The following is a 54,277-nucleotide window of genomic DNA, read 5'->3' as shown; positions in this document are numbered from 1 at the left end:
GGCTACGTCGGTGCTAAATCACGTCAGCGCTGGCTGTTTTACGCGTATGACAGGATACGGAGGACGGTTGTGGCGCACGTCTTCGGTGAACGCACTCTGGCCACACTGGAGCGTCTTCTGAGCCTGCTGTCGGCCTTTGAGGTCGTGGTATGGATGACGGATGGCTGGCCGCTGTATGAACCCCGCCTGAAGGGAAAGCTGCACGTTATCAGCAAGCGTTACACTCAGCGCATTGAGTGACATAACCTGAATCTGAGACAACATCTGGCAAGGCTGGGACGGAAGTCACTGTCGTTCTCAAAATCGGTGGAGCTGCATGACAAGGTCATCGGGCATTATCTGAACATAAAACACTATCAGTAAGTTGGAGTCATTACCCGAACCCGGAACTTTTAATTGAGGTGGTTATGTTCAGGAAATTAGCAGCTGAATTCTTCGGTACGTTTTGGCTCGTCTTTGGCGGGTGCGGTAGCGCAATACTGGCCGCAGCATTCCCGGAGTTGGGTATTGGATTTGCCGGTGTCGCGCTGGCATTCGGCCTGACAGTATTAACCATGGCATTCGCTGTGGGTCATATTTCAGGTGGGCATTTTAACCCGGCGGTAACCTTCGGTTTATGGGCTGGCGGTCGTTTCCCGGCAAAAGATGTTATTGGTTACGTTATTGCTCAGGTTGTGGGCGGTATTGTTGCAGCTGCGGCACTGTATCTTATTGCCAGCGGTAAAGCAGGTTTTGATGCAACGGCCAGTGGTTTTGCTTCGAACGGCTTTGGTGAACATTCACCAGGCGGTTATTCCATGCTTTCTGCCGTCGTCATTGAAATTATTCTGACCGCAGGTTTCTTATTAGTGATCCACGGCGCGACCGATAAACATGCTCCGGCAGGTTTTGCACCTATCGCAATTGGTCTGGCGTTAACACTGATTCACTTGATCAGTATTCCGGTCACCAACACTTCCGTAAACCCGGCACGTAGTACCGCAGTCGCCATCTTCCAGGGCGGCTGGGCACTGCAACAATTGTGGTTCTTCTGGGTTATGCCGATCATCGGTGGGGTACTCGGCGGTCTTATTTACCGCACTCTGCTGGAAAAACGCGATTAATCGCTAACAAAAAGACCTGACTATTGTCAGGTCTTTTTTCTCCACGCTATATTTCCTTTTATTTGCAACTTTACTCCCCTCTTTGCATTGAGTAGTGTGTGCTAGCGCATTTCGTCTTACTTCTCAGCAAGGATCTGATTTTCATGTTTTCAGGGCTGTTAATCATTCTGGTTCCCCTTATTGTGGGCTACCTTATTCCGCTCCGGCACAGGACTGCATTACAACTTATCAATCGCCTGTTAAGCTGGATCGTCTACCTTATTCTCTTTTTTATGGGTATTAGCCTGGCGTTTCTGGATAATCTTGCCAGCAACCTGTTAGCCATTCTTCATTATTCTGCGGTCAGCGTGACAGTCATTATACTGTGTAATATTGCGGCGCTGTTCTGGCTGGAACGTTCGCTGCCCTGGAGACACAACCACAAGCAAGAAAAGCTCCCTTCGCGAATTGCAATGGCGCTTGAGTCGCTTCAGCTTTGCGGCGTCGTCGTCATCGGTTTCCTGCTCGGCCTCACTGGGCTTCCCATTCTGCAACATGCCACCGAAGCCAGCGAATATACGTTAATCTTTTTACTGTTCCTGGTGGGGATTCAACTGCGCAACAGCGGTATGACCTTAAAACAAATTGTGCTGAACCGTCGGGGGATGATCGTGGCCGTCGTCGTCGTCGCCAGTTCGATGCTGGCGGGGGTTATAAACGCGTTGATCCTCGGTCTGCCGCTGAAAACCGCGCTGGCGATGGCATCGGGTTTTGGCTGGTATTCCCTGTCCGGTATTCTGTTAACCGAATCGTTCGGGCCCGTAATTGGTAGTGCCGCCTTCTTTAACGACCTGGCCCGTGAGCTGATCGCCATTATGTTGATTCCAGGAATGGTGGGCCGCAGCCGCTCTACCGCGCTGGGATTATGCGGCGCGACATCAATGGATTTCACCCTGCCCGTTTTACAACGCAGCGGCGGTCTGGAAATGGTCCCGGCAGCCATCGTCCACGGCTTTATTCTGAGTCTTTTAGTGCCTCTGCTGATGGCGTTTTTCTCCGCCTGACGCCCGGGCAAATACCTCTCTGGCGGTAGTCAGCTACCGCCAAAATTGCGCTAAATCAATCTCCCTGCAAGTAGTAGCAGAAATCCCTTTTATCCCTACGCGCACAGGCATAACCTTAAACATGTATATTAAATATAACTTTAAAAGGTGTGACCATGTTTTGTGTGCAATGTGAACAAACCATCCGTACTCCGGCAGGAAACGGCTGCTCTTACGCGCAGGGTATGTGCGGTAAAACGGCTGAAACCTCCGATTTGCAGGATCTGCTAATTGCTTCCCTACAAGGTCTGTCTGCATGGGCTGTTAAAGCACGTGAATACGGCATCATCGACCATGAGGTTGATAACTTTGCGCCGCGTGCGTTCTTCTCCACGCTGACTAACGTTAACTTCGATTCCCCGCGTATTGTTGGCTATGCCCGTGAAGCTATCGCCATGCGCGACGCCCTGAAAGCGCAATGCCTGAACATCGATGCGAAGGCAGCGGTCGCCAACCCAATGGCCGATCTGCAACTGGTCAGCGACGATCTGGGCGACCTGCAACGTCAGGCCGCTGAATTTACCCCGAACAAAGACAAAGCAGCCATCGGCGAGAACATTCTCGGCCTGCGTCTGCTGTGTCTGTACGGCCTGAAAGGTGCGGCAGCTTACATGGAACACGCGCACGTTCTTGGTCAGTACGACAACGATATCTATGCTCAGTACCACAAAATCATGGCGTGGCTGGGTACCTGGCCTTCCGATATGAACGCTCTGTTGGAGTGTTCAATGGAAATCGGCCAGATGAACTTCAAAGTAATGAGCATTCTGGATGCCGGTGAAACCACCAAATACGGTCACCCGACCCCGACCCAGGTCAACGTAAAAGCGACCGAAGGTAAGTGCATCCTGATCTCCGGTCACGACCTGAAAGATCTGTACAACCTGCTGGAGCAGACCGAAGGTACTGGTGTTAACGTTTATACCCACGGTGAAATGCTGCCGGCGCACGGCTACCCGGAACTGCGTAAGTTCAAGCACCTGATCGGTAACTACGGCAGCGGTTGGCAGAACCAGCAGGTAGAGTTTGCCCGCTTCCCAGGTCCGATCGTCATGACCTCTAACTGCATCATCGACCCGACCGTTGGCGCGTACGACGACCGTATCTGGACCCGTAGCATCGTCGGTTGGCCGGGTGTCAGCCACCTCGAAGGCGACAACTTCGGTCCGGTTATCGCTCAGGCACAGCAGATGGCTGGCTTCCCGTACAGCGAAATCCCGCACCTGATCACCGTAGGTTTCGGTCGTCAGACCCTGCTGGGCGCTGCTGATACCCTGATCGACCTGGTGAGCCGCGAAAAACTGCGTCACATATTCCTGGTTGGCGGTTGTGACGGTGCACGTGGTGAACGTAACTACTTCACCGACTTCGCCACCAGCGTGCCGGATGACTGCCTGATCCTGACCCTTGCTTGCGGTAAATACCGTTTCAACAAACTGGAGTTCGGCGATATCGAAGGTCTGCCGCGTCTGGTGGATGCCGGTCAGTGTAACGATGCTTACTCTGCCATCATCCTGGCGGTAACCCTGGCTGAGAAACTGGGCTGTGGCGTGAACGATCTGCCGCTGTCTCTGGTGCTCTCCTGGTTCGAACAGAAAGCGATTGTTATTCTGCTGACCCTGCTGTCTCTGGGCGTGAAAAACATCGTCACTGGCCCGACTGCACCTGGTTTCTTCACACCGGATCTGCTGGCAGTTCTCAACGAGAAATTTGGTCTGCGTTCCGTGACCACCGTTGAAGAAGACATGAAGCAACTGCTGAGCGCGTAAGGAGTAAAGAATGACAATGCCAACTCATCAGTGCCCATGGCGGATGCAGGTTCACCACATCCATCAGGAAACGCCGGATGTATGGACAATTTCGTTGCTGTGCCACGATTATTATCCTTACCGCGCCGGGCAGTATGCACTGGTCAGCGTACGTAATTCAGCGGATACGCTGCGTGCTTACACCATTTCTTCAACGCCGGGCGTTAGCGAGTACATCACGTTGACCATCCGCCGGATTGACGATGGCGCAGGTTCACAGTGGCTAACCCGCGACGTGAAGCGCGGCGACTATATCTGGCTGTCGGATGCAATGGGTGAGTTCACCTGTGAAGATAAAGCGGAAGACAAGTTCCTGATGCTGGCCGCCGGCTGTGGTGTCACGCCAATCATGTCAATGCGTCGCTGGTTGGCAAAGTACCGCCCACAAGCGGATATACAGGTAATCTTTAACGTTCGCTCGCCGCAAGATGTCATTTTTGCCGACGAGTGGCGCGAATATCCGGTGACATTAGTTGCTGAAAACAATGCCACAGAAGGTTTTGTTTCCGGCCGACTGACGACTGAACTGCTGAAAAGCGTACCGGATCTGACCTCGCGTACCGTGATGACCTGTGGCCCGGCACCGTATATGGATCTGGTCGAGAAAGAAGTCAAAGCGCTGGGCGTGACGCGCTTCTTTAAGGAGCAGTTCTTCACACCTGTTGCCGAAGCCGCCACCAGCGGTCTGAAGTTTACCAAGCTACAGCCGGCGAAAGAGTTCTACGCGCCGGTGGGCAGTACGCTGCTGGATGCGCTGGAAAGCAACAAGGTTCCGGTTGTCGCCGCATGCCGTGCAGGCGTTTGCGGCTGCTGCAAAACCAAAGTGGTTGACGGTAACTACACGGTCAGCAGCACCATGACGCTGACCGACGCAGAAATCGCTGAAGGTTATGTGCTGGCTTGTTCCTGTCATCCGCAGGGTGATTTAGTGCTGGCGTAATTGGCCGGTATCTGATGTGCAAAAGGCTGCCTGGCTGTACCGGGTGGCCTTTTTTTATGCTGTCAGGCGTTGCAAAATTCTGATGTTTTCACTCTCCCCGCAAATTATCGACCACACTTACCCTGCGCAGATTAAACATAATCCCCGACTAGTACGTCGAACTTTCTACAAGGATCCCCATGAAAAAAGTGGCCATTGTCGGCGTCGGTCCCACCGGGATTTATACGTTTCATGCCCTGGTTGAGCGCGGTGAACCGCTGGAAATAGAGCTTTACGAGCAAGCTGAAGAGGCGGGCGTTGGCATGCCTTACAATAGCGACAACAACGCAGACCATATGCTGGCAAATATAGCCAGCATTGAGATCCCGCCGATCTATATCAGTTATCTGACGTGGCTTCAGAATCAAAGTGATGACTATCTGGCCCAGTTTCAGATTGAACGCGCGTCTTTGCATGAGCGGCAATTTTTGCCCCGCGTGATCCTCGGCGACTATTATCGCGATCGTTTCTTAGCCATTGTCGAGAAAGCGCAACAAGCCGGTTTCACGATTCGCGTACATGAATCAAGCGAAGTCACCGACCTGCGAGCAGACCCGAATGGGGTTTCTTTGTGGATCAACCACGCGTCACAGCCCGTTGAGGTGGATTTCGCCGCTATCGCCACTGGTCATCTGTGGCCTGAAACGGATGCTCAGGCACGCAAATTTTTCCCCAGTCCGTGGACCGGTCTGATGGACGCGCAGATTGGTGCTTGCCGGGTAGGGATTCTGGGCACCTCGTTAAGTGCTATCGACGCCGCGATGGCTGTGGCCAGTCAGCATGGCACCTTCACTACCAATACCGACCATTCACTGCAATTCACACCTAAATCCGACAGTCAAAACCTGAAACTGACCCTGATGTCGCGCAGCGGGGTACTGCCTGAAGCGGATTTTTACTGCCCCCTTCCGTATGAATCGCTGAATATCGCGACGCCAGAAGCGATTGAAGATGCCATTGCCCATGGCCAAAACGGATTACTGGACCGCATCTTTCAGCTTATGGCGCAACAACTGCAAGACGCAGCGCCAGGCTGGTGCCAACAGGTGGCGCTTGCGCCGCTTAACGCCGACACGTTCCCCGAAGTCTATTTCGCCGACAGGCTCAGACATGACCCTTTTGACTGGGCGAGACGTAACCTGGTAGAAGTTGAGCGCAACAAGCAAAAACAACATACCGTCGCCTGGCGCTATACCTTGCTGCGCCTGCACGAGGTTATCGAGGAGATAGTCCCTCATCTTGATACCCGCGACGAAAAACGTTTCAGGTGCGGACTGGCGCGGGTATTTATTGATAACTATGCGGCAATCCCGTCAGAGTCAGTTCGCCGAATGTTGGCGCTGCACGAAGCCGGGCTGATTGAGATCCTCGCGCTTGGCACAGATTATGAGCGTATGAATGAACAGGAAATGACGGTAATTTCCCACCACGGTCAGCGCAGCGAATTTGATGTGTTTATTGACGCCCGAGGACAACGGGCATTGCAGAGCAAAGATATCCCATTCCCAACGCTACGCGATCAACTGCTGGCCTGTGGCGATGAGATCCCGGATGTCGGCGAAGATTACACGCTGCAAGCGCCGGAAAACGCTCGCAATCGCATCGCTTTTGGCGGGCTGCCGTGGTTGATGCACGATCGTCCGTTTATTCAGGGATTAGTGGTCAGCGCTGAAATAGGCGCCGCGATGGCAAGGGCATTGACGCAGCGAGCGCTGAGACGTCGGCACAAACTATGGAACAGTGACGACATAGATTAGCGACAGATTGAACGTCGAGGCGGAGCAATGCTACGCTTTCCCGCCTCGGTATTGACTCTCAGATGGTAACTATCGCCAGGCTGAATTTCCGGCAACGGAGTAACGCCCCGCCCCCAAAAACGCCACGGCCAGCGCGCCGATGAAGAAATAAACCAGACTTTCAATCGCCCATGCACCGGTTTTATCCAGTGTCCAGGTTTCGCCCATCCCGACCATCAGCCATGCCACAACCATCGTAAACGCCAGCCCCAACGCCGCCGGACGCGTCAGGATGCCAAGAATAATCAGGCACGGTGCCACGACCTCTCCCAACAGAACGCCATACGCAATAAAGCCAGGGAAACCTTTCGCGATCAACATACCGCTGATGCCATCAATACCCGCAAAGAGTTTATGCAGCCCATGAAACAGCATCAGCCCACCGACGGCAAAGCGTAACAATAACTTGCCAAAATCTTCGTGAGTCAGCACTCGGTTAACTGAATTTAATAGTTTTATAACCATTTGAATTTATTCCTTGTTTCACCATGTCCAAAACAAACTACGCTTAATACAGGTTAAATGAAACCTGCCGGAAATAAGGGGGAAATGAGAAGCATAACTATTATCTTCATCTAAACTTGTAACCGGTATCACATTAGAGGAGAAGGAAAACCATGAAACAAACGGTTGCCGCTTTTATTGCTAAAACACTCGAACAGGCTGGCGTAAAACGCATTTGGGGTGTAACGGGTGACTCGCTAAATGGTCTGAGTGACAGTCTGAATCGTATGGGAACAATTGACTGGATGCCAACCCGTCATGAAGAGGTTGCAGCCTTCGCTGCGGGCGCTGAAGCGCAGTTGACGGGCGAACTAGCCGTCTGCGCAGGCTCGTGCGGGCCAGGCAACCTGCACCTGATCAACGGGCTGTTTGATTGTCACCGTAACCACGTCCCGGTGCTGGCAATCGCCGCGCATATTCCCTCCAGTGAAATAGGCAGCGGTTATTTTCAGGAGACCCACCCGCAAGAGTTGTTCCGCGAATGTAGCCACTATTGCGAGCTGGTTTCCAGCCCAGAACAGATCCCACAGGTGCTGGCAATTGCCATGCGTAAGGCGGTGCTCAACCGTGGCGTTTCCGTGGTGGTTTTACCCGGTGACGTGGCGCTAAAACCTGCACCTGAAAGCGCCACCACGCACTGGTATCATGCGCCGCTCCCGGTGGTGACTCCACAAGAAGAAGAGCTGAGAAAACTGGCGCAACTGCTGCGCTACTCCAGCAATATCGCCCTGATGTGCGGTAGTGGCTGCGCCGGTGCGCATAAAGAACTGGTTGAGTTTGCGGCTAAAATTAAAGCGCCGATTGTTCACGCCCTGCGTGGTAAAGAGCATGTTGAGTACGATAACCCCTATGACGTGGGTATGACCGGGCTGATTGGCTTTTCATCCGGCTTCCATACCATGATGAATGCCGACACGCTGATCCTGCTCGGTACCCAGTTCCCTTATCGCCCGTTCTACCCCACCGACGCCAAAATTATTCAGATTGATATCAATCCGGCGAGTATTGGCGCGCACAGTAAAGTTGATATGGCGCTGGTAGGCGATATTAAATCCACGTTACGGGCCCTACTGCCTCTGGTGGAAGAGAAAACCGAGCGGCAGTTCCTGGACAAAGCGCTTGAGCACTATCGCGAGGCGCGCAAAGGGCTGGATGATTTAGCCAAACCCAGCGATAAAGCCATTCACCCGCAATATCTGGCGCAACAGATCAGCCACTTTGCCGCTGACGATGCCATCTTTACCTGTGACGTTGGCACGCCAACGGTGTGGGCAGCACGCTATCTGAAAATGAACGGCAAACGTCGCCTGCTCGGATCGTTTAACCACGGGTCGATGGCGAATGCCATGCCGCAGGCACTCGGCGCACAAGCGACCGAACCAGGACGCCAGGTTGTGGCAATGTGCGGTGATGGCGGCTTTAGCATGCTGATGGGCGACTTTCTGTCGGTTGTTCAGATGAAGCTGCCAGTGAAGATTATTGTCTTCAACAACAGCGTGCTGGGATTTGTCGCAATGGAGATGAAAGCGGGCGGTTATCTGACCGACGGCACCGAACTGCACGACACCAACTTCGCGCGGATTGCCGAAGCCTGCGGCATTACAGGCATTCGCGTGGAAAAATCCTCAGAGGTTGATGAAGCGCTGCAAAGGGCGATGTCGATTGACGGCCCGGTGCTGGTCGATGTGGTCGTTGCGAAAGAAGAGCTGGCGATCCCACCGCAAATCAAACTCGAACAAGCCAAAGGTTTTAGCCTGTATATGCTGCGCGCAATCATCAGCGGGCGCGGTGATGAAGTGATCGAACTGGCGAAAACGAACTGGCTCAGGTAAAACATCCTTATTAAATCACACACAAAATCATTCATGATGCATCAAGGCGGCTAGCCCGAAAATCCCCAGGAGCATAGGTATACTATGTGACTGGGGTTTAAGGATGCGGCCAACGCCGAGGCAGCTTGAAGGATGAAGTGTAATAAGGAGACACCATGATTGATTTACGCAGTGATACCGTCACCCGCCCGAGTCGCGCCATGCTGGAAGAGATGATGGCAGCCCCGGTCGGGGATGACGTGTATGGAGACGACCCTACCGTTAACGCCCTCCAGCAATACGCCGCAGAGCTTTCTGGTAAAGAAGCCGCTATTTTCCTACCCACCGGCACTCAGGCAAACCTGGTGGCGCTGCTCAGCCATTGTCAGCGTGGCGAAGAGTACATTGCCGGTCAGGGCGCACATAACTATCTCTACGAAGCAGGTGGCGCAGCGGTGCTCGGTAGCATTCAACCGCAGCCTATCGACGCCGCACCGGATGGCTCCCTGCCGCTGGACAAAGTGGCTGCAAAAATCAAAGTGGACGATATCCATTTTGCCCGCACCCGCTTGCTCAGCCTGGAAAATACCCACAACGGCAAAGTGCTGCCGCGCGCGTATCTGAAAGACGCCTGGGAATTCACCCGCGAGCGTAATCTTGCCCTGCACGTCGACGGCGCACGTATTTTTAACGCCATCGTCGCCTACGGCTGTGAACTTAAAGATGTCACGCAATACTGTGATTCGTTCACCATTTGCCTCTCCAAAGGCCTCGGCACCCCCGTTGGTTCACTGCTGGTCGGCAGCCACGAGTACATCAAACGCGCTATTCGCTGGCGCAAAATGACCGGCGGCGGAATGCGTCAGGCCGGTATTCTGGCAGCAGCCGGACTGTATGCGCTGAAAAATAACGTGCCGCGTTTGCAGGAAGACCATGACAACGCCGCCTGGATGGCGGAGCAGCTGCGCGAAGCAGGGGCGGACGTCATGCGCCACGACACAAATATGCTGTTTGTTCGCGTTGGCGAAGAGCACGCTGCCGCGCTGGGCGAATATATGAAAGCGCAAGGCGTGCTGATTAACGCCTCCCCAATTGTGCGCCTGGTGATGCACCTGGACGTATCGCGTGAACAACTTGCTGAAGTCGTCGCCCACTGGCGCGCTTTTTTAACCCAATAAGGAGATGGGCGTGCCGCAACGGATTTTGGTTCTTGGCGCCAGTGGCTACATTGGTCAGCATTTGGTACAGGCGCTCAGTCAGCAAGGGCATCAGGTGTTGGCTACGGCACGTCGCATTGAACGGCTGGAAAAGCAGCAACTGGCCAATGTCAGTTGCCACAAGGTCGATTTGAATTGGCCAGAAAACCTCACCCCGCTGCTGACGGGTGTTGATACGGTTTATTATCTGGTTCATGGTATGGGCGAAGGCGGTGATTTTATCGCCCACGAACGTCAGGTGGCGATGAACGTGCGCGATGCGCTGCGTAATACGCCAGTTAAACAGCTTATTTTCCTGAGCTCATTGCAGGCTCCCCGGCATGAACAATCCGATCATCTGCGTGCGCGACAGATAACCGCAGACACCCTGCGCGAGTCAGGCGTGCCAATGACGGAATTGCGCGCGGGCATTATCGTGGGAGCGGGTTCCGCTGCCTTTGAAGTCATGCGCGATATGGTTTACAACCTGCCGGTTCTCACCCCTCCACGCTGGGTACGCTCGCGTACCACACCTATCGCGCTGGAGAATTTAATGTACTACCTGGTGGCGTTGCTGGAACATCCCACACAGCATCACCGCGTCCTCGAAGCCGCCGGACCGCAGGTGTTGAGCTATCAGGAACAGTTCGAGCATTTTATGGCGGTCAGCGGTAAACATCGCCTGCTCATCCCCATCCCCTTCCCTACCCGCTGGATTTCGGTCTGGTTTTTGAACGTCATTACGTCAGTGCCGCCGACCACGGCCAAAGCGCTGATCCAGGGCTTAAAACACGACCTGCTGGCTGATGACACCGAATTACGTGCGCTGATCCCGCAAAAGCTGATTGCCTTTGATGACGCGGTGCGCAGCACGTTGAAGGAAGAAGAGAAGCTGGTCAACTCCAGCGACTGGGGTTACGACGCACAGGCGTTTGCCCGCTGGCGTCCGGAATATGGCTATTTTGCTAAACAAGCTGGCTTTAGCGTTGAAACATCCGCCAGCAAAAAGGCTCTGTGGCAGGTTGTGAATCGACTCGGCGGCAAAGAAGGCTATTTCTTTGGCAATATTCTATGGAAGACGCGCGCGGCGTTGGACCTGCTGGTCGGCCATAAGCTGGCAAAAGGTCGTCCCAAACACCCACTATTGCAAGTTGGCGATACCGTTGATAGCTGGAAAGTCATCATCGTTGAGCCGGAGAAACAGCTGACACTGCTGTTTGGGATGAAAGCGCCGGGACTGGGTCGTCTGAGCTTCACACTGGAAGATAAAGGTGACCACCGACGCATTGATGTACGCGCGTGGTGGCATCCGCACGGTATGCCTGGCCTCTTCTACTGGCTGTTGATGATCCCCGCCCACCTGTTCATTTTCAGGGGGATGGCGAAGCGTATAGCCAAACTTGCAGAACAAATCACAGACTAATGATAAAAAGAGCCTGTATTCTTTCATGTTTCCCATTGCATACAGGCGTATTTCACGGAAGAATGCGCACGACGTTTTTTAAACACAGTGGATTGATATGAAGGTACTGGTTACCGGAGCCACCAGCGGCTTGGGCCGAAACGCGGTTGAGTTTTTATGCAGCAAAGGCGTCAGCGTCAGAGCCACCGGTCGCAACGAAGCGATGGGCAAGCTGCTGGAGAAAATGGGCGCAGAATTTGTGCATGCGGATTTGACCGAGCTGGTTTCTTCGCAGGCAAAAGTGATGCTTGCCGGCATTGACACGCTGTGGCACTGCTCCAGCTTCACCTCTCCATGGGGAACTCAGGAAGCTTTTGATCTGGCCAACGTTCGTGCTACCCGCCGTCTGGGCGAGTGGGCCGTAGCCTGGGGCGTACGTAACTTTATTCATATCTCCTCTCCGTCGCTGTATTTTGATTATCACCATCATCGCGATATCAAAGAAGACTTCCGTCCCCATCGCTTCGCCAATGAATTCGCCCGCAGCAAAGCGGCTGGAGAAGAGGTGATTGCGCTGCTCGCCCAGGCCAATCCGCAGACTCGCTTTACTGTCTTGCGCCCGCAAAGCTTGTTCGGACCTCACGATAAAGTCTTTATTCCCCGCCTCGCCCATATGATGTACCACTACGGCAGTATCCTGTTGCCGCACGGCGGGAGTGCGCTGGTGGATATGACCTATTACGAGAACGCAGTTCACGCGATGTGGCTGGCGAGTCAGGAAGCCTGCGATAAGCTGCCGTCGGGTCGTGCGTACAATATAACCAACGGTGAACATCGCACCCTGCGCAGTATTGTGCAGAAACTTATCGACGAGCTGAATATTGACTGCCGTATCCGCTCCGTGCCCTACCCGATGCTGGACATGATTGCCCGCAGCATGGAGCGCTTAGGCAATAAATCGGCGAAAGAGCCAAAGCTTACGCATTACGGCGTTTCGAAGCTAAATTTTGACTTTACGCTGGATACCAGCCGCGCTCAGGAAGAGTTAGGTTATCAGCCCGTTGTGACGCTGGATGAAGGGATTGAGCGTACCGCGGCCTGGCTGCGCGACCACGGTAAGCTGCCGCGTTAGGCTGATATCCATTGCAGGGTGGCGGCACAAGCGCCACAAATACCTGCCAAATTAACCGTAGGCCTGATAAGCGAAGCGCCATCAGGCATTGGTGTCTGCGTTAACCCTGCCCGTATCTCTCCAGTAACGCTTCGGCAATCGCCTGCGTTTCCGCGTCCGCCACGCCATTCCACAACGTCGGGCGGAAGTGCATCTGGAACGCCATAATCACCCGCTGCTGTTCACGCGGCGTCATCTCGGGTTTTACCTCATAGCCATAGCGTGACAGTAGATCGAGCAATGACGCGGTTTCTACCGGCGAATGGGGCGCTCGTCCAGCGAGATAAAATGCCACACGCTGAGCATCCGGCCATGCGCCAATGCCCTGAACGGCCAGTGCTTGCCACGGAAACAGCGGACCGGGATCGTCCTTACGCTGCGGCGCAATGTCTGCATGAGCCACCACGTTTTGCGGTTTTATGTCGTAGCGGGCGATGATATCTTTCGCCAATGGGACTAACGCCTGAATCTGCGCGGGCTCAAACGGCGCAAAATACTTGCTGCCCGCTGATTTTTGCCAGCCGCGGTTTTCCAGCTCAATGCCAATTGAGGTATCGTTAATACGCGTAGCGCCGCGCCAGAAGCTAATCCCCGCATGCCAGGCCAGATCTTTTTCCGGCACCAGTTGCCAGATACGCGGCTTACCATGGTAAAGCGGCGGCACTGCTGGGATCAAATAGTGCGAACTGACGTTTTTATCGGTCAGCGTAGCCAGAGAAGAGTCAAAATCATCGGCCGTGTAATGGATAACCAGCACTTTAATGCGCGGATAAGCAGCCTGTGCCTGTCGGCGGGTATCTAACTGATACCCGTCTTTGTCGACAATCCCTTTTTCGCCAGCACATCCCACCAGCAACAGCGTAAATGCCAGCAGACACAACAGACGTTTCATCGGCAAGTTTTCACCGCGGTACCGCTGACGCTCACCATCAGCATGCTACCGTCTTTGCCTACGGTTTCGTAATCGATATCGATACCGACCACCGCATCAGCACCCAGCGCTTTCGCCTGTTCGCCCAGCTCCTGAAAAGCAATTTCACGCGCTTTACGCAGCTCTTTTTCATACGCGCCGGAGCGACCACCGACAATATCGCGAATGCCGGCGAAGAAATCGCGGAAGATATTCGCGCCTAAAATGGCTTCACCGGTAACAACACCGCAGTATTCCACGATGCTCTGTCCTTCCAGCGTAGGGGTTGTCGAAAACTGCATGGTTAATCTCCTTTTTGCGCTAAGAGCACGATCTCAAAAGCATTATCGAACCGATCCACTATCATTGAAAGGATATATTCTATCAACGTAGAACACTAATCGTAGAAAGCTAATAAGGAAATCATTATGCGCTACTCGAAACTCTCTCTGCTGGTTCCCTGCGCACTTCTTCTCAGCGCCTGTACTACCGTGACGCCGGCCTATAAAGATAACGGCACACGTAGTGGTTCATGCATAGAAGGTGGGCCAGACAGCGTGGCTCAACAATTCTATGATTACCGTATTCAGCATCGAAACAATGACATTACCGCCCTTCGTCCGTACCTGAGCGACAATCTGGCTAAACTGCTGACCGACGCCAGCCGCGATAATGCACACCGCGACCTGTTTAACAGCGATCCGTTCTCCAGTCGCGCTACGTTACCAGACAGCGCCAGTGTCGCTAGCGCATCGACTATTCCGAATAGTGATGCACGCAACATTCCACTGCGCGTAGAGCTGAAACAGGGTGACCAAAGCTGGCGTGATGAAGTGTTGATGATCCGTGAAGGTCAGTGCTGGGTCGTTGATGATGTACGCTATCTGGGCGGCAGCGTACACGCGCCAGCCGGGACGTTGCGCCAGTCTGTCGAAAACCGCTAACCGCCCCATTCACCCGCTTAAATCATAACCCCCATAAATTGTCTGGCATTCTGCATAGAATGCCGACAATTATTCTTACCCACTGGTGACCTCGCTATTTTGTGCTATGTTTAGAGAAGAATGCGGTTTGCATTTAACTTTTAACGCATAAATATTGCATAACTATTCTGTCAAAGGTAGTATCTGCGGCTTCAATAGCTATCAGACTGCCAGTATCGAGTGTCAATGAGTATTCAATTAAACGGCATTAACTGCTTCTACGGCGCACATCAGGCGCTGTTCGATATCACGCTGGATTGCCCTCAGGGTGAAACACTGGTGTTACTTGGCCCAAGTGGCGCCGGGAAAAGCTCGCTGCTGCGCGTACTCAACCTGCTTGAGATGCCGCGCTCGGGCACGCTCTCTATTGCGGGCAACCGTTTCGACTTCACGAAGACCCCGTCAGATAAAGCCATTCGGGATCTGCGTCAAAACGTTGGCATGGTCTTTCAGCAATATAATCTCTGGCCGCATCTCACGGTGGTGCAGAACCTGATTGAAGCGCCCTGCCGCGTACTGGGTCTGACAAAAGAGCAAGCGATGGCGCGCGCCGAGAAACTGCTGGAACGTCTGCGCCTGAAGCCGTACAGCGATCGCTATCCGCTGCATCTTTCCGGCGGCCAGCAACAGCGTGTAGCCATTGCCCGCGCGTTGATGATGGAGCCGCAGGTGCTGCTGTTTGATGAACCGACCGCCGCGCTTGACCCGGAAATTACCGCCCAAATCGTCAGCATTATTCGCGAACTGGCGGAAACCAACATTACTCAGGTGATCGTCACCCACGAAGTGGAAGTTGCACGTAAAACGGCCAGTCGTGTGGTGTATATGGAAAACGGTCACATCGTCGAGTTTGGGGATGCGAGCTGCTTTGCCAACCCGCAAACCGAAGCGTTTAAAAACTATCTTTCTCACTAAGATTCGGGACAATACAATGAAAAAAGTTCTGATTGCCGCGCTAATCGCAGGTTTTAGTCTTTCCGCTACCGCAGCCCAAACCATTCGTTTCGCCACCGAAGCGTCTTATCCTCCGTTTGAATCTATCGATGCGAATAACAAGATCGTAGGTTTTGACGTTGATCTGGCAAACGCGCTGTGTAAAGAGATTGACGCTACTTGTACCTTCACCAATCAGGCCTTCGACAGCCTGATTCCGAGCCTGAAATTCCGTCGTTTTGACGCGGTGATGGCCGGTATGGACATCACGCCTGAGCGTGAAAAACAGGTGCTGTTCACCACCCCTTACTACGACAACTCTGCGCTGTTTGTGGGCCAGCAGGGTAAATACACCGGCATCGACCAGTTGAAAGGTAAAAAAGTCGGCGTTCAAAACGGTACCACGCACCAGAAATTCATCATGGATAAACATCCGGAAGTGACCACTGTGCCGTATGACAGCTACCAGAATGCCAAACTCGATCTGCAAAACGGTCGTATTGACGGCGTCTTTGGTGATACCGCAGTAGTAACCGAGTGGCTGAAAGACAATCCTAAGCTTGCCGCGGTTGGTGACAAAGTCACGGATAAAGATTACTTCGGTACAGGTCTGGGCATCGCGGTACGCCAGGGCAATACCGAGCTGCAGCAGAAATTTAACGCTGCGCTGGAAAAAGTGAAGAAAGATGGGACTTACGAGACCATCTACAACAAATGGTTCCAGAAGTAATATTTGATGAATGAATTTTTTCCTTTAGCAAGCGCCGCCGGGATGACCGTCGGCCTTGCCGTTTGTGCGCTGATCATTGGCCTTGCACTCGCCATGTTTTTTGCCGTCTGGGAGTCAGTAAAATGGCGCCCGGTGGCATGGGCGGGCTCGGCCCTGGTCACCATCCTGCGCGGTCTGCCAGAAATCCTGGTGGTTCTGTTTATCTATTTCGGTTCCTCACAATTGCTGCTGACGCTGGCCGATGGCTTTACGATCAATCTCGGGTTTGTACAAATCCCGGTTCAGATGCAGATCGAAAACTTCGACGTCAGCCCGTTCCTGTGCGGTGTCATTGCACTGTCATTATTGTACGCCGCTTACGCGTCGCAAACGCTGCGTGGCGCGCTGAAGGCCGTGCCACTCGGACAATGGGAATCAGGTCAGGCGTTGGGTTTGTCTAAAGCCGCGATCTTCTTTCGCCTGGTGATGCCGCAGATGTGGCGTCATGCCTTACCGGGACTGGGTAACCAGTGGCTGGTATTGCTGAAAGATACCGCGCTGGTCAGCCTTATCAGCGTGAACGATCTGATGCTGCAAACCAAGAGTATTGCCACCCGCACCCAGGAGCCGTTTACCTGGTACATTGTGGCGGCCGCTATTTACCTGGTGATTACGCTGGTGAGTCAGTACATTCTCAAACGCATTGACCTGCGCGCGACACGTTTTGAGCGGAGACCAGGCTGATGCTTGAGTATTTACCTGAATTGTTGAAAGGGCTGCATACCAGCCTGACGCTGACGGTCGCCTCCATCGTGGTTGCTCTGGTGCTGGCGCTAATCTTCACCGTCATCCTGACGCTGAAAACGCCGGTGCTGGTGTGGCTGGTACGCGCGTATATCACGCTGTTTACCGGTACACCGCTGCTGGTGCAAATCTTCCTGATCTACTACGGACCAGGACAGTTTCCGGCATTGCAAGAATATCCGGTACTGTGGCATCTGCTCTCTGAACCCTGGTTATGCGCCTTAATCGCGCTGTCGTTAAACAGTGCGGCCTACACTACGCAACTGTTCTACGGCGCTATTCGTGCAATCCCGGAAGGCCAGTGGCAGTCCTGCGGAGCGTTAGGGATGAGCAAAAAGGATACGCTGGCGATTCTGTTGCCGTACGCCTTTAAACGCGCCCTCTCCTCGTATTCCAACGAAGTGGTGCTGGTATTTAAAAGTACCTCACTGGCTTACACCATCACGCTGATGGAAGTCATGGGCTATAGCCAGCTGCTGTACGGTCGTACTTATGACGTTATGGTCTTCGGTGCCGCGGGTGTGATTTACCTGATCGTCAACGGCTTGCTGACGCTGATGATGCGCTTAATCGAACGTAAAGCGCTGGCGTTTGAACACCGGAATTAAGCATATGCCTGATGGCGCTACGCTTATCAGGCCTACGGTTCATGCACCTTTTGTAGGCCGGATAAGGTGCTAGCACCGCCATCCGGCAAATGTGCATAAGTAAAAAACATAAAGACGGACAACAACCTAAATTGTCCGTCTTTTTTCATACCAATAAAAATACTTAATCATTTTTATTGCATATAAATTCATTAAATGGCATTGTTACTCCACGCCGCAGACACGGTAATAATCATAAGATTGACAGACGGGAGTTCCACCATGAAAAAGTTAGTACTGGCCGCATTACTTGCTACTTTCGCCGCTGGCGCCTCAGCTGCTGATAAAATTAGTTTCGGTGTATCAGCCACGTATCCGCCATTTGAATCACTGGATGCGAGCAATAAAATTGTCGGTTTTGACATCGATCTGGCAACGGCGCTGTGCAAACAAATGCAGGCAGAATGTACTTTCACCAATCACGCTTTCGATAGCCTGATCCCCGCGCTGAAATTCAAGAAATATGATGCGGTAATTTCCGGAATGGATATCACCCCTGAGCGTAGCAAGCAGGTAGCATTTACTCAGCCTTACTATGCCAACTCCGCGCTGGTGATTGCGAAAAAAGACACCTATAAAACCTTTGCTGACCTGAAAGGTAAGCGCATCGGTATGGAAAACGGCACCACGCATCAGAAATACCTGCAGGATAAACATCCTGAGGTGAAAACCGTGGCCTACGACAGCTATCAGAATGCGATTATTGACCTGAAAAATGGCCGTATTGATGGTGTATTTGGTGATACTGCTGTGGTTAACGAATGGCTAAAAACCAACCCACAGTTAGGCGTAGCCACTGACAAAGTTACCGATCCGCAATACTTCGGTACTGGTCTTGGCATCGCGGTTCGCCCGGATAACAAAGCCCTGCTGGATAAACTGAACAGCGCGCTGGCGGCCATCAAAGCTGACGGCACGTACCAGAAAATCAGCGACCAATGGTTCCCGCAGTAACGTCTGCTCAATCTGAAAAGCCGCGCTCTGCGGCTTTTTTTATCTCTTCGCCTGCGCTTTCAGTCAGTTCTTACGCCATAAATGCTTTCCTGGCATACACTTGTTAAAACGAAAAAAAGTGAGGCAAACGGATGATAGCGTTCCCTGCCAGTTTACTGATCCTCAATGGAAAAAGTGCTGATAATCTCCCCCTGCGTGATGCCATTGCGAAGCTTCGCGATGAAGGCGTGGAAATCCATGTTCGCGTGACCTGGGAAAAAGGCGATGCCCAACGCTACGTTGATGAAGCTCGTCAGCTAGGCGTTGAAACGGTAATAGCCGGCGGCGGCGACGGCACAATAAACGAAGTTTCGACGGCGCTTATCCAGTCGCAGGGCGGCAATATTCCGGCGCTGGGTATTTTACCGTTGGGAACGGCGAATGACTTTGCCACCAGCGTTGGTATACCCGACGACCTTGATAAGGCGTTAAAGCTGGCTATCGCCGCAAATGCGACGGCGATCGATATGGTGCAGGTCAACGATAAAACCTGTTTTATCAACATGGCGACCGGCGGATTTGGCACGCGTATCACCACCGAAACGCCGGAAAAACTCAAGGCCGCGTTGGGCGGTGTATCGTATTTTATTCACGGATTAATGCGCATGGATACGCTCAAGCCTGACATCTGTGACATTCGTGGGGAAGATTTTCACTGGCAGGGTAAGGCGCTGGTGATTGGTATCGGTAACGGTCGCCAGGCTGGTGGTGGGCAACAGCTTTGCCCAACGGCGCTAATCAACGACGGTCTGCTGCAACTGCGCATTTTTACCGGCGAGGAACTACTGCCAGGGCTGCTTTCGGCATTAACGCAATCCGAAGACAACCCTAATATTATTGACGGCGCATCGTCGTGGTTTGATATCCGCGCCCCGCACGAAATTACCTTTAATCTCGATGGCGAACCGCTCAGCGGACAAGAATTTCATATTGAAATCTTGCCCGCTGCGCTACGTTGCAGACTCCCGCCGGGTTGTCCGCTGTTGCGCTAACCCGACGACAATCCGAGGGATCAGGCAATAGTGACTTTGCTGTCCAGATAAACGTCCTGTACGGCGTTAATCAACTTAACGCCGTCGGCCATGGTTTTCTTGAACGCTTTACGCCCCAGAATCAACCCCATGCCGCCCGCACGTTTGTTAATCACCGCTGTACGCACTGCATCGCTCAGGTCGGTGTCGCCGCCGGCCGCCCCGCCAGAGTTAATTAATCCGGCGCGCCCCATATAACAGTTCGCCAGTTGATAACGCACCAGGTCAATTGGATTCTCACTGGTCAACTTGGTGTAAACGCGATCGTCGGTGTAGCCAAAATTAACCGCTTTATACCCGCCGTTATTTTCCGCCATTTTCTGCTTAACGATATCCGCTCCGATAGTGGCAGCCAGATGGTTAGCCTGCCCGGTAAGATCGGCGGAAACATGGTAATCCACGCCATCTTTTTTAAACGCGGAGTTACGCAGATACGCCCACAGCACGGTAACCATACCCAACTCATGGGCGCGCTCAAACGCTGCTGAAATCTCTTCAATCTGGCGGCGAGATTCCTCAGAACCGAAATATATGGTTGCCCCTACCGCAACCGCACCCATATTGAACGCCTGCTCTACGCTGGCATACAGCGTCTGGTCAAAGGTATTCGGATAGCTGAGCGTTTCATTGTGGTTAATTTTAACGAGGAACGGGATACGGTGCGCGTAGCGGCGGGAGACAGAAGCCAGCACACCGTAAGTCGATGCCACGCAGTTGCACCCTGCTTCGATAGCCAACTCCACAATATTCTTCGGATCAAAGTACAGCGGGTTAGCGGCAAACGAAGCCCCAGCAGAATGCTCTACCCCCTGATCCACCGGTAGGATCGACAGATACCCTGTCCCGGCAAGTCGCCCCGTGTTATACAGCGTCTGCATATTACGCAGAACGGCAGGCGGCCGATTGTTATCCACCATTACGCGATCGACGTAATCATGTCCAGGCAGGTAAAGTTGGTCAGAAGGAATGGTCATACAACGATGCTGTAAAAGGCTGTCGGCATCTTTGCCAAGCAACTGCGCAATATCAGTCATAGCTATGCTCCCGTAAGTTCCGGTTTAAAACCGGAATATGGATTGTCCTGACCCGCCTTTTTTGCGGGCAGCATTAAGCCTGGTACCGACTGCGCTTTTTTTCCATCTTTAGCGCACTTTTCAGCAACTTCTGCTGGCTCGATTCAGGAAAAAATAATGTTAAGACGGTCAAAGTTTAACCTCAAAGGTATTTTAAAGGTATTATTGAATGGTACTATCAGCGCGTACCTTACCTGTCATGAAGGATTTAAAGATGAAAACTACAGTTAAGCTGTCGTTCATGATGTTTGTAGAGTGGTTTATCTGGGGCGCCTGGTTTGTACCACTGTGGCTGTGGCTGAGTAAAAGTGGCTTTAGTGCCGGAGAGATAGGCTGGTCCTACGCCTGCACCGCCATTGCGGCGATCCTGTCGCCCATTCTGGTCGGTTCAATCACTGATCGTTTTTTCTCCGCGCAAAAAGTACTGGCGGTGTTGATGTTCGTCGGCGCTATTCTGATGTACTTCGCCGCCCAGCAAACCACCTTTAGCGGATTCTTCCCGCTGTTACTGGCCTATTCGTTGACCTATATGCCGACGATTGCGCTGACCAATAGTATTGCTTTTGCCAACGTACCGGATGTTGAACGTGATTTCCCGCGCATCCGCGTGATGGGCACCATTGGCTGGATTGCCTCCGGTTTGGCCTGCGGTTTCTTACCGCAAATGCTTGGCTATAACGACATCTCACCCACCAATATTCCCCTGCTTATCACTGCCGGAAGCTCCGCATTGTTAGGTGTTTTTGCCTTCTTTTTACCGGATACGCCGCCAAAAAGTACCGGCAAAATGGATTTCAAAGTTATGCTGGGTCTGGATGCGCTGATCCTGCTGCGCGATAAGAACTTCCTCGTCTTCTTATTTTGCTCTTTCCTGTTTGCGATGCCACTGGCGTTCTATTACATCTTCGCCAACGGCTATCTGACAGAAGTCGGAATGAAAAACGCCACCGGCTGGATGACGCTGGGCCAGTTCTCTGAAATCTTCTTCATGCTGGCGCTACCGTTTTTCACCAAACGCTTTGGTATTAAAAAGGTGTTGTTGCTTGGTCTTATTACTGCGGCGATCCGCTACGGATTTTTCGTTTACGGCGGTGCGGAAGAATATTTCACTTACGCCCTGCTGTTTCTCGGCATTCTGCTGCACGGCGTCAGTTACGACTTCTATTACGTCACGGCTTACATCTATGTCGATAAAAAAGCGCCGGTCCACATGCGCACCGCAGCGCAAGGGCTTATCACCCTCTGCTGTCAGGGATTCGGCAGCCTGCTCGGGTACCGTCTGGGCGGCGTGATGATGGAAAAAATGTTTGCTTATCAGGAACCGGTTAATGGTCTCACCTTTAACTGGGCTGGCATGTGGGGATTTGGCGCGGTCATGATTGCCATCATTGCCGTGTTGTTCATGATTTTCTTTCGCGAATCAGACAAAGAAATCACCGCCATTAAGGTGGACGATCGCGATATAGCGTTGAAACAAGGGGAAGTAAAATGAAAGCAGAACGTATTCTCGGTGCTCTTTATGGGCAGGCGTTAGGGGATGCGATGGGCATGCCGTCGGAACTGTGGCCAAGAACCCGGGTAAAAGCACACTTCGGTTGGATCGACCGTTTTTTGCCCGGCCCTGCGGAAAATAATGCCGCCTGCTATTTTAACCAGGCGGAGTTCACTGATGACACGTCCATGGCACTGTGTCTGGCAGATGCCCTGCTTGAGTGCGACGGCGAAATTGTGCCTGACGTTATTGGTCGCAATATTCTGGCCTGGGCCGAGCAGTTTGATGCCTTTAATAAAAACGTGCTCGGCCCGACCTCGAAAATTGCGTTAAAAGCCATTCGTGACGGTAAACCGGTCGCCGAACTGGAAAACAACGGCGTGACCAACGGTGCGGCAATGCGCGTTTCCCCGCTGGGATGCCTGCTGCCCGCCCGCGACCTTGATGCCTTTATCGATGATGTGGCACTGGCCTCCAGCCCGACGCATAAATCGGATCTGGCTATCGCGGGTGCTGTTGTCGTCGCGTGGGCGGTATCGCGCGCCATCGACGGAGGGACATGGCCGGAGATTGTCGACGCGCTACCTGCCATTGCCCTGCATGCGCAGCAAAAACGAATCACTACCTTTAGCGCATCGCTTTGTGCACGCCTTGAACTGGCGCTGAAAATCGTGCGTAACGCCGATGGCGTAGAGTCCGCCAGCGAGCAGCTGTATCAGGTTGTGGGTGCAGGAACCAGCACCATTGAGTCCGTGCCTTGCGCCATCGCCATGGTCGAACTGGCGCAGACCGATCCAAACCGCTGCGCCATTCTGTGCGCGAACCTCGGCGGCGATACCGACACCATCGGGGCGATGGCAACCGCCATTTGTGGTGCATTACACGGCGTGAGCGCGATCAACCCGGCATTGAAGCAGGAGTTAGATGCGGTAAACCAGCTGGACTTCACCCGCTACGCCAGTGGGTTAATGCGACTGCGTGAGCAGCGGGAGGCGCTATGAGCAATACGCATCTGCAACAACTTCTCTCGCAGTTACGTACACAGCGGCCAGTAACGGTGGTGGGTGCGGCGGTGATTGATGTCATTGCCGATGCGTATGCCCTCCCCTGGCGCGGCTGTGATATCGAGCTCAAGCAGCAAGGCGTTAACGTTGGCGGCTGCGCACTCAATATCGCCGTCACGCTTAAGCGTTTAGGTATCGATGCCTGCAATGCTCTACCGCTGGGTCAGGGAGTGTGGGCCGACATTATCCGCAACCGGATGGCAAAAGAGGGACTGCACAGCCGGATCGACAATGCCGAAGGCGATAACGGCTGGTGTCTGGCGCTGGTGGAGCCGGATGGCGAGCGTACCTTTATGTCTTTTAGCGGCGTTGAGAATCAGTGGAATGCCGCCTGGCTGGCACAGCTGGATATCCCGCGTCATAGCCTGGTGTATCTTTCGGGTTATCAGCTAGCGTCCCCGTGCGGTGAATTGCTGGTGCAATGGCTGGAAGGTCTGGAAGAGGTGACACCGTTTATCGATTTTGGCCCGCGCATCGGCGACATTCCTGAGCCTTTACTGGCAAGAATTATGGCCTGCCGTCCGCTGGTGTCACTTAATCGTCAGGAGGCGGAAATTGCTGCCGAGCGGTTTGCATTGAGTCAGGATGTGGAAGGTTTTGGCGCAGAATGGGTGCAGCGTTTCACCGCACCGGTGGTCGTGCGTCACGATAAAGACGGCGCATGGTATTTCAGCGCACAGACATCCGGCTGCGTACCAGCATTTGCAACGGCGGTCATTGATACCATTGGCGCAGGTGACAGCCACGCTGGCGGCATGCTGGCTGGGCTGGCGGCTGGCTGGACGCTGGCCGACTCAGTGCTGTTAGGTAACGCGGTGGCGTCCTGGGTAGTTGGGCATCGCGGCGGCGATTGCGCCCCGTCGCGCGAGGAACTACTCCTCGCACACAAAGACGTATAGATCGCTACGACAGTAACTGATGCTGTATTCAATAGGCCGTTGCTGCTGGTCAAGCGCTACCTGCTTGATCACCAGTACCGGCACTTTGCTATCCATTTGAATGTGCGCCTGGAACTCTGCGTCAGGCATTCTGGCGCTAACGCGTGAGCGCGTGCGCTGTGGGAAAATATGCTGGCTACGAAAATAGTCATACAGCGAAACACCGATGGCATCCACATCATGAATTAGGTGTGCGGGTACCCAGGACTCTTCAATAGAAACAGCGTCTTCGTCAACGTAACGAATGCGTTTGAGCAAGAAGACATCACTCCCCACGGCGACAGCCAACTGCTGGGCCACCTCTTCCGGGCAAGGCACAATGCGCTTGTTGACCCACAGCGTATCCGGTTTTTTACCGCGCAACACCACCTGCTGAGAAAAACCGCGCGCTTCTTTAAGCGAATACTCGAAAATATTATTAATTTGCGTTCCATAACCGCGGGCACGTGTTACTACACCTTCTTCTTCCAGGGCTTGCATCGCCTTGCGTACCGTAATCCGAGAAACGCCGGTCAACTGGCTGAGGTCACGCTCTCCGGGCAGGATATTGCCATGCTCCAGGATCCCACTGCGCACAGCATTCTTCACCGTCTGCGCAAATTTCATATACAGCGGCGTGTTATCCGCCGCTGAAATACGTTCATTCAGTTGTGCGATAAGCTGGGTATGCGCTTGTTCCATTTATCTTTTTCCTGGCCGCCGTTTCTGCAGCCAGTATACCCATTACCACCACGCGTGGAAATGATGGACCGGACCGATTCCTTCGCCAACTTCCAGCGTGTCGGCCTGTGCCAGCGCCGCTGAAAGCCACAGTTTGGCTTCCTGTACGGTATCGGCCCAGTTGTTATGGCGCGGACGCAGGGCTGCCAACGCCGCCGATAGCGTACAACCGGTGCCATGGGTATTTTTGGTCATCACCCTTGGTGCGGTAAAACGCTGCTCACCATCGCGAGTAAAGAGCCAGTCGGGGCTTTGTGCATCATCCAGATGACCGCCCTTCATCAACACCGCCTCGCAGCCCAACGCCCGTAGCGCCCTTCCCTGCTCTAACATCTCCTGCTCAGTCTGCGCATGCGATGCCCCAAGCAGTGCAGCAGCTTCGGGTAAATTAGGGGTGATAATCGAAACCTGCGGCAGCAAACGGGTACGCAGCGTCTCTACCGCCGAGGGAGACAGCAACGGATCGCCGCTTTTCGCCAACATCACCGTGTCCAGCACCACATTTTGTACCCGATGGCGACGTAAACGTTCGGCGACAGCTTCGACAATGTCCGTCTCCGCCAACATACCGATCTTAGTCGTATCAATACGCACATCACTCAACACCGAATCCAGCTGCGCGGCGACAAAATCAGGTTCAATACGATACACCGACTGCACCCCGCGCGTATTTTGCGCCACCAACGCCGTGATAACCGAACAGCCGTAAGCGCCCAGCGCCGAGAAGGTTTTTAAATCAGCCTGAATACCCGCGCCACCGCTAGGATCGGTTCCGGCGATCGTTAATGCGTTAATCCGTTTCATGCTTGCTCCTGGGCGTTCAGGTTATAGAGGGCGTCGAGAAATGCCGGGACAAAGCTGCCCGGTCCGTTTGATTGCTCGGTGGCGATTTGCCCGGCCTGTTTCATCCAGCTACAGGCGGAGGCGACGTTATCAAGTCTGTCACCACGTAAAGCGCAACTGGCCGCAACAACCGCTGAAAGAGCGCATCCAGTGCCCACCACGCGAGTCATCAATGGGTCACCGCCGTCAACGCGGACGGTACGCTGACCATCGGTGACGTAATCCACTTCGCCGGTAACCACGACAATGGTCCCAATCTGACGAGCCAGCGCCTGCGCTGCCGGAAGCGCAGCAACAGCCGTATCGGTTGTATCCACGCCGCGTCCACCACCGTTCATGCCGGCCAGAGCAAGTATTTCCGAAGCGTTGCCACGAATAGCAGCAGGCTGTAGTGACAATAATTCCAGGCAGAAGTGACGGCGAAACTCAAGCGCACCTATGGCAACGGGATCGAGCGTCCACGGGGTTTTAGCATGATGAGCCTGCTTAACTGCGGCACGCATCGCCGCGGCCCGTTCCCGAGTTAAGGTGCCGACATTAACCAGCAATGCACTGGCAATAGCGGCGAATTGGCTGGCTTCCTCAGGCTCGATCACCATCGCAGGCGATGCGCCCAGCGCCAGTAATGTATTGGCAGTAAAGCTTTGCACGACCTCATTGGTCATACAGTGTGTGAGCGGGGATAAGGTTCTAAATTGGTGCAAAGTGTGAGCCGCGAGTGCGCGGCTGTGCAGGTCAGGCTGCATGGTTCAGCTCCTGCCCGCGCGAAGAAGGGACACGAGCAGTGTCAGACTTCCCTACGCTGGCATTATCCAGATCAGGTGGTACGGGTATTTCTCAGCCTTCACCAGAAGGGCACCCCGAGTCGTTGAAACACAAACGTAATATGCTGGTTTCAGTAACAGGATACTGCCTGTGCTTAACGATGTAAATTGGCGCACTCCCCACTCCCGCAGTGAAACTACTGGTCAAGGTTGCTGCAATTCTGTACTTTCATTTACACTTTTTACGAAATGACTGGAGTGATCACAAAATAGTGCTTGTCAGACATCCGGTATGCCAGGAATGATACATGACTGATTTTGATGACCCGAAGAGGTAGAGAGGATGGGTATGAAGAATAAAATGTTGCTGGGTGCACTTCTGCTTGCAAGCAGCGTCGTCTGGGCCGCACCTGCTGCAACAGCTGCCCCCACCGGTATCGATAAGTATGAACTGAGCAGCTTTATTGCTGACTTCACCCATTTCAAACCCGGTGACAAGGTTCCACCACTGTATCTCACCGAAGAATACACCATTAAACAGTGGAATCTGCGCAACCTGCCCGCGCCGACGGCAGGCACCCACTGGACCTACATGGGCGGCGCGTATGTGCTGGTCAATGATGCCGATGCAAAGATCATTAAAGCCTACGATGGCGAGATTTTTTATCATCGGTGAAAAAATACGCACTCGCTCTGATGAGGGAGTGCGTAAAATACCATAGCATGATCAATCATAATCGATAACAATTTTTACACGGCTTAGTACCTGCCCGGCTTTAAATATCTTATTTCCATAAGGAGTATATTTATATTTCAGCGGTATAATCGTATTTCTGGCCACGTTTTCTTTTAAATCTCCCCATGCTATCAGATCATAACGGTTATTGCTTAAATTCACTACAGAACCATCTTTTATTAACTCAAAGCCAATATTTCCCGCGCTATCACTATTCGTATATTCATTAGGCAAAACATTACCTACAGCATTATCAGAAACGAATCTGTAATGAACAGATCTTGTGGCATAGGCCACAGTTTGGTCACAATCAATTTTTACTTCGGCATCAGCATCATGCGCAAGCCCTTTACTTACATCTCCGTAACTTATGTTGCTAACTTTAACGGTAGTATCATTAAAAGAACACGTGGTTGGAGTGTAATTAAACTTAACTCTTATATTTTGTTTTAAATTATAAGAATTCGATCCAGGACTTTCATTAAAACGCACATGATCTTTAAGAGTCACTGTATCCCCTATGTTTTTTGTTTCAGATGAAACAGGTTTATTTTTCGTTAATCTGTATTTAATTGCATAGGTTACCTTAGAATTAAGATCATCTCTTGGGAAATTAAAATAATAACGAGCAAAACCATAAAGACTATTCTCAACGCTATAAGAACCGAGTAAACTATTAACAGACAGCTGAACTTCAACATATACACCATCATTATTTCCAGTTGTTAATATCTGATAGTATTCAGAGGTGCCAGATTCTTGACTTCTGGCTGTTAACTTATAAAGTGAGCCTGGGTTAGACATTCCAAAATCACAATGATAGGTACTATTTCCTCCCGTAAAATTAAGAGGAATGTCTTCTGTTGATTGAAATGAATTAAGAGAGGCATCATTCAAATCCAACTCAATCACGTCACTTTCAGCTGTTGCACCAGTAGTACTTGGATTAAAATCCAAAAATTTAAATGAAACCGGAAAACAATTGCAGAATACTGAACTTGACATCATAACCAAAATTAATCCCAGGATAAATCTCATATCTCCTCCTCACCGACAAATATAAACTTTACTTTCATCAATCGTTTTGCCGAAGGTGATTGAGCATGAAAGTCCCTGTTGTTTATCGACCGCTACTTTTATTTCCGGCGGTACTTCATTGGTGCGAATAAAAAGCTGGCTTCCCTGGCCTACCACCCCAATATTGTGTCCATGAATATCCTCTACTTCGTAACCAAACGTCAGCGGTGAACCATCAGGGCGCTGCGCCCGGATATACCAGGGTTTGCGTTGGTCGGTATCAAACCTTGTCAGCACTACCGCTCCGCGGTACGGGGCGGCGCTGCGGCGGTTGCCTTGCAGGTCGGTTTCACTATTGGTGTTAGACACATCCAGCGTCAGGTGGTTTTCACGAAACGGCGTTAAACCGTCGTAGACCACCACACCATTACGGTTGGTCGTACGGTATTTTTGCCCATTTACATAAGCCCCTTCCAGACCCGGTGCATGCATTACAGCAAACGTTTCTGATAATCGATTGGCTAAATTCACACCACCAGACCAGGCCACAAGGCCACCCGAAATGCTGCCGCCAGCTTGCGTATATTTAGACGACTGGCTGTAGCTGCCGTTAAGCGTAGCAACTGGCGCATTCCACGTCAGATTGCCGCCCGCTGTTGTCTCGCTGTCCTGCCGTTGATGACTGAGATTCACCCCATAGTTAAACTGATCGCGACTGCCTGCAGTACCGGAAAGCCCGGTATTGTTAGACGCAAAACCATCATCATCAAAAGTCGTTGAGTTAGACACATACAAATGTCTGCGCGGAGCGCTAATATCATCTCCCCAGTCAAACGGAATGGAGATAAAGATGTTAAAACGTTTATCTTCGTGATGATCTTCATCGTAAGTCTGACTAGCTGAAAAGGTATAGCTAATCCGTTGCCAGCTATTGGAATAACTCAGTTGATAATCTTTGCTGCTACCGCTACGCCCCCAGTAATCTCGCCACAGCGTACTGAGCGAGAATGAACCCCAGCCTTGCGGCAGAGACTGGCTGACGTTGGCCGAAAAACTGTTCTTACGACCAAAATCATTCTGATAATAATCTGCAATGTCATACACATCGTTTTCATCACGACGGTAGCTATTTTTGTTATTGGCCCAGACATGATCGTTAAACGTGCGATAGTCTTTTGAAGAGTAGCGATACGCCGCTAAGCCAAAACGGGTGGCGGTTTGCGTCAAATACTTGTTGTAGGCAATCTGGTAGCTCTGCCCGTCAAACACATCACCGCTATCCTGCTTACTGTGGGACTGTGTTGCATCAACGGAAATCGCGCCAATACGCGTATTCCAGCCGGTACCCAACGTAAACGCATTGTAGTTATCCGCCAGCATGGTACCGCCGTACAGCGTTAACAGATTATTCAGCCCGTACTGATAGCTCATCTGTGCAAAGTCGGTCTGGTTACTGGCGCCTTCGATATGGCTACGCCCGGCGGCAAAATCATATTTTGAGACACCCGGCTGCAACATATTGGGCACCGCAGCATAGGGCACCAGATAGGTTGTTACCGATCCGTCCGCCTCTTTGATACTGACGTCAAGATCCGCACCGCCACCAGCCAACTGCAAATCAGCAATTGAGAACGGGCCAGGCGGAACCTCTTTCTGGTAAACCACAAAGCCGTTCTGCTCGATGGTGACCAACGCATTGCTTTGCGCAATCCCCTGAACCAGCGGCGTAAAATTCTGCTTTGAGTTTGGCAGCATCTGCATATCGCGATACAACCGTACGCCACGAAAGCGCACAGCATCAAAAATATCTGATGAGGTATACATATCCCCGGCACGCAGAGTGCCCAAAATTTGCGGGATGCCGCGTTCCAGATACAGGGTGTTGCTTTTCCACTCCCCGCTGCTGTCATCGGTTTTGTTATAGCTGGCATCAGAATGCAGCTGCCAGCCCAGCAGGTTTAACCCACTGGTAAAACGCGCATAGGTACTTTTGCTGTTACCAGAATCCTTATAGTCGCTGTAATACTGACTGGCATAATAGGAAGTATAGAAAGCATTGATGCCACGATCCCAATTCTCAGGAGGAACATACCCTTGCTCAAGTTCATCGACAAACGCCTGCGGAACGCTGAGATCCAGACGAAACGTGCCGATATTCCAGGCATAACTGCCCCCTTGCACCACCTGCTTTAGGGTTGGGCATTCATTCTGCTTGTCCAATGCTTGTATATTTATCCCCAGACGCGTTAATGCATCGCGGGATAGACAGGTGTCATCCGGATTATCCTTAACAGTAATATCATACTTACCACGCCACTGTTTATTGACGTAGATGTCAATATCATATTGGCCTGGCAGAGGTTGATTATCATCGAGGCGAAAATCAGAAACTTTCTCACCCTTCATTCCACCCATCATAAAATTTGTATCAAACGTTTCTTCTGCGGCATGGGCATCAATGCCAAGTAGCAACAGTAATACCGCCGAAGCAATCGGAGTCATCCTTAACATAACCAGCTCCTGTTATTTTAGGCTGACGTTATGGCTAATATAATTACCGTGATCGTCAATAATAGTCATTTTATACTGATTGGCATTAGCACTTTTTAATGCCACGTCTGTGCTGGAGAGCGGTGCAAGCATAATACTTTCGTTATTAATTTTAACATTATTAGCTTTTACTTCCGTCACCGTGACCCAGTTAGCGGCATCATTCTTAATGGAATAAATACTACCGCTACGTTTCATGGAAAGTTTCTGAAATGTACCTCTATTAACTGGGGCAATTCCTTTAGGCCGATAGAATAATTTAATGCGATTCTGCATTGCAAATTTCAATACATTTTTACCAGTACTGTCTGGATTGTTTGGTGGAATATCCAGTACATTAAGATAAAACAAACTTTCTTTATTATTTGGCAACATATTCGGCATTTTTTTAATTTTCAACTGCTGGCCAGAGTCCGCTGCTATCTTAGCCACTGGAGGAGTAAGCATAAATGGTACGTGAATTTTTTCCGGTGGTAACGATGTATATCCATCATCAATCCATGACTGTACCAGTGAAGACCGCACCCCCTGATTCATCAATTGAACCAATACTTCTTTTTTTTCTGCCGGGTAGATAACGCGAGTGCCATAAATCACTATACCAGCATGGACGGGGTGCGTAGATGCAATTAATAAAGCCGTTAGAATCCATTTCATTTCGCGTTCGTCCTTTTTAATAAATTGCCGGTGAAGACACCGGCATAGAAATTTAGTCTGCAGAAACGGAAATGGTTAAAACCGAAGACAATGTCCCTGCGGTTACCGGGATATCAGAATTAAGACGAGCATATTTTGCTTTGAAATCCAGAGTATACTCAATTCCATCATTGGTTTCTTTTGCTGTAAGCTCATTTTTTAGATTACTCTCTTCAGCATCTGTAATTTGCTTATCACCCAATGCTAAATTAAAACCAACACCGTTTGCATCACCAGACGTTTTATTCAGAACTCCGGATGTAAATTGTGCACCAGTAATTCTTACAGTATTTAATTCTGTACCTACTGGACACACAATAACCATTGGTGTTGAATCATCATCCCTCTTTTCGTCACCTACGGTAGCACCAGTAGACAAACCAGAAAAACGTGAAGCATCAATATTTGGCAGTGTAATAGTGCTTTTCGCATCGCTATTTTTAAAATAACAGGAACTATTTTCCACCGTACCATTGATGGTTAACGTGCCAATTTCATTGGCAGCAAAAGCCCCAGCGCTCATAAATACAGCAGACAGTACAGCAACAGAAATAATTGAACGTTTCATAATATCTTCCTTAATAAAATAATTTCTATTTGTTAAGAGGGTTAACTCTTGGATTTAAATTCGCACAACAAAAACGTTATCGCAATGTGAACGCGTTGTTTTGTTGATTTAAAACAAGTTACGAATTGCAATATAATTGCAACAAATAAGTGAAGATAAACACTATTTATACATTTAATAAATTAGCGTTATTAATTGTTGATTTTTATTTGTGATGATAATAAAAAAGCACTCATCATTCATATAAATGATGAGTGCTTAATATTAACGCTGAGATTCTTAGTCTAGTCGTAACGATTTAACACTATTTGCCGCAAAGAATCTCCAGGCACAGAAACGACCTCGGTCACGACACCCTTCGCCGGAACAGGATCCACATGACTGACATTTGAAAGATGAAGAGATTGACCACATTTCTGTTGAATGTTGTTATTCACGACGTCAGCACTACAGGTTGGTTCAACGACTCGCCCACTGATTGTTAAGGTCGCAGTATCGGAAGCGAAGGTAGGGGCGCTCATTCCATAAGTCAGAGCTATAATTCCCATCAGTAAACTTTTTTTCATTTTAATCGTTATTCCTGTGGTTAGCATCAAATAGCATACAGAGGACCTGTTCAGCAGATTATGGGCATAACACCCTATTTGAACCAATTGAAATTGTAGATTAATGAGATAGATTTGATCAATTATAATGATGCATCGAGGTGATTTATTCGGAAAAAGGCATGAATTATAAACGCAGAATGAACAATATCGTAAGATTTTTAAATTTAATATATTCACCGCATCAATAATACATTGATACGGTGAATATCTGTAATGCTATAAATTACACCGCGCGGAAGGCAATCTCGCCCGGAATAACTTCTCCTTGCCAGTAGAGCTGTGCAGCCACTCGTCCTGCCAGGTCGCGGTAAATAGCAGTAAATTCGCTGTCAGGGCGGCTGATCACCGTCGGCGTACCACGATCGAGGTCCTCACGCAGAGAAATATGCAGCGGCATCTGTCCCAGCAGTTGGGTGTGATACTGCTCGGCCAGCTTCTGCGCCCCACCGGTACCGAAGATCGGTTCATGGTGACCGCAGTTGCTGCAAATATGCATACTCATATTCTCAACAATACCCAGTACCGGCACTTCGACTTTTTCGAACATCACGATGCCCTTTTTCGCATCGATCAGCGCGATGTCCTGCGGCGTAGTGACAACAACCGCGCCCGTTACCGGAATGTTCTGCGCCAGCGTCAGCTGGATGTCACCGGTGCCCGGCGGCATATCCAGTACCAGATAATCAAGATCCGGCCATAAGGTTTCCTGCAACATCTGCAGCAGCGCTTTACTGGCCATCGGGCCGCGCCATACCATTGCGTTATCGTCAGTGACCAGATAACCAATGGAATTCGTTGCCAGACCATGAGACATGATCGGTGCCATGTGGGTACCATCTGGCGAGGTTGGACGCTGGTTTTCCGCGCCAAGCATTGTCGGGATAGACGGACCATAAATATCGGCGTCCAGAATCCCCACCTTCGCCCCTTCTGCAGCCAGCGCCAGCGCCAGGTTCACGGCGGTAGAGGATTTACCCACACCACCCTTACCTGAACTGACGGCGATGATGTTTTTCACACCATTAATACCCGGCTGGTTTTTCACGCGTTTCAGCGTCGCGATGTTATGCGACAGTTTCCAGTCGATCGCTTTCGCACCGGTAATACGCAGCAGATCGGCGCTACATTGCTCTTTTAAGTCCTCAAACGCGCTATGCCAGACAAACGGCATGACCAGCTCAACGTGCAACGTGTCATCCATCCAGGCGACGTGGTGCAACGCTTTAAGCGTCGTCAGATTATGCTTCAGGGTTGAATGCTGAAAATTCGCCAGCGTCCCGGCAACCATGGCGCGCAGGGTCTCTGGTGATTTGGCCTGGGATTGTGCGTTCATCCCGACTCCTTTTTGTTGTTCTGAATATACAATAGTCACCAGGTAGTTTACTCCAACCGCAACAATTATTCATTTACGGATAAATGCCCTTATCGCTTGGCGCAGTAATTACCATTTTGGTACTATCAAAGCCCTTTTCACTACAAAAGAAGTAATTGCCCACTATGACTCAAGTCGCGAAGAAAATTCTGGTAACGTGCGCGCTGCCGTACGCCAACGGCTCAATCCACCTCGGCCATATGCTGGAGCACATCCAGGCTGATGTCTGGGTCCGTTACCAGCGAATGCGCGGCCACCAGGTTAACTTCATCTGCGCGGACGACGCACACGGTACGCCAATCATGCTGAAAGCACAGCAGCTTGGGATCACGCCAGAGCAGATGATCGGTGAAATGAGTCAGGAGCATCAGACTGATTTTGCAGGTTTTGACATCAGCTATGACAACTACCACTCGACGCACAGCGAAGAGAACCGTGAGCTGTCTGAACTGATTTATACGCGCCTGAAGGAGAACGGTTTTATTAAGAACCGTACAATCTCCCAGCTTTACGATCCGGAAAAAGGCATGTTCTTGCCGGACCGTTTCGTTAAAGGCACCTGCCCGAAATGTAAGTCTCCGGATCAGTACGGCGATAACTGTGAAGTCTGCGGCGCAACCTACAGCCCGACCGAACTTATCGAGCCGAAATCCGTCGTGTCTGGCGCAACGCCGGTGATGCGTGACTCCGAACACTTCTTCTTTGATCTGCCGTCATTCAGCGAAATGCTACAGGCGTGGACACGCAGCGGCGCGTTACAGGAGCAGGTCGCCAACAAAATGCAGGAATGGTTCGAATCCGGCCTGCAACAGTGGGATATCTCTCGCGATTCCCCTTACTTCGGTTTTGAAATCCCGAATGCGCCTGGCAAGTACTTCTATGTCTGGCTGGACGCGCCAATTGGCTATATGGGTTCATTCAAAAACCTGTGCGATAAGCGCGGTGACACCACCAGTTTTGACGAATACTGGAAGAAAGATTCCGACGCCGAGCTATATCACTTCATCGGTAAAGATATCGTTTACTTCCACAGCCTGTTCTGGCCTGCCATGCTGGAAGGCAGCAACTTCCGTAAGCCGACCAACCTGTTTGTACACGGTTATGTGACGGTGAACGGCGCGAAGATGTCCAAATCTCGCGGCACCTTCATTAAGGCCAGCACCTGGCTGAAGCACTTCGATGCCGACAGCCTGCGCTACTACTACACCGCGAAGCTTTCTTCACGTATTGATGACATCGACCTAAACCTGGAAGACTTTGTCCAGCGCGTTAACGCCGATATCGTCAACAAAGTAGTCAACCTGGCATCCCGTAACGCCGGCTTTATTGCTAAGCGTTTTGACGGCGTTCTGGCGGCTGAGCTGGCCGACCCGGCGCTGTATAAAACCTTCACCGACGCCGCAGCGGTGATTGGCGAAGCATGGGAAAGCCGCGAATTTGGTAAAGCGATCCGTGAAATCATGGCGCTGGCCGACGTGGCAAACCGCTACGTTGACGAACAGGCACCGTGGGTCGTGGCTAAACAGGAAGGCCGCGATGCCGACCTGCAGGCGATCTGCTCTATGGGTATCAACCTGTTCCGCGTGCTGATGACCTACCTGAAACCGGTTCTGCCAACGCTTGCTGAACGTGTTGAAGCTTTCCTGAACAGCGAACTGAGCTGGGATGCCATTGAGCAGCCACTGCTCGGCCACAAGGTCAACACCTTTAAAGCGCTCTACAATCGTATCGACATGAAACAAGTTGAAGCGCTGGTTGAAGCGTCGAAAGAAGAAGTGAAAGCAGCAGTTGCACCGGTTACCGGCCCGCTGGCTGATGACCCGATTCAGGAAACCATCACCTTTGACGATTTCGCCAAAGTTGACCTGCGCGTAGCGCTGATTGAAAACGCCGAGTTCGTGGAAGGTTCCGACAAACTGCTGCGTCTGACGCTGGATCTCGGTGGTGAGAAACGTAACGTCTTCTCTGGTATTCGTTCTGCGTATCCAGATCCGAAGGTCCTGATTGGCCGCCAGACCATTATGGTTGCCAACCTGGCTCCTCGTAAGATGCGCTTCGGCATTTCCGAAGGGATGGTGATGGCCGCAGGTCCTGGCGGGAAAGATATCTTCCTGTTAAGCCCGGATGAAGGTGCAAAACCAGGCCAACAGGTGAAGTAAATCAAACATCTCAAGCGCTGCAACTGCAGCGCTTTTTTTTGCTACGCAAGTGCTTCCTCTAATCTCAACCCCTGCTCCATTTTCGGACTGCTTCGTTGTTAATATTAGATTTATTCTATACTGCTCTGGTATCAAGGTAGTCTGAGCTCACCAGATTCGTGGACGTTATTATTTAACATCCGATATTCATGAAATGGAGTTTTACATGAAAGCGTTACAAAAATTATTTTCTCTCGCCGTGGCATCGATTGTGGTTTTTTCCCTGGCGGGATGTGGTGATGAAGAAGAGACAAAAACATTCAATGCCAACCTTAATGGTTCTGATATCACCGTCTCTTACACCTATAAAGGTGATAAAGTCCTGAAGCAAATCTCCGAAAGTAAAATTAGCTATGCGTCAGTCGGTGCCAGCAATAAAGAGGAGGCAGCAAAAGTATTCGACGCATTAAGCGCCAAATATCAAAACATTACTGGCATAGAAGAAAAACTCACCTATTCAGATACCTACGCGCAAGAAAATGTCACTATCGATATGGAAAAAGTTGATATAAAAGCGTTGCAGGCTATTTCAGGGATGAAGCTATCTGAAAACGCCGATAAAAACATCAGCATGAAGCAAATGCAAACGGTAATGGAATCGGCGGGTTTTAAAGAAGTGAAGTAAACCATCGGCGACCCGATGTTAATCGGCGTCGCCCATTTTTTCTTTATGGCTTCGCGTTATGTACCCGTGATGTCAAACCACGCAGAAAATAACGCAGGAACTGATCGCCGCATTCGCGATAGTTCTTATGATCAGGTGCACGCATCATGGCGGTAATTTCCGGCATCGACACACGGAATTTCTGCTCGGTCATAATAGCCAGAATATCGTCGGTTTTCAGCGAAAAAGCGATACGCAGCTTTTTCAGCACCGTATTGTTATTAACACGACGCTCCAGCGCCAGTTCCGGTGCAGAATCATCTTTACCACGCAGATGATAAATCAGGCCGTTTAAAAAACCGGAGAGAATGATATCCGGGCAACGAACAAACCCTGCCTCATCTTCTTTTGTCATCCAGGTATCGAAACCTGCGGAGGTGGATTCCATGTCAGCGAGCGCAAGAATACGCACCATGTCGTTATTGTTCGCTTTTAGGGTGTAGCGCAGGCTACGAAGAATATCGTTACTTAGCATAGAGCCTTCAACTGTCGGTGATGCAATGGCGCGCAGTGTATCAGTTTTACAGTCCAATCGCCTCTTTTAGACTTTTAAGATAACGACGACTCACCGGAACGGTCAGTCCATTACGCAAAATCAGTTCCGCCTGACCGTTGTCTTCCAGACGGATCTCCTGCAATTGCGCCATATTCACCAGATATTGCCGATGACAACGCAGCAGAGGAGTACGGCTCTCCAGCGTCCTGAGCGTCAACTCAGTGAAGCCTTCTTTACCATCGCTGCTCGTCACATACACACCACTCATGCGACTGCTGATAAACGCCACATCATCCATTTGCAGCAAATAAATCCGACTATGGCCGCTGCACGGAATAAACTTCAGTGCCTGCTGATTTTCTGGTAGCAGTGATACATCCTGCTTGGTGCGCTCCTGACGCAAACGGATCAGCGTTTTTTCCAGCCGTGCTTCTTCAATCGGCTTGAGCAGATAATCAAACGCATGTTCTTCGAAGGCTTTCACCGCATACTCATCAAAGGCGGTCAGAAAAACAATGTATGGACGATGCTCAGGATCAAGCATACCAACCATTTCCAGGCCGCTGATTCGCGGCATCTGAATATCAAGGAACAGAACATCCGGACGCAATTTATGCACCGCGCCAATGGCTTCCACCGCATTCGAACATTCACCGACAATCTCGATGTCGCTTTGCTCTTGCAACAGGATCCGCAGATTCTCCCGGGCTAACGGTTCGTCATCGACAATCAGCACTTTGATCATGCCAGTTCCTCCAGAGGAAGTCGTAAAGTGATTCGGGTAAAGCGGTCAGGTTCACACGCTACGCTGATGCCAAAATCATCGCCAAACCTCTCGCGCAGTCGTTTATCGACCAGATTCATACCCAGTCCACTGGCTTCTGAGGTTGGCTGATACAGCCCAGCATTGTCTTCAATATCCAGCATCAGATATTGCCCTTCGCGACGGGCGGTAATCGATACTTCACCGGTATCCAGTAACTGAGAAGTGCCGTGTTTGATGGCATTCTCCACGATGGGCTGCAGAGTAAAGGCGGGTAATTGCTGATGCGAAAGTTCTTCTGGCACCGTCAAGGTCACCTGAAGACGCGACTGGAATCGTGCCTTTTCAATTTGCAGATAAGCATTAACGTGTTCAATTTCATCGGCCAGCGTCACAATTTCCGACGGGCGTTTTAAATTTTTACGAAAGAACGTCGACAGATACTGCACCAGTTGGCTGGCCTGCTCGCTATCGCGTCGGATCACAGCTTTGATGGTGTTAAGTGCATTAAACAGAAAATGGGGATTGACCTGGGCGTGCAGGAGTTTTATTTCCGACTGCGTGAGCATCGCTTTTTGCCGCTCATACTGCCCGGCCAGAATCTGTGCCGAAAGCAGTTGGGCGATCCCTTCCCCCAACGTACGGTTGATCGAACTAAAGAGGCGGTTTTTGGCTTCATACAGTTTGATGGTCCCCATTACCCGCTGGTTTTCACCTCGCAGAGGGATCACCAGCGTCGAGCCTAATTTGCATTGCGGGTGCAAAGAGCAACGGTAAGGAACTTCATTCCCATCGGCATACACCACCTCTCCGGTTTCAATCGCGCGTTGGGTATATGACGATGAAATAGGTTTTCCGGGTAGATGGTGATCGTCACCAATACCGGTAAATGCCAGCAGTTTCTCACGATCGGTAATCGCCACCGCACCGATATCCAGCTCTTCATACAGCACCTGAGCAACCTTCATGCTGTTAACCTCGTTGAACCCCTGGCGTAAAATACCTTCCGTTGAGGCGGCAACTTTGAGTGCTGTGGCGGAAAAAGCGGAGGTATATTTTTCAAACATCGCCCGTTTATCGAGCAAAATACGCATAAACAAGGCGGCGCCCACGGTATTGGTTACCATCATAGGTGCGGCAATATTGCTGACCAACCGAAACGCATCGTCAAACGGACGGGCAATTAATAAGATGATCAGCATCTGCACCAGTTCGGCGACAAAGGTAATCGCCCCCGCAGTCAGCGGACTAAAGACTTTATCGGTACGACCACGACGGGTGAGCACGCTGTGCACCAGCCCGCCGAGCAACCCTTCCACAATGGTCGAGATCATGCAGCTAAGCGCTGTCATCCCACCCATAGAATAACGATGCAAACCGCCGGTAAGACCAACTAAGCCACCGACCACAGGGCCGCCAAGCAGCCCGCCCATCACCGCGCCAATAGCGCGAGTGTTAGCAATAGAGTCATCGATATGCAGCCCGAAATAGGTGCCTAAAATGCAGAAAATGGAAAAAGTAACATAGCAAAGCAGTTTATGCGGGAGTCGGATAGTCACCTGCATCAGCGGGATAAACAAACGCGTTTTGCTCATGAGCCACGCGATAACGAGGAACACACACATCTGCTGAAGCAGCAGCAACACCAGATTAAACTCGTACATACCCGCCAACCACACATCACTTAAAAGCGCGTAACATACATGGGCTGCGTGTAACTTTCTTTGAAGTGTTGCAAAAAAAGACGAATTTGTGAGAACGATCACTCGAAAGCGCGAGCATGGTTACAAACTCACCCATTCATAGATCAAAAAACAGACAAAACTACCTGGTTCGCAAAAGAGCGTCTAAAGTAAAACTGGGACCTCGCGAGCAAGAGTGAGACGACGATGGCGCTTTACACAATAGGTGAAGTGGCTTTGCTTTGTGATATCAACCCTGTCACTTTACGCGCGTGGCAGAGGCGTTACGGATTACTTAAACCGCAGCGGACAGACGGCGGGCATCGCCTGTTTAACGATGCGGATATTGACCGGAGCCGCGAGATAAAACGCTGGATAAACAACGGTGTCCAGGTAAGTAAGGTTAAAATGTTGCTCAGCAATGAGAGCATTGATGTGCATAACGGTTGGCGTGAACAACAAGAGACGCTGTTGAGCTATTTGCAAAGTAATAATCTGCATAGCCTCAGACTATGGATCAAAGAGCGTGGCCAGGATTATCCCGCACAAACGCTCAACACCCATTTGTTCATTCCGTTACGCCGACGTCTGCAATGCCAACAGCCGATCCTGCAGGCGTTACTGGGGATCCTCGACGGCGTACTGATCAACTACATCGCGATTTGTCTGGCCTCAGCACGTAAGAAACAGGGGAAAGATGCTCTGGTGGTTGGCTGGAACATTCAGGATACGACCCGCTTATGGCTGGAAGGTTGGGTCGCCAGCCAGCAGGGATGGCGCATTGACGTCCTTGCCCATTCGCTGAACCAACTGCGACCGGAGCTGTTTGAAGGTCGCACCTTGCTTGTCTGGTGCGGCGAAAACCAAACACCCGCTCAGCAGCAACAGCTGAATGAATGGCGCGCGTTAGGTCACGATATTTATCCACTCGGTATTTAGAGCCTGGCCCATTAGGGCTATTTTGCTTGCCATTTCGAACCAGGGCAGTGCTCAGACAACACTCAGAGAGTTTTGAACGCCCTTTAGGGCGGCCCGGAGGGTAAGCGTAGCGAATAATCCTCACGTACTACGTGTACGCTCCGGTTCTTCCGCGCTGGCCGTGTTCAAACTGTCTGCGCCAATAACACCTACTGAGATAGGCTCTTAATATTCTATTAACAAACGTGTACAATCCTTGAATTCACATAAGGAGTGCATAATGAGCGCAGCTAAAATCGGTGTCATTACCCTCTTCCTGCTGATGGCCATCGGCGGTATCGGCGGTGTCATGCTGGCAGGCTATACCTTTATTTTACGTGCCGGGTAAGATGTCTCGCTAATTTCTCAAACCCGCGGTCAACAATTACCGCCGCCAGCGCGACCAACAGCGCCCCCTGAATCACATAGGCGGTATTGAACCCACTCAGCCCGATAATAATCGGCGTACCCAGCGTGTTCGCCCCAACGGTTGAGGCGATGGTTGCGGTGCCGATATTAATAATCACCGACGTGCGAATCCCGGCCAGAATCACCGGGGCCGCCAGCGGCAACTCGACTTTACGCAGCCGCTGCCCCTGACTCATGCCCATTCCGCTGGCAATATCCATCACGCTGGGTGAAATTCCGCCGAGTCCCGCCAGCGTTGCCTGCAAGATCGGTAATACGCCATACAGGATCAACGCGATAATTGCCGGTTCAGGACCAAATCCCATCACCGGTACGGCGATCGCCAGCACAGCAACTGGCGGAAAGGTCTGTCCCACGGCGGCGATGGTTTCCACCATGGGCCTGAATTCCGCGCCCCAGGACCGGGTTACCGCTATACCGGCCCCGGTGCCAATAAGTACGGCAATCAGGCTTGAAATCCCCACCAGGCCAAAATGGCTCAGTGCCAGCACCGCAAAACTTTCCTGCTGATACACGGGACGCGGTAGCGCCGGAAATAGCGCACTGAACAAGGCCTGACTATGAGGCAACCCAACTAACAGGACCAGAAACAGGACAATAAGCCATAACAACGGATCAGCAAGACGTTTCACGGGTCGGCATCTCGGAAAGCAAATCACGAAAATGAAGCGTCCCGCAGGACACCCCCTGCGGGGTCACGACCGGCAAGACGTCGCAACCGCGCGCTACGAACACCGACAACGCATCACGCAGCGTCATTTCATCTACCAACGGTTCACCGGCGGTGTGTTCACCGCGACGGATAAAATCCCCTACCATGCGAAGCGACAACAGACGTACGCCCAGTTCACTACGGCCAAAGAATGTTTGCACGAATTCGTTCGCCGGTGCAGTCAGCATCGACAGCGGCGTGCCTTGCTGTACTACCTTTCCTGCATCCATCAGAACCAGATGCTCCGCCAGCCTTAGCGCCTCGTCGATATCATGCGTCACCAGCACAATGGTACGCCCGAGCAGACGATGAATACGCGTCATCTCCTGCTGCAGCGCACCGCGGGTGACCGGATCCAGCGCGCCAAAAGGCTCATCCATCAGCAGTACCTGCGGATCTGCCGCCAAGGCACGCGCCACGCCGACCCGCTGCTGTTGCCCGCCAGACAGCTGATGCGGATAACGATGGCGCAAACTTTCCTCAAGACCCAGCAGCGCCATCAGTTCGTCTGTTCGGTCATCAATACGTGAACGCGACCACTTTTGTAACTGCGGAACCGTGGCGATGTTCTGCGCGACGGTCCAGTGGGGAAACAAGCCAATAGACTGAATCGCGTATCCCATGCGCCGCCTTAGCTCCAGCACCGGTAGGCTGCGGATCTCTTCCCCGGCAAAGCGAATCTGTCCGCTGTCATGTTCAACCAGCCGATTGATCATTTTCAGCGTGGTGGATTTCCCGGAACCTGACGTGCCAATTAACACCGAAAAGCTGCCCTCCCCCAACCGCAGATTAAGGTCGTCAACGGCTGTTTGCTGACCATAGGTTTTACTGACATGGCGAAATTCAATCATTGTTTGTTACCTTCAACAGCGCGAGCCCTAAATCAAACAGCGCATCAATCAATACCGCCAGTACCACAACCGGGATCACGCCCAGCAACACTAAATCGACGGCGCTACTGAGCAATCCCTGAAAGACCAGCGCGCCAAATCCCCCTGCGCCAATCAGCGCGGCAATCACCGCCATTCCCACCGTTTGCACCATCACCACCCGCAAACTGCGCAAGAAGACCGGCAGCGCCAGTGGAAACTGCACCGAGACAAATCGCTGGAAAGTGCTCATCCCCATCGCTCGGGCGCTTTCCAGCACATCGCGTGGAACCTGATGCAATCCAGCTACTACGCCGCGCACCAGCGGTAACAGCGCATACAGCACCAACGCAATAAGCGCAGGCGTCAGGCCGGTTCCGGCGACGCCGAGTGAACCCAGCAAGGGAAAATGCTTCACCAGCCCGGCAAGGGGCGCAATCAACAGGCCAAACAGCGCGACGGAGGGAATGGTTTGGATGATATTCAGTACCGCAAATATCGGTCCCTGACGGGCGACAGAGAAAGCACACCAGATGCCCAGCGGCACGCCAATCACGAGTGCGGGCACCACGGTAGCGAACAGAATTGTCAGATGTTGTGCCAGGGCGTCGTTAAAAACATCCTGGCGGTTGGCATACTCTTTAAGAAGGGAAAGATCGTTAAACGTGCCGGAGAACAAAAGCACCAGCGGCAAAATAAACATTTGCGCGTGCAACAGCCAGCGCCATGACGCCTGTTCGGTGATGCGACGAATGGCGTCACTGGCGGCCAGCAGCATCAGTCCTAGCCCCAACCAGAACCCGCTGCCCAGGCTGGTTCTGGCCAGTGGACTTCCCGTCTTGGCCAGATACGTTGCCGTTGTTCCTGCGGTTACCAGCGCTGCTATAACCAGCAACTGGCTAATAACAAGCGTCAATATATTGCCGGGCTTTCCCGGTACAAAGCACAGAAGAAACAGCAGCAAACAGGCTACTGCCAATCCCCACGCCATGTCGGGCCGGATATCCCAGAGTTGGCGCCCCTCACCAGAGACCAGGCGATTAGGCGCATAGCTAATGAAAGGCAGCGCTGCCGCCGCGAAGGTAAGAAGTACCAGTAACAACAGCACCCGATTAACTGAAATCTTTGACAAAACACCCACCTGCTGCAAACTCCGTTACTTCACCCATCCTTTTTGCTTCAGGTAGTCTGCTGCAACTTTTTTCGCATCCAGCCCCTCCACGGCAATACTGGCATTCAGCTTCTGCAACGTTTTTTCATCCAGGCTGGCAAAAACCGGTTGTAGCCATTCTCCCATTTGCGGGTAGTCTTTCAGCACCGATTCACGCACAACGGGTGCTGGCGCATAAATGGGCTGGACACCTTTTGGATCGCTTAAAGTTTGCAGACCGAGCGCCGCAACCGGGCCATCGGTGCCATAAGCCATCGCCGCATTGACGCCAGAAGTCTGCTGCGCCGCCGCTTTAATCGTCACCGCGGTATCTCCTCCTGCCAGCGACAACAGCTGGTTTTGATTCAGTTTGAAATCATAGGCTTTTTCAAACGCAGGCAGCGCGTCAGCCCGCTCGATAAATTCAGCAGAGGCGGCAAGTTTGAACGTTCCCCCGTCTTTCAGGTAACGGCCTAAATCAGCAAGGGACTCAAGCTTGTTCTTTTGCGCGATATCCTGGCGTACTGCAATGGTCCAGGTATTGTTGGCAGGAGCAGGCGTTAGCCAGACCAGCTTATTTTGCTCTGCGTCCAGCTTTTTCACTTTCTCGAATCCGGCCTGCGCATTTTTCCACGCGGGATCATTTTCATCTTTAAAAAAGAATGCGCCATTACCGGTATATTCCGGATAAATATCCAGCTCACCGGAGGTGATTGCCCCACGCACCACTGGGGTAGTACCCAGCTGTACTTTATTGACGGTTTTCACGCCATGGCTTTCGAGCACCTGCAAAATAATGTTGCCGAGCAGCGCCCCTTCGGTATCGATTTTTGAACCGACCGTGACGGGTGACGCGGCCTGTAAGGGCAGGCTTATCGCGGCTAACAGCGCCAGCGAACCCACCGATACTTTTGAGATTATCATGCTGTACTCCTCATCCTTTTGCGGCCCTTTTCAGAGACTTGAGGAAAAAGCATAGTCGAAAAATCAAGCCTTAACCTGGCTATTGGGTGGTAACACTGAGAGTTATTAGCGGTAAGGCGATAATAAAATAAAAAAAATCCGGCAAACCCAATATGAATTTGCCGGGTGATACGATTTAGTCGGCCTGATAAGCATTGCGCCATCAGGCCTGCTGCATGAATTTACTCGTCAATTAAAGCAGTTCGAATTCGCCCTGCTTCACTCTGGCGGAATCCACACCGATAAAGACGTTAAACTTGCCAGGCTCTGCATCGTATTTCATCTGCTGATTCCAGAATTTGAGCGCTTCAATATCAATCGGGAAGCTGACGGTCTGGGTTTCACCTGGCTTAAGATTCACTTTTTCAAAACCTTTCAGCTGTTTTACCGGACGACTCATGGAGGCGGTCACATCCTGTAAATACATCTGAATCACCGTTGCACCTTCGCGCTTGCCGGTGTTGGTCACCTGCACGCTGGCCGTCACGGTTCCGTCACGCTTCATCGTCGGAGAAGAGAGCTTCACATCAGAAACCGTAAACGTGGTGTAGCTCAGGCCATAACCAAAGGGATACAACGGACCATTGGCTTCATCAAAGTAGCGCGACGTGTACTTGTTCGGCTTATCGGCGTTATACGGACGACCGGTATTGAGATGGCTGTAATAGACCGGGATCTGTCCAACAGAGCGCGGGAAAGACATCGGCAGCTTGCCTGACGGATTGTAATCACCAAACAGCACATCGGCGATGGCGTTACCGCCTTCCGTCCCGGCAAACCAGGTTTCGAGGATCGCATCGGCTTGTTGATCTTCCTTAACCAGCGCCAGCGGACGACCGTTCATCAACACCAGAACCAGAGGTTTACCCGTGGCTTTCAGCGCAGCAATCAGGTCACGCTGACTTTGCGGAATGGTGATATCGGTGCGGCTGGATGCTTCATGCGCCATGCCCTGCGCTTCACCGACTACCGCGACAATCACATCTGATTGCTTCGCGGCGTTAACGGCTTCATCGATCATCGCCTGCGGCGAACGCGGGTCAATCTTCACCGCTTCTTCATACAGGTTGAGGAAATCGACAATGCCTTTATCGTTGGTGATATTCGCCCCTTTGGCGTACAGCACTTTGCCCTGATCGCCGACGGCATTTTTAATCCCCGTCAGTACCGTTATCGACTGATCGGCAACACCAGCGGCGGACCAACTGCCCATCACATCACGCTTGCTGTCGGCCAGCGGACCGACAACCGCCACGGTGGCGGATTTTTTCAGCGGCAACGTTTCCAGACGGTTTTTCAGCAGCACCAGGCTTTCGCGTGCCACTTCACGCGCCTCTTTGCGATGCAAACGGCTTTCTGCGTTGGTGTCCTGTGGGTCAGATTCTTTGGCTCCCAGATGGCTGTACGGATCGTTAAACAGCCCCATATCATATTTCACGTTCAGCACGTGGCGCGCGGCGTCGTCCAGCTCCGCCATCGTCACTTTGCCGGATTTAATCAAGCCCGGAAGATATTTGCTGTAATACTCATCGCTCATACTCATGTTGATGCCGGATTTGATCGCCACACGCACCGCATCTTCAGGATCGGAGGCGGTACCGTGCTTAATCAGTTCCTTAATCGCGCCGTGATCGGAAACGGTAATACCCTTAAAGCCCCATTCATCACGCAGCACGTCTTTTAGCAGCCAGGCGTCTGAGGTTGCAGGCGTACCGTTCAGCGAATTAAGCCCTACCATTACCGCACCGCTACCGGCATCCAGCCCAGCTTTGTACGGCGGCATATAGTCGTTGAACAGACGCTGCGGGCTCATATCGACGGTGTTATATTCCTTGCCACCTTCAACCGCGCCATAGGCGGCGAAGTGCTTGACGCTGGTCATCACCGAATAGCGATCCGCCGGGCTTTTCCCCTGCATCGCTTCCACCATGGTTTTACCCATCGTAGCCGTTAAATACGTGTCTTCACCAAAGCCTTCCGAGGCACGGCCCCAGCGTGGATCGCGAGAGACATCGACCATTGGCGCCCAGGTCATATTCAGACCATCATCAGCGGCTTCATACGCAGAAATACGGCCAACGGTTCTGACCGCATCGAGATTAAAAGAGGATGCCAGGCCGAGACTTATCGGGAACACGGTACGCTGGCCGTGCAATACGTCGTAGGCAAAAAAGAGAGGAATTTTCAGGCGGCTGAGCTCCATCACCTGATCCTGCATTTTGCGGATATCCTGGCGCGTGACGGTGTTAAAAATTGCCCCAACCTGCCCGTCTTTGATCATCTCGCGGATGGCTTCTTTCGGGTTATCAGGCCCGACGCTTATCAAGCGTAGTTGCCCAATTTTCTCATCCACGGTCATCTGTTTAAGTAAATCGGTAACGAATGCATCCCGCGCTTCTGGCGTCAGAGGATGGTTACCAAACAGCGTGTCCGCCAGCGCTGGTTGCAACGCCAGACTCACCGCGACACCTACAGAACATAGCCATTTCATGTTGATTCTCTCTTTATTTTTTCCCGACCAGGCAGCGAAAATATAACAAAAACCGCAGTTTGCCGTAAGACTAAACGGGAGTGATAAAGAAAGCTAAGGTTATTCTCCTAATTTTCAAAACCAGCGCGAATCAGTAGAAGACGAACCAGAGACAATATGAATGAGAAAGCGTATTGTCATACAAAGCGCTATGCTTGTTCCTGATATTGAGTCCCACCACAAGGAGTGGAGAATGTCTTCCATTACAACAGATAATAAAGCTTTTCTGAATGAACTGACCCGTCTGGTAGGTCATTCACACCTGCTCACAGACCCTGCTAAAACCGCCCGCTATCGCAAGGGATTCCGCTCCGGTCAGGGCGATGCACTCGCCGTGGTGTTCCCTGGTTCGCTTTTAGAACTGTGGCGCGTCCTCAACGCTTGCGTCGCCGCAGATAAAATTATCCTGATGCAGGCCGCCAACACTGGCCTGACCGAAGGCTCTACGCCGAGCGGTAATGATTACGATCGCGAGATTGTCATTATCAGCACCCTGCGCCTTGATAAGCTGCACGTCATCGGCAAAGGCGAACAGGTGCTGGCCTATCCCGGCACCACGCTTTATTCACTGGAAAAAGCGCTCAAACCGTTTGGCCGTGAGCCGCATTCGGTGATTGGCTCTTCCTGTATCGGCGCTTCAGTGATTGGCGGTATTTGTAACAACTCCGGCGGCTCGCTGGTTCAGCGCGGTCCGGCATACACGGAGATGTCGCTGTTTGCGCGTATTGACGAGCAGGGTAAATTACAGCTGGTTAACCATCTGGGTATCGAACTGGGCCAGACCCCGGAACAGATCCTTAGCAAACTTGATGACGACCGTATCAAAGATGACGATGTGCGCCACGATGGACGTCATGCACACGATCACGACTACGTTACCCGCGTCAGAGATATTGAGGCGGACACGCCCGCTCGCTATAACGCCGATCCGGACCGGTTGTTTGAATCATCCGGTTGTGCAGGCAAGCTCGCGGTTTTTGCTGTGCGTCTGGACACCTTCGAAGCCGAAAAAAACCAGCAGGTCTTTTACATCGGTACCAACCAGCCAGAGGTGCTGACGGAGATCCGCCGTCATATTTTGGCAAAATTTGAGCATCTGCCGGTCGCCGGTGAATATATGCACCGCGATATTTATGACATCGCTGAGCAATACGGCAAAGATACGTTTCTGATGATCGACAAGCTCGGCACCGACAAAATGCCGTTCTTCTTCACCCTGAAAGGTCGCACCGATGCGATGCTGGAAAAAGTGAAAATTTTCCGTCCGCATTTCACCGATCGGGCAATGCAGAAATTTGGCCATTTGTTCCCCAGCCACTTACCCGCGCGCATGAAAAGCTGGCGCGATAAGTATGAACATCACCTGCTGTTAAAAATGGCCGGTGGCGGCGTGGCTGAAGCGCAAAACTGGCTAAGCGAGTTTTTCAAAACCGCTGAAGGCGACTTCTTTGCCTGTACACCGGAAGAAGGCAGCAAGGCGTTTTTGCATCGCTTTGCGGCGGCTGGCGCGGCGATTCGTTATCAGGCAGTACATGCCGATGAAGTGGAAGATATTCTGGCGCTGGATATCGCACTGCGTCGGAACGATACCGAATGGTACGAGCATCTGCCTGCAGAGATCGACAGCCAACTGGTGCACAAACTCTATTACGGCCACTTTATGTGCTACGTCTTCCATCAGGATTACATAGTGAAAAAAGGCGTGGATGCGCATGCGCTGAAAGAGCAGATGCTGGAGCTTCTGCACGAGCGCGGAGCACAGTATCCGGCAGAGCATAACGTCGGACATCTGTATAAAGCACCGGAAACATTAACCCGTTTTTACCGCGAGAATGACCCCACCAACAGTATGAATCCGGGGATTGGTAAAACGAGTAAGCAAAAGTTCTGGAAAGAGTCGTAAACCAGAAAAAGATAAGCGCCACCGGGCATGTTACCGGGGGCGCTTCGCTTGCCCGGCCTACAGCCACATTAGTTTTGTGCAGGCCGGATAAGACGTCTTGTTTAATCGTTCTGTGCGGTTTGCTCGCCCGTCGCCGAACCTGCCGCCGCCATCTGCGCGGCTTTTTGCTTTTTATAGCTCAGCGCCGCCGCCGGAACCGGCATCACCTTGCCCGTTTCGATCCAGGTACGTAAACGACTGGCATCGGCAAAGTGGGTATATTTACCGAACGCATCCATCACCACCAGCGCCACCGGTTTGTTATTGATCACTGTGCGCATCACCAGACAGTGTCCTGCCGCATTGGTAAACCCGGTTTTGGTTAACTGAATATTCCAGTTATCGCGGTATACCAGATGGTTGGTGTTACGGAATGGCAGCGTATAAGCCGGGTTGGCAAAGGTCGCCATATCTTCACGCGTGGTGCTTAACTGGCCAATCAGCGGATACTGCTTGCTGGCGATCAGCAGCTTGGTTAAATCACGGGCGGTCGATACGTTATGAATCGATAAGCCGGTTGGTTCCACAAATCGAGTCTGAGTCATGCCGAGCGCTTTCGCTTTGGCATTCATGGCCTTAATAAACGCGTTATAACCGCCAGGGTAATGATGCGCCAGGCTCGCCGCCGCACGGTTTTCTGATGACATCAGCGCCAGCAGCAGCATGTCTTTACGGCTAATTTCACTGTTCAGTCGCACACGAGAGTAGATGCCTTTCATTTCCGGCGTCTGACTGATATCAACTTTCAGTTTCTCATCCAACGGCAGTCGTGCATCAAGCACCACCATCGCGGTCATTAATTTGGTAATCGACGCAATCGGACGCACAAGGTCCGGGTGGTTCGAATAGATAACTTTGTTGGTATTCAGATCAACAATCATCGCGCTACCGGACGCTATCTCAGGCTGAGAAGCTGCTGCGGTAGTTGCCGTTTTAGCCACGGCTTGGGGTGCAAAAGGAACGGCCAGCACCAGGGCAAGGCTTAATAATGAAACTCGGAATTTCAGCATGATGAGATTTCTGATAATGGTTCACGCACGTCACAACGCACACCGCCAGAGACTAAGTATTATCTCAAGCTAGCTCAGGCATCATAGCGATCCGGCAGGTTTGCCGCCACAGGAGAATCGTCTCGAAATGCTGCGTTGCTGACTTTTACGTCAACAACGCAGCGCAGACAGGTTTATCCGTCAAAATAACCGATAGCCGTAACCCCACAGGATTACCGTAATCGCCAGCAGAACTTCCAGTACCAGAACACCGATCGCCAGTGTTGAACTGGAAAAGCTCAGGCCTTCCTCTTTAGAGATATTCAGGAACGTCGGAATGCCGAGATAGAGTAAATAACCGGTGTAAAATAGCGCGATCGTTCCTACTAATGCACACAGCCAGACCAGCGGATAAAGTGCGACCAATCCGCTTAAAAACAGCGGCGTCGCAACATACCCTGCAAAGACCATACAGTGGGCCAACGACGGGCGCTGCGGGTAATTACGTGCCATCCACCAGATAACCCGGCCCATGACGGCGACGCCTGCCAGCATCACCCCGTAAAACAGAATTGCCATCGCAAATCCGGTCAACAGAGATAACTTCAGGATATTGCCATCGCCAAAATTCCAGCCGATTTGCGTGGTACCGATAAATGCGCAAACAACCGGGATTGCCGCCATCAGCAGTACATGGTGGGTATAGTGATGCGAAACACTTTCGTTTTCGCTGTTGATCACGTGCATTTCACGATCGGGATGGGAAAACAGCCCCCAGACATGGTTCATACCGCCCCCTTCTTGTCAGCTCCGGACCTCAACACTTCAAGTATAATTCAGCTTTTGATTATTTTATGTACACATGAAAAATACCGAAGCGCCGAGTAAAAAGTGTGTAAGCCGCAGGCTTGATAAGCGAAGCGCCATCAGGCATTAGGGAACTGAACGACGTTAAGCGCTACTATGCGTCTTTTCCGGCATCAAGTATTCATTGGGTGTATGCTATGACCAGTGGAGGTCATACAACGTATGGATATAACGCATTATGTTGCGCAATACGGCTATGCTGCGTTAATCATCGGCAGCCTGGCAGAAGGTGAAACCATTACCCTGTTAGGCGGCGTCGTGGCGCATCAGGGAGTCCTGAAATTCCCGCTGGTGGTGCTCTCGGTCGCGCTGGGTGGGATGATTGGCGATCAGTTGCTCTATTTACTCGGACGTCGTTTTGGCGGCAAAATTCTGCGTCGTTTCTCGCGCCATCAGGCGAAAATTCATTATGCGCAGAAAATGATCCAACGACGTCCTTACCTGTTTGTTGTCGGTACTCGCTTTATGTACGGCTTTCGCGTTATTGGTCCCTTACTGATTGGCGCCAGTCACCTGCCGCCGAAGATCTTTTTACCGCTGAATATTCTTGGCGCGTTTGTCTGGGCATTGCTATTTACCACCCTCGGCTACGTCGGTGGTGAAGTGATCGCGCCGTGGCTGCACAGCCTCGACCAGCATATCAAGCATGGCATCTGGCTGGTGCTGGTTATCGCGATAGTCGCGGGCGTCCGCTGGTGGATGAAACGTCGAAGCACGCGTAAAGCGCAATGAAGATGGCCCGACAGCGGAACACCGGCGGGCCGATTAAATCAGGATGCGTGATAACCGCCGCCCAGCGCGCTGGTCAACTGGATTGAGGCATCCAGCCATTGGCCTTGCAAAAGCAGACCGTTGCACTGCTCACGTAATGCCGGGATCTTTGCCTCGCTAACCCTGGAGCCCGCAATAATACCTGCATTAAAGCGCGCCTGCGCCAGCCCCACTACGCGCTGAGCGTCATGTTCAATCTGCTGCTGATGCTGATTTTTCTGCGCCAGTGTTTCTACCTGCGATGCCGCACGTGCCACGTCATTCACCGCATCCACCACAGCTTTGTTGTAATTCGCCACCGTCAGGTTACTTTGCGCTTTCGTAATATCGAGATTCGCATTCAGTCTGCCGCTGTCAAAGATAGGCAGCGTCAGCCCGGCGGTTACACCCATTTGCTGCGCGGAATGGCGGAACAGGTCACTCAGATGTAACGCATCCTGTTGTAAAAATGCCATCAGATTCACATTGGGATAAAACGCCGCTTTCGCCGCATCAATACTGCTCAGCGATGACTCAATGTACCAGTGTGCTGCCTGCAAATCTGGTCGACGGGCCAGCAGCGAGTAGCCCAATTGGGACGGGAGCTGACTTTCAACCACGGGCAGTTTGGTCGAATGGAGCTTCAGGGCAACGGACTGCGAGTTGCTCAACGCGCTTAGGCGCGCCTCAATCACCTTCATTTTACCGCTGACATCGTTCAGCTGCTGCTCTGTTTTGCTGGAATCGATATCGGTTTCAACACCTTCCACCGAAGAAGTGAGGCCGTTTTGATATAGCTGACGATCGACGGTTATCACATTTTGCTGCTCGCTTTCGATTTGCGTCAACACGGTTTTCAGCGCGGCCTGCGTCTGCCATTCCCAGTAAAGACGGGAGACACCGCTCGCCAGCAGCTGTCGGGTTTGCTCGCGCTCAGCCTCACGCGCCTTAACGGCTCCAATGCGCGCAGTCACTTCGGCCCGATTCTTACCCCACAGATCCAGATTCCAGCCTGCAGTTAAACCAAAGGTACCGTTGGTGTACCACGGCCCCGTGGTTCCTGCTGCGGGATCGGTTATGGCGAAAGGTCCCATCAGCCCTTCGGCTGACATTTTCTGACGCTCAACGTCTGCGGAGAAGTCGATCTCCGGGCCATCCTGCGCTTCCACGGCCTTAGCCTGCGCCTCCGCCAGTTGAATGCGCTGTTCCGCGACCTGCATATCAGGAGAATTTCGCAACGTGCTGTCAATCAACGCATTAAGCTGGGGGTCGTGATATGCCTTCCACCAATGGCTGTCCGGCCAGCCATTTTTTAACGCGGCAGGCAATGTGGTATCGACATTTGCGGCAGGCGTCTGCTGTGACAGAGACTGGCGGTCATCATGCATCGGCGCGCAGCCAGACATCAGAACAAAAAGCGGCAACAATGCCGTCGTGACAAACACAGAATTACGATTCATGGAGATATACAGGTAAGAAAAGATGTGCAGAGATTACGACTTGTCGCTGTTGCTTTTTTAGTTACGCGTGGCAATACATCTTTGGCAATAAAAATATATAATCAGAAAAATATACACCTCGTGAATAATATAGATTAAATAATTTTAATAATTAATGGATGGAGATGTTATGTCACAGAATATCTATGACAATCCTGAGTTCTTTGCCGGATATGCCACGCTGGATCGTTCAGTAAAGGGACTCGACGGCGCGCCAGAATGGCCGACAATACAAGCGATGCTCCCCTCTCTTCAAGGGAAGGTGCGAACAAGTTCCTGATATGAGATCATCATATTCATCCGGAGCGCATCCCAGAGGGACATCATGAGCCATCAACTCACCTTCGCCGATAGTGAATTCAGCACTAAGCGCCGTCAGACCCGAAAAGAGATTTTCCTCTCCCGCATGGAGCAGATTCTGCCATGGCAGAATATGACCGCTGTCATCGAGCCGTTTTATCCCAAGGCGGGCAATGGCCGACGGCCCTATCCGCTGGAGACCATGCTGCGTATT

General features: G+C 51.7%; 51 protein-coding genes, 2 pseudogenes and 1 riboswitch. Of the genes and pseudogenes, 29 read left to right on the top strand and 24 right to left on the bottom strand.

What is annotated here, in order from left to right; genetic code table 11:
• The 6 genes and pseudogenes from OGY18_RS12425 to OGY18_RS12400 form a co-directional block, all read left to right on the top strand.
• Positions 1–363: pseudogene (locus OGY18_RS12425) on the top strand (IS1 family transposase); the annotation flags it as partial.
• A gap of 44 nt (positions 364–407) precedes the next feature.
• A complete protein-coding gene (gene aqpZ, locus OGY18_RS12420) occupies positions 408–1,103 on the top strand; it encodes an aquaporin Z (protein ID WP_003834293.1) in 696 nt (231 codons plus the stop codon).
• Between the two features lie 143 nt (positions 1,104–1,246).
• Positions 1,247–2,146 (top strand): LysO family transporter, encoded by a 900-nt coding sequence (locus OGY18_RS12415; RefSeq protein WP_016150624.1) that lies wholly within the window; start codon positions 1,247–1,249, stop codon positions 2,144–2,146.
• A gap of 155 nt (positions 2,147–2,301) precedes the next feature.
• Positions 2,302–3,954, top strand: coding sequence for a hydroxylamine reductase (hcp, locus tag OGY18_RS12410; protein ID WP_286553195.1), 1,653 nt, complete (start codon positions 2,302–2,304; stop codon positions 3,952–3,954).
• Positions 3,955–3,964: 10 nt separating this feature from the next.
• A complete protein-coding gene (hcr, locus tag OGY18_RS12405; protein WP_284969273.1) occupies positions 3,965–4,933 on the top strand; it encodes an NADH oxidoreductase in 969 nt (322 codons plus the stop codon).
• 179 nt (positions 4,934–5,112) lie between these two features.
• A complete protein-coding gene (locus tag OGY18_RS12400) occupies positions 5,113–6,729 on the top strand; it encodes an FAD-NAD(P)-binding protein (RefSeq protein WP_286553192.1) in 1,617 nt (538 codons plus the stop codon).
• 69 nt (positions 6,730–6,798) lie between these two features.
• Here the strand turns inward: OGY18_RS12400 and OGY18_RS12395 are convergent, their stop codons facing one another.
• On the bottom strand, positions 6,799–7,233 hold the full coding sequence (locus OGY18_RS12395; RefSeq protein ID WP_003834302.1) for a DoxX family protein: 435 nt from the start codon (positions 7,231–7,233) through the stop codon (positions 6,799–6,801).
• Positions 7,234–7,385: 152 nt separating this feature from the next.
• Between OGY18_RS12395 and poxB the strand changes: the two genes are divergently transcribed.
• From poxB to OGY18_RS12375, 4 genes are all read left to right on the top strand, one after another.
• Positions 7,386–9,104, top strand: coding sequence for a ubiquinone-dependent pyruvate dehydrogenase (gene poxB / locus OGY18_RS12390; RefSeq protein WP_032943955.1), 1,719 nt, complete (start codon positions 7,386–7,388; stop codon positions 9,102–9,104).
• 155 nt (positions 9,105–9,259) lie between these two features.
• Positions 9,260–10,261, top strand: a complete 1,002-nt coding sequence (gene ltaE, locus OGY18_RS12385) for a low-specificity L-threonine aldolase (RefSeq protein ID WP_063940499.1) — start codon at positions 9,260–9,262, stop codon at positions 10,259–10,261.
• Between the two features lie 10 nt (positions 10,262–10,271).
• Positions 10,272–11,702: an SDR family oxidoreductase gene (locus tag OGY18_RS12380; protein WP_286553188.1), complete on the top strand. Its 1,431-nt coding sequence runs from the start codon at positions 10,272–10,274 to the stop codon at positions 11,700–11,702.
• A gap of 97 nt (positions 11,703–11,799) precedes the next feature.
• Positions 11,800–12,813 (top strand): 3-beta-hydroxysteroid dehydrogenase, encoded by a 1,014-nt coding sequence (locus tag OGY18_RS12375; RefSeq protein ID WP_003834312.1) that lies wholly within the window; start codon positions 11,800–11,802, stop codon positions 12,811–12,813.
• A gap of 100 nt (positions 12,814–12,913) precedes the next feature.
• Here the strand turns inward: OGY18_RS12375 and OGY18_RS12370 are convergent, their stop codons facing one another.
• Both OGY18_RS12370 and OGY18_RS12365 read right to left on the bottom strand, forming a co-directional pair.
• The gene (locus tag OGY18_RS12370) at positions 12,914–13,744 is read right to left on the bottom strand and encodes an N-acetylmuramoyl-L-alanine amidase (protein WP_286553186.1); all 831 of its coding nucleotides are present in this window, start codon (positions 13,742–13,744) and stop codon (positions 12,914–12,916) included.
• Positions 13,741–14,064, bottom strand: a complete 324-nt coding sequence (locus tag OGY18_RS12365) for a heavy metal-binding domain-containing protein (protein WP_102190525.1) — start codon at positions 14,062–14,064, stop codon at positions 13,741–13,743. The genes OGY18_RS12370 and OGY18_RS12365 overlap by 4 nt, the downstream gene beginning before the upstream one ends.
• 126 nt (positions 14,065–14,190) lie before the next feature.
• Here OGY18_RS12365 and OGY18_RS12360 point away from each other — a divergent pair, with 126 nt between their 5' ends.
• The 7 genes from OGY18_RS12360 to yegS all read left to right on the top strand — a co-directional run bounded on the left by OGY18_RS12360 (position 14,191) and on the right by yegS (position 19,823).
• A complete protein-coding gene (locus OGY18_RS12360) occupies positions 14,191–14,706 on the top strand; it encodes a lipoprotein (RefSeq protein ID WP_286553183.1) in 516 nt (171 codons plus the stop codon).
• 225 nt (positions 14,707–14,931) lie between these two features.
• Positions 14,932–15,660, top strand: a complete 729-nt coding sequence (artP, locus tag OGY18_RS12355) for an arginine ABC transporter ATP-binding protein ArtP (RefSeq protein WP_003027295.1) — start codon at positions 14,932–14,934, stop codon at positions 15,658–15,660.
• 16 nt (positions 15,661–15,676) lie between these two features.
• A complete protein-coding gene (gene artI, locus OGY18_RS12350; protein ID WP_016156951.1) occupies positions 15,677–16,408 on the top strand; it encodes an arginine ABC transporter substrate-binding protein ArtI in 732 nt (243 codons plus the stop codon).
• 6 nt (positions 16,409–16,414) lie between these two features.
• A complete protein-coding gene (artQ, locus tag OGY18_RS12345) occupies positions 16,415–17,131 on the top strand; it encodes an arginine ABC transporter permease ArtQ (RefSeq protein WP_003027301.1) in 717 nt (238 codons plus the stop codon).
• Positions 17,131–17,799 (top strand): arginine ABC transporter permease ArtM, encoded by a 669-nt coding sequence (artM, locus tag OGY18_RS12340; protein WP_003840185.1) that lies wholly within the window; start codon positions 17,131–17,133, stop codon positions 17,797–17,799. The genes artQ and artM overlap by 1 nt, the downstream gene beginning before the upstream one ends.
• A 261-nt stretch (positions 17,800–18,060) precedes the next feature.
• Positions 18,061–18,792 (top strand): arginine ABC transporter substrate-binding protein ArtJ, encoded by a 732-nt coding sequence (gene artJ / locus OGY18_RS12335; RefSeq protein WP_286553180.1) that lies wholly within the window; start codon positions 18,061–18,063, stop codon positions 18,790–18,792.
• Positions 18,793–18,923: 131 nt separating this feature from the next.
• Positions 18,924–19,823: a lipid kinase YegS gene (gene yegS / locus OGY18_RS12330; protein ID WP_191214296.1), complete on the top strand. Its 900-nt coding sequence runs from the start codon at positions 18,924–18,926 to the stop codon at positions 19,821–19,823.
• A gap of 20 nt (positions 19,824–19,843) precedes the next feature.
• On the opposite strand, the gene fbaB is transcribed toward yegS, so the two are convergent.
• Positions 19,844–20,896, bottom strand: coding sequence for a class I fructose-bisphosphate aldolase (fbaB, locus tag OGY18_RS12325; protein ID WP_003834421.1), 1,053 nt, complete (start codon positions 20,894–20,896; stop codon positions 19,844–19,846).
• A 253-nt stretch (positions 20,897–21,149) separates the two neighbouring features.
• On the opposite strand from fbaB, the gene OGY18_RS12320 reads away from it, so the two are divergent.
• From OGY18_RS12320 to OGY18_RS12310, 3 genes are read left to right on the top strand one after another with little or no spacing between them, the layout of a single operon-like run.
• Positions 21,150–22,427 (top strand): nucleoside permease, encoded by a 1,278-nt coding sequence (locus OGY18_RS12320; protein WP_286553176.1) that lies wholly within the window; start codon positions 21,150–21,152, stop codon positions 22,425–22,427.
• Positions 22,424–23,428 carry an ADP-ribosylglycohydrolase family protein gene (locus tag OGY18_RS12315; RefSeq protein ID WP_003834426.1) on the top strand — a complete coding sequence of 335 codons (1,005 nt, stop codon included), beginning with the start codon at positions 22,424–22,426 and terminating at the stop codon, positions 23,426–23,428. The genes OGY18_RS12320 and OGY18_RS12315 overlap by 4 nt, the downstream gene beginning before the upstream one ends.
• Positions 23,425–24,390: a PfkB family carbohydrate kinase gene (locus tag OGY18_RS12310; RefSeq protein WP_164562598.1), complete on the top strand. Its 966-nt coding sequence runs from the start codon at positions 23,425–23,427 to the stop codon at positions 24,388–24,390. Before OGY18_RS12315 ends, OGY18_RS12310 begins: the two co-directional genes overlap by 4 nt.
• Here the strand turns inward: OGY18_RS12310 and OGY18_RS12305 are convergent.
• Genes OGY18_RS12305 through thiM form a run of 3 tightly spaced genes read right to left on the bottom strand, consistent with a single transcriptional unit; the run spans position 24,364 to position 26,738 of the window.
• Complete coding sequence (locus OGY18_RS12305) at positions 24,364–25,110, bottom strand: GntR family transcriptional regulator (RefSeq protein ID WP_125112576.1); 747 nt, start codon at positions 25,108–25,110, stop codon at positions 24,364–24,366. The genes OGY18_RS12310 and OGY18_RS12305 overlap by 27 nt on opposite strands.
• A gap of 42 nt (positions 25,111–25,152) precedes the next feature.
• A complete protein-coding gene (gene thiD / locus OGY18_RS12300; RefSeq protein WP_003844369.1) occupies positions 25,153–25,953 on the bottom strand; it encodes a bifunctional hydroxymethylpyrimidine kinase/phosphomethylpyrimidine kinase in 801 nt (266 codons plus the stop codon).
• Positions 25,950–26,738 carry a hydroxyethylthiazole kinase gene (thiM, locus tag OGY18_RS12295; protein WP_149384343.1) on the bottom strand — a complete coding sequence of 263 codons (789 nt, stop codon included), beginning with the start codon at positions 26,736–26,738 and terminating at the stop codon, positions 25,950–25,952. The genes thiD and thiM overlap by 4 nt, the downstream gene beginning before the upstream one ends.
• Before the next feature lie 31 nt (positions 26,739–26,769).
• A riboswitch (TPP riboswitch) is annotated at positions 26,770–26,865 on the bottom strand.
• Positions 26,866–27,099: 234 nt separating this feature from the next.
• On the opposite strand from thiM, the gene OGY18_RS12290 reads away from it, so the two are divergent.
• Positions 27,100–27,432, top strand: coding sequence for an RcnB family protein (locus tag OGY18_RS12290; protein ID WP_003834436.1), 333 nt, complete (start codon positions 27,100–27,102; stop codon positions 27,430–27,432).
• A gap of 51 nt (positions 27,433–27,483) precedes the next feature.
• On the opposite strand, the gene OGY18_RS12285 is transcribed toward OGY18_RS12290, so the two are convergent.
• From OGY18_RS12285 to apbC, 6 genes are all read right to left on the bottom strand, one after another.
• A complete protein-coding gene (locus OGY18_RS12285; protein ID WP_286553173.1) occupies positions 27,484–28,530 on the bottom strand; it encodes a fimbrial protein in 1,047 nt (348 codons plus the stop codon).
• Positions 28,531–28,539: 9 nt separating this feature from the next.
• A complete protein-coding gene (locus OGY18_RS12280; protein ID WP_126317699.1) occupies positions 28,540–31,020 on the bottom strand; it encodes a fimbrial biogenesis outer membrane usher protein in 2,481 nt (826 codons plus the stop codon).
• Positions 31,021–31,032: 12 nt separating this feature from the next.
• Entirely contained in the window at positions 31,033–31,716 is a 684-nt protein-coding gene (locus OGY18_RS12275; protein ID WP_166465292.1) for a fimbria/pilus periplasmic chaperone, read from the bottom strand.
• A 52-nt stretch (positions 31,717–31,768) separates the two neighbouring features.
• On the bottom strand, positions 31,769–32,323 hold the full coding sequence (locus tag OGY18_RS12270; RefSeq protein WP_126317698.1) for a fimbrial protein: 555 nt from the start codon (positions 32,321–32,323) through the stop codon (positions 31,769–31,771).
• Between the two features lie 284 nt (positions 32,324–32,607).
• Positions 32,608–32,889, bottom strand: coding sequence for a DUF2574 family protein (locus OGY18_RS12265; RefSeq protein ID WP_286553169.1), 282 nt, complete (start codon positions 32,887–32,889; stop codon positions 32,608–32,610).
• 265 nt (positions 32,890–33,154) lie between these two features.
• Positions 33,155–34,264 carry an iron-sulfur cluster carrier protein ApbC gene (apbC, locus tag OGY18_RS12260; protein ID WP_003027343.1) on the bottom strand — a complete coding sequence of 370 codons (1,110 nt, stop codon included), beginning with the start codon at positions 34,262–34,264 and terminating at the stop codon, positions 33,155–33,157.
• A gap of 164 nt (positions 34,265–34,428) precedes the next feature.
• Between apbC and metG the strand changes: the two genes are divergently transcribed.
• Both metG and OGY18_RS12250 read left to right on the top strand, forming a co-directional pair.
• A complete protein-coding gene (gene metG / locus OGY18_RS12255) occupies positions 34,429–36,462 on the top strand; it encodes a methionine--tRNA ligase (RefSeq protein ID WP_286553167.1) in 2,034 nt (677 codons plus the stop codon).
• A 205-nt stretch (positions 36,463–36,667) separates the two neighbouring features.
• Positions 36,668–37,126, top strand: a complete 459-nt coding sequence (locus OGY18_RS12250; protein ID WP_284969285.1) for a YehR family lipoprotein — start codon at positions 36,668–36,670, stop codon at positions 37,124–37,126.
• Positions 37,127–37,169: 43 nt separating this feature from the next.
• Here OGY18_RS12250 and OGY18_RS12245 read toward each other — a convergent pair whose 3' ends face one another.
• Genes OGY18_RS12245 through OGY18_RS12235 form a run of 3 tightly spaced genes read right to left on the bottom strand, consistent with a single transcriptional unit; the run spans position 37,170 to position 40,088 of the window.
• A complete protein-coding gene (locus OGY18_RS12245; protein WP_003834454.1) occupies positions 37,170–37,640 on the bottom strand; it encodes a YehS family protein in 471 nt (156 codons plus the stop codon).
• Between the two features lie 46 nt (positions 37,641–37,686).
• Positions 37,687–38,406: a two-component system response regulator BtsR gene (gene btsR / locus OGY18_RS12240; protein ID WP_003840155.1), complete on the bottom strand. Its 720-nt coding sequence runs from the start codon at positions 38,404–38,406 to the stop codon at positions 37,687–37,689.
• Positions 38,403–40,088: a sensor histidine kinase gene (locus OGY18_RS12235; RefSeq protein ID WP_003834458.1), complete on the bottom strand. Its 1,686-nt coding sequence runs from the start codon at positions 40,086–40,088 to the stop codon at positions 38,403–38,405. The genes btsR and OGY18_RS12235 overlap by 4 nt, the downstream gene beginning before the upstream one ends.
• A 225-nt stretch (positions 40,089–40,313) precedes the next feature.
• Between OGY18_RS12235 and mlrA the strand changes: the two genes are divergently transcribed.
• The gene (gene mlrA / locus OGY18_RS12230; protein WP_286553164.1) at positions 40,314–41,045 is read left to right on the top strand and encodes an HTH-type transcriptional regulator MlrA; all 732 of its coding nucleotides are present in this window, start codon (positions 40,314–40,316) and stop codon (positions 41,043–41,045) included.
• 259 nt (positions 41,046–41,304) lie between these two features.
• Positions 41,305–41,412 carry a protein YohO gene (locus tag OGY18_RS12225; protein ID WP_003027354.1) on the top strand — a complete coding sequence of 36 codons (108 nt, stop codon included), beginning with the start codon at positions 41,305–41,307 and terminating at the stop codon, positions 41,410–41,412.
• On the opposite strand, the gene OGY18_RS12220 is transcribed toward OGY18_RS12225, so the two are convergent.
• The 5 genes from OGY18_RS12220 to bglX all read right to left on the bottom strand — a co-directional run bounded on the left by OGY18_RS12220 (position 41,393) and on the right by bglX (position 47,677).
• Entirely contained in the window at positions 41,393–42,124 is a 732-nt protein-coding gene (locus OGY18_RS12220) for an ABC transporter permease (protein ID WP_128316781.1), read from the bottom strand. The genes OGY18_RS12225 and OGY18_RS12220 overlap by 20 nt on opposite strands.
• Entirely contained in the window at positions 42,108–43,055 is a 948-nt protein-coding gene (locus tag OGY18_RS12215) for an ABC transporter ATP-binding protein (protein WP_206159678.1), read from the bottom strand. The genes OGY18_RS12220 and OGY18_RS12215 overlap by 17 nt, the downstream gene beginning before the upstream one ends.
• A complete protein-coding gene (locus OGY18_RS12210; RefSeq protein WP_286553160.1) occupies positions 43,048–44,214 on the bottom strand; it encodes an ABC transporter permease in 1,167 nt (388 codons plus the stop codon). Before OGY18_RS12210 ends, OGY18_RS12215 begins: the two co-directional genes overlap by 8 nt.
• Positions 44,215–44,229: 15 nt before the next feature.
• A complete protein-coding gene (gene osmF, locus OGY18_RS12205; RefSeq protein WP_125112588.1) occupies positions 44,230–45,147 on the bottom strand; it encodes a glycine betaine ABC transporter substrate-binding protein OsmF in 918 nt (305 codons plus the stop codon).
• A gap of 232 nt (positions 45,148–45,379) precedes the next feature.
• Complete coding sequence (bglX, locus tag OGY18_RS12200) at positions 45,380–47,677, bottom strand: beta-glucosidase BglX (RefSeq protein WP_286553158.1); 2,298 nt, start codon at positions 47,675–47,677, stop codon at positions 45,380–45,382.
• Positions 47,678–47,909: 232 nt separating this feature from the next.
• Here bglX and dld point away from each other — a divergent pair, with 232 nt between their 5' ends.
• Positions 47,910–49,619, top strand: coding sequence for a D-lactate dehydrogenase (dld, locus tag OGY18_RS12195; protein ID WP_003834473.1), 1,710 nt, complete (start codon positions 47,910–47,912; stop codon positions 49,617–49,619).
• Positions 49,620–49,720: 101 nt separating this feature from the next.
• Here dld and pbpG read toward each other — a convergent pair whose 3' ends face one another.
• Positions 49,721–50,668, bottom strand: a complete 948-nt coding sequence (gene pbpG / locus OGY18_RS12190) for a D-alanyl-D-alanine endopeptidase (RefSeq protein ID WP_003027363.1) — start codon at positions 50,666–50,668, stop codon at positions 49,721–49,723.
• A 180-nt stretch (positions 50,669–50,848) separates the two neighbouring features.
• A complete protein-coding gene (locus OGY18_RS12185; protein ID WP_003834475.1) occupies positions 50,849–51,436 on the bottom strand; it encodes a Yip1 family protein in 588 nt (195 codons plus the stop codon).
• 240 nt (positions 51,437–51,676) lie between these two features.
• Between OGY18_RS12185 and OGY18_RS12180 the strand changes: the two genes are divergently transcribed.
• Positions 51,677–52,246: a DedA family protein gene (locus tag OGY18_RS12180; RefSeq protein ID WP_126317691.1), complete on the top strand. Its 570-nt coding sequence runs from the start codon at positions 51,677–51,679 to the stop codon at positions 52,244–52,246.
• A gap of 38 nt (positions 52,247–52,284) precedes the next feature.
• Here OGY18_RS12180 and mdtQ read toward each other — a convergent pair whose 3' ends face one another.
• Entirely contained in the window at positions 52,285–53,724 is a 1,440-nt protein-coding gene (mdtQ, locus tag OGY18_RS12175; protein ID WP_286553155.1) for a multidrug resistance outer membrane protein MdtQ, read from the bottom strand.
• Positions 53,725–53,893: 169 nt separating this feature from the next.
• Here mdtQ and OGY18_RS12170 point away from each other — a divergent pair.
• Both OGY18_RS12170 and OGY18_RS12165 read left to right on the top strand, forming a co-directional pair.
• Positions 53,894–54,022 (top strand): annotated as a pseudogene (locus tag OGY18_RS12170) (SAM-dependent methyltransferase); the annotation flags it as partial.
• A 66-nt stretch (positions 54,023–54,088) separates the two neighbouring features.
• Positions 54,089–54,277, top strand: a 189-nt coding sequence (locus tag OGY18_RS12165) for a transposase (protein WP_043001733.1), incomplete at its 3' end; no start/stop codon positions are given.

The organism is Citrobacter sp. Cpo142 (assembly GCF_030332425.1).
In the GTDB taxonomy this organism is placed as follows: domain Bacteria; phylum Pseudomonadota; class Gammaproteobacteria; order Enterobacterales; family Enterobacteriaceae; genus Citrobacter; species Citrobacter portucalensis.
This window is presented reverse-complemented; position numbering and strand designations above follow the sequence as displayed.

Excerpts from the sequence above, each read along its gene's own strand:
- aqpZ (WP_003834293.1), top strand. The coding sequence starts at position 408 with ATGTTCAGGAAATTAGCAGCTGAATTCTTCGGTACGTTTTGGCTCGTC.
- OGY18_RS12415 (WP_016150624.1), top strand. The coding sequence starts at position 1,247 with ATGTTTTCAGGGCTGTTAATCATTCTGGTTCCCCTTATTGTGGGCTAC.
- hcp (WP_286553195.1), top strand. The coding sequence starts at position 2,302 with ATGTTTTGTGTGCAATGTGAACAAACCATCCGTACTCCGGCAGGAAAC.
- hcr (WP_284969273.1), top strand. The coding sequence starts at position 3,965 with ATGACAATGCCAACTCATCAGTGCCCATGGCGGATGCAGGTTCACCAC.
- OGY18_RS12400 (WP_286553192.1), top strand. The coding sequence starts at position 5,113 with ATGAAAAAAGTGGCCATTGTCGGCGTCGGTCCCACCGGGATTTATACG.
- OGY18_RS12395 (WP_003834302.1), bottom strand. The coding sequence starts at position 7,233 with ATGGTTATAAAACTATTAAATTCAGTTAACCGAGTGCTGACTCACGAA.
- poxB (WP_032943955.1), top strand. The coding sequence starts at position 7,386 with ATGAAACAAACGGTTGCCGCTTTTATTGCTAAAACACTCGAACAGGCT.
- ltaE (WP_063940499.1), top strand. The coding sequence starts at position 9,260 with ATGATTGATTTACGCAGTGATACCGTCACCCGCCCGAGTCGCGCCATG.
- OGY18_RS12375 (WP_003834312.1), top strand. The coding sequence starts at position 11,800 with ATGAAGGTACTGGTTACCGGAGCCACCAGCGGCTTGGGCCGAAACGCG.
- OGY18_RS12370 (WP_286553186.1), bottom strand. The coding sequence starts at position 13,744 with ATGAAACGTCTGTTGTGTCTGCTGGCATTTACGCTGTTGCTGGTGGGA.
- OGY18_RS12365 (WP_102190525.1), bottom strand. The coding sequence starts at position 14,064 with ATGCAGTTTTCGACAACCCCTACGCTGGAAGGACAGAGCATCGTGGAA.
- OGY18_RS12360 (WP_286553183.1), top strand. The coding sequence starts at position 14,191 with ATGCGCTACTCGAAACTCTCTCTGCTGGTTCCCTGCGCACTTCTTCTC.
- artP (WP_003027295.1), top strand. The coding sequence starts at position 14,932 with ATGAGTATTCAATTAAACGGCATTAACTGCTTCTACGGCGCACATCAG.
- artI (WP_016156951.1), top strand. The coding sequence starts at position 15,677 with ATGAAAAAAGTTCTGATTGCCGCGCTAATCGCAGGTTTTAGTCTTTCC.
- artQ (WP_003027301.1), top strand. The coding sequence starts at position 16,415 with ATGAATGAATTTTTTCCTTTAGCAAGCGCCGCCGGGATGACCGTCGGC.
- artM (WP_003840185.1), top strand. The coding sequence starts at position 17,131 with ATGCTTGAGTATTTACCTGAATTGTTGAAAGGGCTGCATACCAGCCTG.
- artJ (WP_286553180.1), top strand. The coding sequence starts at position 18,061 with ATGAAAAAGTTAGTACTGGCCGCATTACTTGCTACTTTCGCCGCTGGC.
- yegS (WP_191214296.1), top strand. The coding sequence starts at position 18,924 with ATGATAGCGTTCCCTGCCAGTTTACTGATCCTCAATGGAAAAAGTGCT.
- fbaB (WP_003834421.1), bottom strand. The coding sequence starts at position 20,896 with ATGACTGATATTGCGCAGTTGCTTGGCAAAGATGCCGACAGCCTTTTA.
- OGY18_RS12320 (WP_286553176.1), top strand. The coding sequence starts at position 21,150 with ATGAAAACTACAGTTAAGCTGTCGTTCATGATGTTTGTAGAGTGGTTT.
- OGY18_RS12315 (WP_003834426.1), top strand. The coding sequence starts at position 22,424 with ATGAAAGCAGAACGTATTCTCGGTGCTCTTTATGGGCAGGCGTTAGGG.
- OGY18_RS12310 (WP_164562598.1), top strand. The coding sequence starts at position 23,425 with ATGAGCAATACGCATCTGCAACAACTTCTCTCGCAGTTACGTACACAG.
- OGY18_RS12305 (WP_125112576.1), bottom strand. The coding sequence starts at position 25,110 with ATGGAACAAGCGCATACCCAGCTTATCGCACAACTGAATGAACGTATT.
- thiD (WP_003844369.1), bottom strand. The coding sequence starts at position 25,953 with ATGAAACGGATTAACGCATTAACGATCGCCGGAACCGATCCTAGCGGT.
- thiM (WP_149384343.1), bottom strand. The coding sequence starts at position 26,738 with ATGCAGCCTGACCTGCACAGCCGCGCACTCGCGGCTCACACTTTGCAC.
- OGY18_RS12290 (WP_003834436.1), top strand. The coding sequence starts at position 27,100 with ATGGGTATGAAGAATAAAATGTTGCTGGGTGCACTTCTGCTTGCAAGC.
- OGY18_RS12285 (WP_286553173.1), bottom strand. The coding sequence starts at position 28,530 with ATGAGATTTATCCTGGGATTAATTTTGGTTATGATGTCAAGTTCAGTA.
- OGY18_RS12280 (WP_126317699.1), bottom strand. The coding sequence starts at position 31,020 with ATGTTAAGGATGACTCCGATTGCTTCGGCGGTATTACTGTTGCTACTT.
- OGY18_RS12275 (WP_166465292.1), bottom strand. The coding sequence starts at position 31,716 with ATGAAATGGATTCTAACGGCTTTATTAATTGCATCTACGCACCCCGTC.
- OGY18_RS12270 (WP_126317698.1), bottom strand. The coding sequence starts at position 32,323 with ATGAAACGTTCAATTATTTCTGTTGCTGTACTGTCTGCTGTATTTATG.
- OGY18_RS12265 (WP_286553169.1), bottom strand. The coding sequence starts at position 32,889 with ATGAAAAAAAGTTTACTGATGGGAATTATAGCTCTGACTTATGGAATG.
- apbC (WP_003027343.1), bottom strand. The coding sequence starts at position 34,264 with ATGAACGCACAATCCCAGGCCAAATCACCAGAGACCCTGCGCGCCATG.
- metG (WP_286553167.1), top strand. The coding sequence starts at position 34,429 with ATGACTCAAGTCGCGAAGAAAATTCTGGTAACGTGCGCGCTGCCGTAC.
- OGY18_RS12250 (WP_284969285.1), top strand. The coding sequence starts at position 36,668 with ATGAAAGCGTTACAAAAATTATTTTCTCTCGCCGTGGCATCGATTGTG.
- OGY18_RS12245 (WP_003834454.1), bottom strand. The coding sequence starts at position 37,640 with ATGCTAAGTAACGATATTCTTCGTAGCCTGCGCTACACCCTAAAAGCG.
- btsR (WP_003840155.1), bottom strand. The coding sequence starts at position 38,406 with ATGATCAAAGTGCTGATTGTCGATGACGAACCGTTAGCCCGGGAGAAT.
- OGY18_RS12235 (WP_003834458.1), bottom strand. The coding sequence starts at position 40,088 with ATGTACGAGTTTAATCTGGTGTTGCTGCTGCTTCAGCAGATGTGTGTG.
- mlrA (WP_286553164.1), top strand. The coding sequence starts at position 40,314 with ATGGCGCTTTACACAATAGGTGAAGTGGCTTTGCTTTGTGATATCAAC.
- OGY18_RS12225 (WP_003027354.1), top strand. The coding sequence starts at position 41,305 with ATGAGCGCAGCTAAAATCGGTGTCATTACCCTCTTCCTGCTGATGGCC.
- OGY18_RS12215 (WP_206159678.1), bottom strand. The coding sequence starts at position 43,055 with ATGATTGAATTTCGCCATGTCAGTAAAACCTATGGTCAGCAAACAGCC.
- osmF (WP_125112588.1), bottom strand. The coding sequence starts at position 45,147 with ATGATAATCTCAAAAGTATCGGTGGGTTCGCTGGCGCTGTTAGCCGCG.
- bglX (WP_286553158.1), bottom strand. The coding sequence starts at position 47,677 with ATGAAATGGCTATGTTCTGTAGGTGTCGCGGTGAGTCTGGCGTTGCAA.
- dld (WP_003834473.1), top strand. The coding sequence starts at position 47,910 with ATGTCTTCCATTACAACAGATAATAAAGCTTTTCTGAATGAACTGACC.
- pbpG (WP_003027363.1), bottom strand. The coding sequence starts at position 50,668 with ATGCTGAAATTCCGAGTTTCATTATTAAGCCTTGCCCTGGTGCTGGCC.
- OGY18_RS12185 (WP_003834475.1), bottom strand. The coding sequence starts at position 51,436 with ATGAACCATGTCTGGGGGCTGTTTTCCCATCCCGATCGTGAAATGCAC.
- OGY18_RS12180 (WP_126317691.1), top strand. The coding sequence starts at position 51,677 with ATGGATATAACGCATTATGTTGCGCAATACGGCTATGCTGCGTTAATC.
- mdtQ (WP_286553155.1), bottom strand. The coding sequence starts at position 53,724 with ATGAATCGTAATTCTGTGTTTGTCACGACGGCATTGTTGCCGCTTTTT.